Below are 55,928 nucleotides of genomic sequence, written 5' to 3' on the forward strand. Positions count from 1 at the left end.
AGGGGGGGGGGGGGCGGGGGGGTCGCCGGGGGGGCGGGGGGGGGGGCGGGCGGGGGGGGTGGGGGCGGGGCGGGGGGGGAGGCGGGTGTGGGGGGGGCGGGCGTCGCGGTCGGCGCCGACAGCGACCCGACCGGGCGGGACGAGGTACGCCGCGGCGGGGCGGCGTTCGGCAGCACCTGCGTGCCGTCGCCGTACCCCCCGGGCGACGGCGCGGACGGCAGCACCTGCGTGCCGTCGGCGTACCCGGAGCCCGCCTGGGCCCGCGGCAGCACCGCCGTCCCGTCGACGTACCCGCCGAACTCCTGCGCGGACGGCAGCACGGTCGTGCCCTCGTCATGACCGCCCGCCCCGCGCGCCGGCAGCACCTGCGTGCCGTCGTCGTACCCGCCCAGCGCCTGCGTCGCCGGCAGCGCCGACGTGCCGTCCTGGCGCGGCGGGATCACCTGGGTGTGCGGGGCATCGGGGGCGTCGTACCCGCGCGGCTGGCTCATGGTCCTCCTGGTCGGATCGTCTGTCGGCTCGTCGGGGATCACGGACGGTCGGCCGCCGTCCGGTCCGCGATGCTACCCACCCGCGAGGGCCGCGCGGCCGTCCTGACCGGCGTCTTCGCCGGACCCCCACACGACCGGCAGCCGGCGGCCCCACCTGCGGGGGCGGGCCGCCGGCCGGCGCGCGGGCCGTCGGCCCGGCTACCTCCGCGCGGGGCCGACCGGCGCCGAGACGACCGTGACGGCGTCCAGCCCGCGGGCGTGCGCCGTCACCTCGACGCTCACCTCGTGCCCGACGTCCGCCCCGCCGACAAGGTAGGTCGAGCCCGCGACGGAGAGGAGCGCCTCCGGGTCGGCCTTGCCGCGCAGCACCTGACCGGTCACCTCGAGCAGCCGGGCGAGGTCGGTCAGGGCGCCGAGCTCCCGACGGACGGGGTCGCCGTCCCGCAGCCACCGGTACGTGTACCGCACGCGCTCGCCGTCGGGCGAGGTCCACTCCCCCGGGTCCGCGAGGAGCACGGCGCCGGGGGCGGTGCCCTTCCGGTCGTCGGCGACGACGGCCGGGGCCACGACGTTCACCAGCCCGTCGGGCTCGGGCTGCTCCGCCGGCACGAGCCTCCCGACGCCCCACCGGGCGGTGGACTGGTAGCCCGTGCCCGTGGGGTCGGCCCAGTCCCGCACCGCGGTGCGCGCGCCGGCCGTGCCGTCGTTGACCTGGAAGTCCAGGCCGTGGAAGGTGCCCGCACCGCCGGCCCCGAGCAGGTCGACCGCCGCCTCGACGACGTACCCGCCGTCCACCGCCGCGGTCGCCGACGTCAGGCGGGCCGCCTGCGCGGCCTCGTCGCCGGTGCCGAACGACGTGACGTTCTCGGCGCTGATGCGGATCTGCGTGTCGACGTCCCGGTAGGCGCCGTTCTTGGCGTTGCCGGCGTCGAGGAAGATCTCGACCGAGTCCTGCACCCACGGGTCGGAGCCGCTGACGTCCGGCGTCGGGTCGGCGACCTCCGCGAGCACGTACAGGGTGTCGCCGGACCAGAGCGTGCGCACGGTCGCCGTGGCGCCGCCGTCGCCCTCGATCTGCCGGTCGGTGCTCACCGCGGAGGCGTCGGCCCACGCGTCGTCCACGACGCCGTCGACCTGCGGCGCCGTCGTGGCCTCGGCCACCTCGAGGTAGCTCAGCCCCTCCAGGAGGGTGAGGGTGCCCAGCGAGCCGGGGGTGTTCCAGCCGGACGTCGTCGCACCGTCGGAGACGCGGACGTCCAGGCCCGCGGTGCCGCCCTCGACGGCGCCCGCCAGCGGCAGGTGCGCGACGACGACGTACCCGTCGTCGGACGCCTCGACGACGGCGGCAGCGCCGTCCGGCCCGGTCACCGTGCCGTCCCGGCCGACCGTGGTCGTCGCACCGTCGACGTCGAACGTCACGGCGTCCGCGTCGTCCGGGTCGGCGTCGGTCACCCGCACCTGCGCGGTGAGGTGGTCGGCCGCCCAGCGCAGCTGGAAGTCGGCCACCGCCTCGCCGCTGCCGTCGTCCGCCTGGACCGTGTGCCGCGGCAGCCGGTCCCACACGGGCGACGTCGTGGCGTCGTCGTCGAGCGGGACGTCGCCGGCGAACACGCCGGCCGACTTCAGCCGCGCGGGGACGTCGCCGTCGACGGCGCCGTGGTACGCCGGCTTGGCCTGGCGGTCGCCGTCGAACAGGAGCGGGCCGCCGTCGTCGCGCCACGACCGGTCGTCCGTGAGACCCCACACCGTGACGCTGAACAGGCCGCCCGCCCGCTCGCGGAACACGCGGAACGCGTCGCGGAACCAGTAGCCCTGCTCGACGAGGCTGGCCGCGGTCGCGGGGTTGCCGATGCCGACGTCGAGCTCGGTCACGGCCTGCGTGACGCCCAGGTCCGCGAACCGGTCGAGCGCGGTGGCCAATGCGCCGACCGGCGTGGACAGCGACACGTGGAACTGGTGGCCGACGCCGTCGACCGGCACGCCGCGGGCCAGCAGGCGCTCGACGAGCGCGTGGTAGCGGTCCTGCTTGCCCGACTGCTCGGTGTTGTAGTCGTTGATGAAGAGCGTGACCGGCCGGTCCGTGCCCGCGGCCGCGTACGTGTCGTTGAACGCCTCGTCCGCGTACTCGAAGGCGAGGTCGATGAAGCCCTCACCGAGGATCCGGTACCACTCGCTGCGCCGCAGGCCGTCGTCCGGGTCGCTCGTCGCGCCGTCGTTCACCACCTCGTTGACGACGTCGAACGCGGCGACCGGGTTCTCGCCGCCGCCGAACTCGCCGTAGGTGTCCGACATCCACCCCGCGACGGAGAAGATGTGCGTGCGCAGCCGCTCACGCAGGAGCTCCTGGTCCGCCTCGGACGTGGTCAGCGGCGTGCCGTCCTCGGCCTGGAAGAACCAGTCCGGCGTCTGGCTGTGCCAGGCCAGGACGTGCCCGTACACGCGCAGGTCGTTCGCCACGGCGTAGTCCATGAGCGCGGCGGCGTCGGCGCTCGGCCGGAACCGGTGCTCGGCGTCGTACCAGGCCTCCACCTTCATGCCGTTCTCGGCCGTGATCTGGTCGAAGTGCCGCAGCAGCAGCTCGGACGCCTCGCCCGTGGTCTCGCGCTGGTCGATCGCCACCCCGACGGGGAAGTCGACCGTCTCCTTGACGCCGGTGAGGTCCTGCGCCGGCGGGGACGTGCGCTCGGCGCCCGTGACGACGAGGTCGTCCACGAGGAACGACGGGTGCGCGCCGTCGACCGGCGCCGCCTCGATGTAGAGCTGGGCCGCCGTGAGGCCCGACGGCATCGTGTAGGAGCCGCCGACGCGCACCCAGCCGTCGGCGGTCGCGTCGACGGCGCCGCCCACCCAGGTGTACGCGTCGCCCGCGGCCGACGTCTCCTGGACCGTGATGTGCACGGCCGCGCTGCCCGCCGTCCCCGCCGGCAGCTTCACCCAGGCCTCGACGTCGTAGTCGCCTCCGGCGGCGAACAGCCCGCCGACGGCGGTCGCCGGGCCGTTCCACTCGGCCGTCCGCCCGGTCACGGACAGCGCCCCGGCGCCCGTCCGCGCGTCGTCCGAGATCGCGAGCGTCACCGCCCCCCGTGGGCCCCATGGCTCGTACGCCACGTCGAAATCGTTTTCGAGAACGACGGAGTCGTCCCCCGCCGCCATGCTCGCGCCCACGACGCCGGTCACCGCCGCGCCGCTCACCATCACCGCCACGGTCGCCGCACCGGCGACCGCCCGTCTCACCCGCTGCCTCATCGTCGCTCCCTCGCGATCGGTGGGGCCCTGGCGGCGGCTCGGCCGACGCCCGGGACCGACGGCGCGTCGGCGCGCCGTCGGGGACACCGTAGGGCTCCGACGGCATTAGGGGCAACGGTTGAACGAAACTTCCTCAGGCGCCGGGAGCACGAGAGGCGACGCCATCGACACGTCGAACGACTCGAAGTCGCTCGGGTCGAGCTGGGAGACCAGCGCGACCGCGAAGACGAGGACCAGGATCCACACGACGACCCCGACCGCGCCCAGCACGATGCCGGCGATCGCCAGCCCCTTGCCCTGCTGGCCCGTGCGCTTGATCCGCGACAGGCCGATGATCCCCAGCACGATCGGTATCACCGCCAGTCCGAGGATGCCCGTGACCAGCGCCGCGATCGACCATCCGTCCGTCCCCGCCGACGGCGCGTACGGCGGGGCGTACTGCCCCTGCGGGTACGGCTGGGCGTACGGCTGCTGCGGGTACCCCTGCGCCTGCGGCGGAGGCGGGCCCGCCTCCCCGGGCTGCGGCGCGCCCGCCCCCGGAGGGGGGTAGCCGGGCTGCCCGTAGCCCGGCGGGTACCCGGGCTGGGGCCGGGGCTCGGGCTGCTGGTACGGGTCCGGGGGTCGGGGCGGCTCCGTCCCGCCGGACGGCGTGGCCGCCCCGGGCGCGTCGGGCCGCGGCTCGCCAGGGTCCGGCTGCGTGCCGTCGTCGTGAGTCATGGCCGTTCCTCCTCGTCGGCGAGGCGCGACGGCCGGGCCGGCCGCCCCCGCTCCTCCCACTATGCCGGAGGACGCGGGCGCAGGCGGGTTCACCTCACCGTTCACCCTGGGAACCCCTCCCCGCGCCGCACCGGGGCTGACATCCTGAGAGCGGCGGGCCGGACAGGGACCTGGCCCGCCACCACCGGCCGGAGGAGGCAGCATGCGGGTCGTCGTCGTCGGGGGCGGGATCATCGGGCTCGCGACGGCCGCGCGGCTCGCGCGCCGCGGCGACGACGTGACCGTCCTGGAGAAGGAGCGCGAGCTCTCCTGCCACCAGACGGGCCGCAACTCCGGCGTCATCCACTCCGGGCTGTACTACGCGCCGGGCAGCCTCAAGGCCCGGCTCGGCACCGCGGGGGCCGCCTCCATGACGCGGTTCGCCGCAGAGCACGACGTGCCCGTCGCCGTCACCGGCAAGCTCGTCGTGGCGACCGACGCCGGCGAGCGCGACCGGCTGCGGACCCTCGCGGAGCGCGGGGCCGCCAACGGCGTGCCCGTGCGCGAGCTGGACCCCGTCGAGGCGCGCGAGCACGAGCCCGAGATCGCGTGCGTCGGCGCCCTGCGGGTCGAGTCCACGGGCGTCGTCGACTACCGCGCCGTGTGCGCCGTCCTCGCGCGCCAGGTGCGCGACGCGGGCGGGGTCGTGCTGCTCGGCCGCGCGCTGCTCGGCGCCCGGACGGTGGGCACGCAGGTCCGGGTCGACGTCGAGGAGGTGGGCACCCACGCCGGGTACGAGCTGGTCGCCGACGCCCTCGTCGTGTGCGGCGGCCTGCACGCCGACCGCCTCGCGCTGGCGTGCGGCGTCGACCCCGGGGCCCGCATCGTGCCGTTCCGCGGCGAGTACTTCGACCTCGCCCCGCGCGCCGCCGACCGCGTGCGCGGCCTCGTCTACCCCGTGCCCGACCCGCGGTTCCCGTTCCTGGGCGTGCACCTCACCCGCGGCGTGCACGGCGACGTGCACGCCGGGCCCAACGCCGTCCTCGCCCTCGCGCGCGAGGGCTACCGGCGGCGCGACGTCGCCTGGCGCGACGTGGTCGACGCCGCCTCCTGGCCCGGCCTCTGGCGGCTCGCCGGGCGCAACCTCGTGCCCGGCGCGGCCGAGGTGGCCCGCTCCGTGTCGCGCACGCTGTTCGCCGCCTCCGTCGCGCGGCTGCTGCCCGGCACCACCGCCGACGACCTGCACCCCGCCCCCGCCGGCGTCCGCGCTCAGGCGCTGCACCGCGACGGACGGCTGGTGGACGACTTCCTCGTGCGCACCGCACCCCGGCAGGTGCACGTCATCAACGCGCCGTCGCCCGCCGCCACCGCGTCCCTGGAGATCGCGCGGCACGTCGAGGCGGAGCTGGACCGGACCATGGCGGCCATCGGGTGACGCGCCCAGGACGGCGGGCCGGGTGACCGACCGGCGGCACCGCGGCCCGGTCGCGCTCGCCGTGTCCGCCACGTCGGCCGGCCTGTTCGCCGCCCTCTTCGCGGTCGCGGTGCTGACCGAGCCGGGTCAGCGCGCGGACGTCGCGGGTCTCGCGCTCCTGACCGCCCCCGAGCCGATCCTCGCCGGCGCCGCGCGCCTGGTGCGCGCGCTCCTGCCGGTCGTCGCGGCGGGCGTCCTCGTCGCGGTCCTCGTCGTGGCGGTGCGGCGGCGAGCGGGCGGGCGCGCCCTCGTCGTGGGCGGGCTCCCGCTCGTCGTCCTCGGCCTCGCGACCGTCCTGCGGGACGTCGTCCTGCCCCGGCCCTTCCTGGGTGCCCACGGCTACCTCCACAACACCTTCCCGAGCGCCCACACGGCGACGCTCGCGGCCTCGTGCGTCGCCGTGGTCCTCCTGCTCGGTCGCCGCCCGGACGGGTGGGCGACGGCGGTGCTCGCGACCTCCGTGCTCCTGGCTGCCTGGGCCAACGTCGCGACCCAGGCCCACCGGCCCAGCGACGTCGTGGGAGCCCTGCTGCTGGTCGGGGTCGTCGCGCCGTGGGCGGTGCTGGCGAGCCGACCGGGCTCGCGAGACGGTCAGCCGACCCCCGAGTCGACGAACCGGAGGTAGTCCTCCCGGGCCCGCGCGTCCGGGACGTCGAGGCGCAGCGCCTTCTCCCCGGCGTCGGGCAGCCCCCGCCGGAGCGCACGCTCGATCCGGCGTTGCGCGACGGCGTGCCCCACCAGAGCCGTCGTCGTCGCCCATGCCCGCGGCCGTGCCGCGGTGTAGAGCCGGCCGCCGCGGTGCGGGTCGCCGGGCAGGTCGGGGACGCCGCGGCGGCGGTCGAGCGCGGCGGCGGCGCCCCGCAGCGCGCTCGGTGCCCGCAGACCCGTGCCGCCGAGCGACTCACCGCCCAGGCCACCGAGCACCCGCGCGGCGCGGTCGACGACGAGCGCCACCGGCGCATCGATCCGCATGGCTCGGGCACGCGGGCCGACCTCCTGCCGCGCACCGTCGCACGCCGCGACGGCGCCGGCGACGTCGACGAGCCACAGGAGCCGCCCCGCACCCGCCTGAGCCGCGTGGAACGCCAGCACCAGGACCGAGTCGACCGGGTCGAACGACGGGACGTCCCGTCCGCCGCCCAGCGCCAGCGTGCGGCGCCGGGCGATCATGGCCTCGGGGTCGGTGCGGAAGCTGCGCCGCAACCCGTGCGGCACGGCGAAGTCCCAGTGCAGGTCGAGGTGCACGCCGAGGGGCCCGCGCATCGCGTACTCCGCGCGCCGCTCGCGCGCCATGAGGGGCCAGTTGCGGTCGACGCCCGTGCAGCCTGCCGCGTGCAGCGCCTCGACCGCCGCCCGGAAACCCGCCCGCGGCACGTACAGGTCGAGGTCGTAGTACTCCCGCATGTCCGGCGAGGGCCAGAGCGCGGCCGCCGCCGGCCCCTTGGCCACCACCCACGGCACCCCGGCGCGGTCGAGCGCCGCACCCAGGACGGCGAGCTCGGCGAGCGCGCCCAGGTGGCGCACCACCTGTTCGTCGCGAGCGCGCCGCAGCGGCGCCCGCCACGGCTCGGGGCAGTCCGGGCGGCCCGCGACGTGCTTCGCCACCGCGGGCAGGATCCGATGGTCCTGGGCGGCGTCGGCCAGGAGCTCGAGCCGTATGCCGTCGAGGGGGACGGGCGTCGGGCCCGGCGGCGGACGGTCGGAGGGCACGACGGAGTCGAGCAGGATCTGCGCCAGCGGGCGGCGCACCGTCGGTCGTGCCCCCATCCCGGCAGGATAGGGAGCGCTCGGCGACGGTGGGGCGTCGGCAGCGGGCGAATTCTCGCCCGGACCGTCCTCCTGCCGCCCCGGCACGGCTAGCGTGTGTGAGGCCGGGCCGGGCCCCGGCGGAGGACGGAGCGGTCGGTGGCAGACAGCGCGGTGGGCGGGACGCCGGAGAGCGACGAGCGCAGGGGACGCCGCCTGCTGCGCCTGCTCGGCGGCTCCTTGCAGGTGTCCTGGCGCGCGAGCCGGCCCCTGTTCGTCGCGATGCTGGTCCTCCAGGTCCTCGTCGCGGGGGCGCTGGCAGGCCAGGTGCTCGTCGTCTCCGCGCTGCTCGACGTGCTGCTCGCGCTCGCCGACGGCACGAGCGGCGTCGCGGCGGTCACCGGACCGGTCCTCGCCCTGGCCGCCCTGACCGGCCTCGCCTCGGTCGCCGGGGGGCTCCAGGCCTCGGCCCGCCGGGTGCTCGGCGAGCACGTGGCGCGGCTGATGGCCGAGGACGTGCAGGAGGTCGCGACGAGCGTCCCGCTCGAGCACTTCGAGTCGCCCGCCTTCTACGACCGTCTGCAGCGGGTCCGCGTCAACGCGCTCTCGAGGCCCTTCCAGGTCACGCAGGGGATGTTCGACCTCCTCGGGTCGTCGATCGCCACGGTCGGCGTGGGCGCCGCGCTGGTCGCGCTGCACCCCGTGCTGCTCCCGCTGCTCGCGCTCGGCGGCCTGCCCCTGCTGTTCACGGGCCGGCGCGAGGGCCGGCTGGAGTTCGCGTTCAAGGTGGCGCAGACGACCAACGAGCGCGAGCGCATCTACACCAACTACGTGCAGAGCAGCCGCGACGAGGCCAAGGAGATCCGCGCCTTCCAGTCGGCCCCGTGGCTGCAGGCGCGCTACCGCGAGCTGTACGGCACGTACCTGGCCGACCTCGCCCGCCACGTGCGGCGGCGTGCGCTGACGAACGGCGCGGGCAACGTCGCCGCGGCCGTGGTGCTCGCGGGGGTGCTGCTGGTGCTGGCCTGGCTCATCACGCGCGGCGAGGTGACGTTCTCCGAGGCGGGGGCCGCCGTGGTCGCGGTCCGCATGCTCCAGGGGCAGATCCAGGGCATCTTCGGCGGCGTCCAGCAGATCTTCGAGTCGGGGCTGTTCCTCGACGACGTGCACGCCTTCCTCACCGACGGGCGGGCCGCGGCGCGCGCGGCCACCGGGAGCGAGGAGCCGCCGGCCGCCTTCCCGGGCGTCTTCGCCCGTGGTGTCTCCTTCACCTACCCGGGCTCGCGGCGACCGGCGCTGCGCGACGTGGACCTCGCGCTGCGCCCCGGGGAGGTCGTGGCCCTCGTGGGCGCCAACGGCTCCGGCAAGACCACCCTCGCCAAGCTCCTCGGCGGCCTGTACGAGCCGACGTCGGGCACGGTCCTGTGGGGCGACCGGCCGCTGTCCGGGATGCGCGGAGCGGCCGTGCGCCCCCAGGTGGCGGTGATCTTCCAGGACTTCGTCCACTACGCGTACACGGCGACGTGGAACATCGCCCTCGGCCGGCCGGACGTCCCGGTCGACCACGAGCGGGTACGGCGCGCGGCCCGGGTCGCCGGCGTGGACGCCGCGCTCGCCGGCCTGCCCGACGGCTACGAGTCGCGGCTGTCGCGCATGTTCCCGGGCGGCACGGAGCTCTCCGGCGGCCAGTGGCAGCGGGTCGCGATCGCCCGGGCCTTCTACCGGGACGCGGCGCTCGTCATCCTCGACGAGCCGACCGCCGCGATGGACCCGCTCGCGGAGCACGACCTGTTCTCGTCGCTGCGGGCCACGCTCGACGGGCGGACCGCGCTCTTCGTGTCGCACCGCTTCTCCACCGTGCGCTCGGCGGACCGCATCGTCGTGCTCGACGACGGCGTGGTGGTCGAGCAGGGCTCGCACGACGAGCTGATGGCCCTCGACGGCGCCTACGCGGAGATGTTCACGGTCCAGGCCCGGTCCTACCTGGACGCCGCGTCGGCCCCGACCAACGGGCGCGCCGAGGCCTCGCCCACCGACCGGAGGACCTGAGCGCCCAGCCCCGGCGCGAACGGCGGCCCCCACGGGACGTCCGCCACCAGCACGGGGACGGTGCGGGCGACGTCGGCGAGGTGGCGCAGGTGGGCGCTCTGCACGCGCTCGTCCAGCCAGCCGTGCAGCCGCGGGTAGTGCAACAGCTCGAAGAGCGCCGCGGTGCCGGTCCGTCGGCGCACGACGAGCTCCCCTCCGTCCCGGTCGGGCTGCGGCACGACGACCGCGCGCAGCGGGCGACGGTCGCGCGCTCCCGCGCCGAGCTGCAGCACGTGCCGGGCGTCGGCGCTCACGCGGCGCCCGGGCGCCCGGGCGGCGAACCGCTCGGCCAGCGAGTCGGCGCCCTTGCGCAGCCGCACCTCCGTGGCCCCCAGGCGCGCCGCGAAGCCGTCGTCACCGCGGTCCAGGCGCAGCACGTCGTCGGTGACGAGGGCGGCCCCCTCCGCGCACAGCAGCGTCGCCATCGTCGACTTGCCCATGCCCGAGTAGCCGACGAACGCGACCACGCCGTCGTCGTCCTCCACCGCGCTCGCGTGCAGCACCGCCTCGCCGCGCAGGTACAGCTGGAACGCGAGCATCCCGCCGGTGGTGAGCACCCGGCTCAACCCGGGGTCGACGCCGTCCGCCTCCCGCAGCACGACGTGGCGCAGGTCGGCCGACACCTCGAAGTCGCACGCGTCGTGGAACCGGAGCAGATAGCCGTCGGCGCCCAGGTCCCAGGCGGTGTACCAGGGGTCCCCGGCCAGCTCGTGGTGCAGGACCGGCCGCCCGACGGGGGTCGTGCGCTGGTCGGTGCCCGGGCCGGCGGCGACCACGACGTCGGCCCGGGCCGCGCCCTCCTCCGCCCGGTCCTGGTGCAGGTCGAAGGGCGCCTCCACGATCAGGCCGTACAGCAGCTGGCGGTCCATGTCACGCTCCCTGGGTGGGGACCGCGAGCGGCCGGAAGCCCGTGCCGCGGTCCAGGTCGAGGTCCTTGTCGTCGATGCGCAGCCAGGCGTGCGCCCGCACGACGCCGCCCGTCTTGGCGACGCCCAGCACGAGCGCGGGACGACGGTGACGCAGCAGCCGGCCGGCGAGGATCGCCGAGCGCAGGCAGGTGCCGTTCACGCCGGGCAGCCGCAGCACCCGCCGCAGGACGCGGAGCCGCCGCCGTTCCGCGTCGTCCAGCACGCCGGGATCGAGGTCGCCGGACGCAGGCTCGGCGGACGCCAGCAGGGCGAGGTCGTACCGCCGGGCGACGCGCGCCACGTCCCACCGGCGCAGCCGGCGCTCGAGCAGCAGCAGGGCGCCCAGGAGCCGGAGCGCCAGCGGGACGGCGCTCACCCGGCGCCACACCCCGGACGGGGTCACCGGACCGGCTCCGCCCCGACGGACGCCAGCCACGCCTGCTGCAGCAGCAGGCTCGTCGGACCGGGCGGGAAGCCGGACAGCCACGCGGCGCGGAGCCCGTCGACGTCGACCAGCGCGGCGTCGACGCCGTCCCCGCCCCACCGGCGGGCGAAGTCGCGCGTCGCGCTGCCCAGGTACGCGCGGTTGAACGAGGCCTTGTCGGACCGGGCGCACACGGCGTCCGGCAGCAGCGTGCCGAAGACGGCGCGCATGCCCGCGGTGCGGTCGGGGAAGCCCCACGGGTGAGCCGCGCCGAGCGCCCCGAGGAAGCCGTCGTCCAGCAGCGGGTGGGCGAGCACGACGTCGTGCTCGGCGGCCACCTGGCCGAACGTGTCCAGGAAGACCCGGCTCGCGCGCCTCCGGCGCAACCAGCGCAGGCCGCGTGCGTACGACAGCGGCTCGGCCGCGGCGTCGCGCGCGATCTCGTCGGCGAGCCGAGCTGTCGTCTCGCGCCCCAGCCAGGTGAGCGCCGCCGTGCTGCGCGCCGCGGCGGTGCGCTCGCGCCACCGCCGCGCGGGCAGCAGCGAGTCCAGGGCGACCCGGCGGGGCGTCCCCGCCCTCCCCCGGCCGCGCGCGACCCTCAGCAGGGCCCGGGAGCGGCGGTCGCCGAACACCTCGTCGCCGCCCTCCCCCGTCAGCACCACATGCCCTCGCAGCTCGCGCAGCATCGCGTCCTTCACGTGCATGGTGGCGGGGAAGAGCAGCCCTCGGCGCACCAGGCTCTCCCGCGCCGCGTCGCCCAGCAGGTCGTTCTCGCCTCCGATGTCGATCCGCCGCCACGTGGAGAGCCCGAGGTGCCGCACGACCGACTCCTGCCACGCGGACTCGTCGGCCTCCGCGACCCCGGGGTAGCGGAACGTGACGGGCACCGGGTCGGGGTGCCCGTCCTCGCGGGCGACGGCGGTCGCGGCGGCGAGCACGGCGGACGAGTCCCGCCCGCCCGAGAAGGTGACGGCCACGGGGCGCCCGCCGGTGGCGCGGCGCACGGACGTCTTGATCGCCTCCAGCGGCCTGCCGACCTCTCGGGGCGTCGTCGGCACAGGGTCGGGCACCAGCCCTGGCAGCCAGCACGCGGCGACCTCGAAGGCCGTCGGGCGGTAGAAGGACGTCATCGTCGGTCCAGGCTGCTCGGGGGACGCTGGGGGGAGGTCTCGGAGGACACCGGAGGTGGGGGGGGGGGGGGGGGTAGGGAGAGAGGGGAGCGGGTGGGTGGGGGGGGGGGGGGGAGGGGCGGTGGGCTCGCGGGGGCACCCCGCACCCCGGAGACGGCCGACGCCTACGGTCGCGAGCCTGTCGCCGATCTCGCCCGCGAGGCCCGCGACGTCGTGCAGGTGGTGCGCGACCTCTGGGACTCGTGGGAGGACGACGCCGTGATCCGCGACGTCGCGACCGGACGCTACGTGGATCGCGACCGGCTGCACCACGTCGACTTCGTGGGCGAGACCTTCTCGGTGAAGGGCCCGCTCATCAGCCCCCGGCCGCCGCAGGGGCAGCTCGTGGTGCTCGCCCCGACCGGCGACGTCGCGCCGTCGGTGAGCGACGATCCCCTGGTCGACGTCGCGCTCGTCGGCGGCTCCGACATCGCGGCCGCCCGGGCGGCGGCGCGCGCCGCGACCGCCCCCGCGCCCGGCGCGGACGACGGCGCCGCCCTGGCGGTGGTCGACCTGGAGGTGGTGCTCGACGCCGACGGCCGCACCGCACGGGCCCGGCTCGCCGAGCTCGACGCCGCGACCCCCGCCGGGGCACGCACGGGCTGGGGGGCGGGCGCCCTGCAGTACTCCGGCGACGCCGCGGGCCTGTCCGGTCTCCTCGCCCGGCTGGCAGCTTCGGGCGACGTCGCGGGCGTGCGGCTGCTGCCCGCCGTGCTCGACGTCGACCTGCCGGTGCTCGCCCGTGACGTGCTCCCCGCGCTGCGTGCCGCCCGGCTCACCGCAGCGCCCCGCGCGGGCGCCACCCTGCGCGAGACGCTCGGGCTCCCGCGCCCCGCCAACCGCTACGACACCCGCCCCGGCGCCGGCACCCGGGCGCGGCACGCCGCCCCGCACGCCGCCGCGATCGCCTGAGGAACCCCGATGACCGCACCGACGACACCGCCCCACGCCCCCGACGCCCCGATCACCCGCCCCCGCGCGCAGGTGCACTTCGGCGTCTTCTTCCAGGGCGTCAACCACACCACCATCTGGTCCGACCCGGAGTCCGGGTCGCAGACCGACTTCGCGTCCTTCGAACGCGTGGTCCGCACGGCCGAGCGCGGCCTGTTCGACGCGTTCTTCCTCGGCGAGGGCCTGCGCCTGCGCGAGACCCGCGGCCGGATCCACGACCTCGACGTCGTGGGCCGGCCCGACGCGATCACCCAGCTCGCCGCGCTCGCGGCGATCACCGAGCGCATCGGCCTCGTGGCCACGCAGAACACCACGTACCACGACCCCGCCGACCTGGCCCGGCGCCTCGCGAGCCTCGACGTCCTGTCCGGCGGGCGGGCGGCGTGGAACGTCGTCACGACGGACAACGCCTGGACCGGCGAGAACTTCCGCCGCGGCGGGTACCTCGACCACGCCGACCGCTACGAGCGCGCGGCCGCCGTCCTCGCGGTCGCCCGCGGCGTCTGGGACGCGTTCCCGGACGCCACGGGCGGGGCCGGGGAGGGAACGGTGGCACGCGTGACCGTGCCCGGCACCGACCTGCGCACGCCTCGCGACCTGGTCCTCGACGCCACCACGCCCCGCAGCCCGCAGGGCCACCCGGTGATCTTCCAGGCGGGCGACTCCCCGCAGGGCCGCGACTTCGCCGCCGCGCACGCCGACGTGATCTTCTCCCGGCACGGCGCGGTGCTCGCCGACGCGCTGGGGTTCGCCGCCGACGTCCGCCGCCGCGTCGTCGCCGCCGGGCGCCCGGAGGACGACGTGAAGATCTTCCCCGGCACCGCGATCGTCGTGGGCGACACCCCGGCCGAGGCCGAGGAGAAGGCCCGCTGGGTGCGCCGCGCCCAGGTCACCCCCGCCACGGCGCTGTCGATCGTCGGCAACATCTGGGGCGAGGACCTCTCGTCCTACGACCCCGACGGCCCGCTCCCGGCGCACGACCCGGTGGTCGCCGAGCTCGGCGGCGAGCGCGGCTCCGCCACGACCGGCGCGCGCACGCACGAGATCGCGCGGCAGTGGCGCGCCGTCGCCGAGGCCGAGAACCTGTCGATCCGCGAGCTCGTCGTGCGCAACGCGGGCGAGCGCGGCTTCACCGGCACCCCCGAGGCCGTGGCGGACGAGCTGACCCGCTGGGTGCGCACCGGCGCCGTCGACGGGTTCAACCTCAGCCCGTGGATCGTGCCGTCAGGCCTCGACGACGTCGTGGACAGGGTCGTGCCCGCGCTGCAGGAGCGCGGGGCCTACCCCGCCGCGTACGAGGGCGGCACGCTGCGCGAGCACCTCGGCCTGCGCGCACCGCTGACCCGTCGTGCCCGCGACCGGTCCGGGGTCCTCGACGCCGACAGCGAACCGACGCCTGTACCGGTGCCCTGAGCACGTACGCTGCACCGGCAGACCAGGAGGCGACATGACCACCACGACCACCACGACCGACGCTCCCGCCGGCACCCCTGACGAGGCGTCCGAGGCCGTCCTCGACAACCCGCGCTGGTCGTCGCTCACGGGAGCGCACGCCCACCTGGCGGAGGGCAACGACCTGGTGCTGCGCTACCCCGCCGACGTGTCCCCGTTCGCCGCCGTGCGGTCGTGGGACGACCCGGACGTGTGGGACGCGATCGTCGACGTCGCGGGCCGCGGGGCCGAGTTCCCCGGCCCGCCGGCCGACGTCGTGCTCCCCGCGGGCTGGGAGCGCGCCTCGCTCCACGAGGGTGTCCAGCTCGTCGAGACGGACCGGCTGCGCACCCGCGCCGACGACGAGGCCGTCGTGCTCGGCGCCGAGGACGTCCCCGACATGCTGGCGCTCGTCGAGCGGTCGCGGCCCGGCCCGTTCCTCCCCCGCACCTATCTCATGGGCCGGTACGTCGGCATCCGGCGGGCTGGGCGCCTCGTCGCGATGGCCGGCGAGCGCCTGCAGCCGGAGGGCTGGACCGAGATCAGCGCCGTGACCACCGACCCCGACCACCGCGGCCAGGGCCTCGCCACGCGCCTGGTCCTCGACGTCGCGCACCACGTCCGCGAGCGTGGCGCGCGCCCCATGCTGCACGCGGCGGGGAACAACGCGAACGCGATCCGGCTGTACGAGAACCTCGGGTTCAGGCTGCGCGCCCGCACCGCGTTCGGCGCGGTGCGCACGCCCTCGGCCTGACCTCCGCAGGCCGACGGCCCGGGTCCCCGCGGGGACCCGGGCCGTCGCACGCTGCGCTCCCGGCGGCTGGTCGCGCCGTCGGCTCAGGCCTCGAGCAGGTCCGGCTGCGGGTGCCGCACACCCTGCACGGCGCCGCGGGGGATGACCTGCGAGATCGCGGCGACGTCGTCCGGCGACAGCGTGATCGACGCGGCGGCGACGTTCTGCTCGAGGTAGCGCAGCCGCTTGGTGCCCGGGATGGGCACGACGTCGTCGCCCTGCGCGAGCAGCCACGCGAGGGCGAGCTGCGCGGCGGTGACGTCGCGCTCGGCGGCGAGCCCCTCGAGCGAGCGGACCAGGGTCCGGTTGTGCTCGAACGCCTCCCCGGCGTACCGGGCGTGCCTGCGCCGCACGTCGTCGTCCGCAAGCTCGGCGACCCGGTCGACGGTGCCGGTGAGGATGCCGCGCCCGAGCGGGGAGAACGGCACGAAGCCGATGCCGAGCTCGCGCAGGGCGGGCAGGACGGCGTCCTCGGGGTCGCGGGTCCACAGCGAGTACTCGCTCTGCACGGCGGTGACCGGGTGCACGGCGTGCGCGCGACGCACGGTGCCCGCGCCCGCCTCCGAGAGGCCGATCGCGCGGACCTTGCCTGCCGCGACCAGCTCGCCGAGCGCCCCGACGGTCTCCTCGACGGGCACCTGCGGGTCCACGCGGTGCAGGTAGTACAGGTCGAGGTGGTCCGTGCCGAGGCGGGCCAGCGAGCGGTCGATCGCGGCGCGCAGGTACTCCGGTCGCCCGTCGACGGGGCGGCCGTCGGGGTGCTTCCCCAGCCCGAACTTCGACGCCAGCACGATCCGGTCGCGGTGCGGGCCGAGCACGCGCCCGATGAGCTCCTCGTTGCGCCCTGCGCCGTACACGTCGGCGGTGTCGATCAGCGTGACGCCGAGCTCGAGGGTGCGCAGCAGCACCGCCTCCGCCTCGGCGGCGTCGGCCGGGCCGTACGAGTCGGCGACGGACATGCCGCCGAAGCCGAGCGCGGACACGGTGAGGGCGTGGTCGCCGGAGCCCAGGGTGCGGGTGGGCAGCGTGCCCGTGGGAGGTGTCGTCATGGCCGCAGCCGACCACCGCGACCGCCGGCGTGCAAGGGCCGGGGCGCCCCTCTCGGATGCTGGACGAGCGGTGCGCGCGAGCGGGTCAGCCGATCGAGCGGCGGTGGCGCTCGGCGAGCTCCTGGTACTCGATCGCGTTGCGGCGCACGCGCTCGGCGCCCTCGGCGTCGAGCTCACCGCGGTCCTTCGCCGGGACGCCGACGGCGAGGTGCCCGGCCGGGATCTCCTGGCCCTCGCGCACCAGCGCGCCCGCCGCGACGAACGCGCCCTCGCCGACGACCGCGTTGTTCAGCAGGGTCGCGCCCATCCCGATCAGGCTGCCGTCGCCCACCGTGGCGCCGTGGACGATCGCGCCGTGGCCGACGCCCACGCCGGCGCCGATGGTCGCGGGCACGCCGGTGTCGGTGTGCACCACGCAGTTGTCCTGGATGTTGGAGCCCTCGCCGAGCACGATCGCGTCCATGTCGCCGCGCAGCACCGCGCCGTAGAAGACGCTCGCCCCCGCGCCGATGCGCACGTTCCCCACGATCGTCGCCGTGGGGGCGACCCACGCCGTGGGGTGGATGTCGGGAGTGTGACCGTCGAAGGGGAGCACCGTCGCCATGCGCGCGACCCTACCTGCCCCGGGCAGGCGCCACGCCACCGACGGAGCGCCACCGACGTCGTACCCGCTGTCGCTTCCGGGCCGGGAAGCGACAGCGGGTACTACGTCGAGGTCCCGGACAGCGCCCGGCGGCCCGGGATGGCCGCGACGAGCTCGCGCGTGTAGTCCTCCTGCGGGTCGAGCAGGATCTGGTCCGCCGCGCCCTGCTCCACGATCCGGCCCCGGCGCATCACACCGACCTGGTCGGCGACCTGGCGCACCACGGCGAGGTCGTGCGAGACGAACAGGTACGCGAGCCCGTGCTCCGCCTGCAGGCGCACCAGCAGCTCGAGGATCTGCGCCTGCACCGAGACGTCGAGCGCGGACACCGGCTCGTCGAGCACCACGAGGTCCGGCCGCAGGGCGAGCGCCCGTGCGATGGCGACGCGTTGGCGCTGCCCGCCGGACAGCTCCCGGGGGCCCCGCCGCAGCACGTCCACGGGCAGCGCCACGTCGTCGATCAGGGAGCGCACCCGGTCGGCACGCTCCGCCCGGTCGCCGACGCCGTAGGCCCGCAGGGGCTCGGTGACGATCTGCTCGACGGTGAAGCGCGGGTCGAGCGAGGCGTACGGGCTCTGGTACACGACCTGGAACCCGCGCCGCAGCGACCGCAGCTCCCGGCCGCGCGCGGCGGTGACGTCCTCGCCCCGGAACACGACCCGCCCGGCTGAGGGCCGCTCGAGCCGCAGCGCCAGGCGCGCCGTCGTCGTCTTGCCGGAGCCGGACTCGCCCACCAGCGCGTACGTGCGCCCCGGGCCGACGGCAAGGCTGACGTCGTCCACCGCGACGAGGGTGCGGCGCTCGGCGCCGCGCGGCAGGGCGAACTCCTTGCGCACACCGTCGAGGGCGAGGACGGGCGCCGGCTCCGCCGAGGACGGCGGTGCCTCCCCGCCCTGCGCAGCACCCCCCTCCCGCGCACCGCCGTCCCGCGCCCCGACGACGAGGCGCGAGCTCGCGAGGCTGGGGGCGGCCGCGATCAGCGCACGCGTGTACGGGTGCCGCGGGTCGTCCAGCAGCCGCGCTGCCGGTCCTTCCTCCACCACCACCCCGTCCTGGAGGACGACGATCCGGTCCGCGCGGTCGGCGGCGACGCCCAGGTCGTGGGTGATGAGCAGCACGGCCGTGCCGGTCTCCCGCGCGAGGGCGTCGAGGTGGTCGAGGATGCGCCGCTGCACGGTGACGTCGAGCGCGCTGGTGGGCTCGTCCGCGACGATCAGGCGCGGCCCTGCCGCGATGGCGATCGCGATGAGCACGCGCTGCCGCAGCCCGCCCGAGAGCTGGTGCGGGTACTGGCGGGCGCGCGCCGCGGGGTCGTCCACGCCGGCCTGGCGCAGCAGCTCGACGGCCCGGACCCTGGCGTCGGCGCGGCGCACCAGCCCGTGGACGACGAGCACCTCGGCGACCTGGTCGCCGACGCGCACCACGGGGTTGAGGGAGACGGTCGGATCCTGGGGCACCAGGCCGACGTGCCGACCACGGACGTCCTGCCACTCCTTCTCGGTGAGGCCGGACAGGTCGCGGCCGTCGAGCCGGAGGCGGCCTGCGGTCACCTCGCCGCCCCGTGGCAGCAGGTGCAGCGCGGCGTGCGCCGTCGTGCTCTTGCCCGAGCCCGACTCGCCGACGAGCGCCACGACCTCTCCGGCCCCGACCCGCAGGTCCACGCCGCGCACGGCCGGTCGATGCCCGCCGTCGGCGGTCCGGTAGGCCACCTCGAGTCCGCTGATCTCCAGCACCGGGGTGCTCGCCGTCGTGCGTGTCACTGGTCCTCTCCCGTCTTCTCCAGGGCCCGCGACACCCTGTTGGCGGCGAGCACGACGGCCACGATGACGAGACCCGGCAGGGTGGTGAGCCACCAGGCGGTGGCGAGGTAGTCGCGCCCACCGGAGACGAGCGCGCCCCACTCGGGCGCGGGCGGCGGGGTGCCGTAGCCGAGGAAGCTCAGCGCCGACACGGCCAGCACGGCGGTCCCGAGGTCGAGGGCGACGAGCGCCAGCACCGGGCCGGAGGAGTTGGGCAGCACGTGCCGCCCGAGCACGGCCGGCCACCGCAGGCCGGACGCGCGGGCCGCCTCCACGTAGACGGAGGTCGACACGCGCAGCACCTCGGCCCGCATCACCCGGGCGAACGTCGCCACCGAGCCGATGCCGACCGCGATCGCGACCTTGACCGGACCGAAGCCGAGCGCCGTGATGATCGCCAGGGAGAGCAGGATGCTCGGGATCGCCAGCAGCACGTCGACGAGCCGGCCGACCACGTCGTCCACCCAGCCGCGCAGGAACCCCGCGAGCAGGCCGAGGAGCGAGCCGAGGACGAGGCCGACGGCCACCGCGAGCGCCGTCGTGCGCAGGGTCAGCGACGCCCCGTGCACCGCGCGGGCGTACACGTCGCGGCCCAGGTGGTCCGTGCCGAACCAGTGCGCGCCCGACGGTGGCTGGAGCCGGTCGGCGGGGACGCCGACCAGCGGGTCCTGGGCGGTGAACACCTGCGGTGCCACGGCCCAGGCGGCCACGACGAGCAGGACGGCGACCGCGACGAGCAGGCCCGGCCGCCGCAGCACGTGGCGCGCGCCGCGCAGGGCGCGCCGGGCACCGCCGTGCCGGGCAGGCGTCGCCGCGGGATCCGGCGCCGACGCGTCGGTCACGACGGGGCGGGTGAGGGTCTGCAGCGTCATGCGGTCACCGCCGTGGCTCGCCGGGACGCAGCCCGCCGGGAGGCGGCCCGCGGGGTCCGGAGCTGGATCCGGGGGTCGAGCACGGGGTAGACGAGGTCGACCACCAGGGTCACGACGACGAAGACGAGCGCGGAGAACACCACGATCGCGAGGACCACGGGCACGTCCTGCTGGTTGACCGACTGCACCGTGAGCCGCCCGAGCCCCTGCCGCGAGAACACGGTCTCAGTCACGACGGCGCCGCCGAGCAGGCCACCCACCATGACGCCGAGAACGGTGAACGCCGGGATGGCGGCGTTGCGCAGGGCGTGCGCGAGGTGCACCCGGGCGCGGCTCGCGCCCTTCGCCCACGCCGTCTCGACGTAGGGCTCGCCGAGCGTGCCGCGCAGGGAGCGGGACAGGATCTGCGCGAGCTGCGCCCCGGCCGGGACGGCCAGCGTGATCGTGGGCAGCACCAGGCTGACGGCGCGCTCGTTGCCGATCGCCGGGAACACCGGCAGCCGGAACGAGAACCACTGCAGCAGCACCAGGCCCACGAAGAACGTGGGCAGGGCGACGCCGAGCGGCGGCAGCGCGGACAGCGCCTGGCGCAGGAACCGGGCCCGCGGGAGGACGCTGGCCACCGCGACCGCCGTCCCTCCGAGGACGGCGACAAGGAGCGCCGCACCGGTGAGCCTGAGCGTCTCGGGCAGCGCCTGCGCGACGAGGGCCGTCGCGGAGGCGCCGCTCACGTACGAGGCGCCGAAGTCGCCGGCCAGCGCGCCGAGGAGCGCGTCGCCGTACTGCACGAGGATCGGGCGGTCGAGCCCGTGCTCCGCGCGCAGCGCGGCGAGCTGGGCCGGGTCGACCTGGCTCACCTCGCCGCCCCCGGACGCGACCAGCGCGGCCGGGTCGCTCGGCAGCAGGTACAGGACGAAGAACGCGACGGTGAAGGCCGCCCAGAGGACGAACACCCCCTGCCCGGCCCGTCGCAGCACGTAGCGGGTCATCTCACTCTCCCGCGCCGTCGGTCACCCAGGCGTCGTAGAAGTCGAGCCGCGAGGAGGCCTCGAAGGTCAGCCCCTGCACGCGGTCGGCCGCCGCGATCGTGGTGGACAGCTCGTAGACCGGGATGGCGTGACCACGCTCCAGCAGCAGCCTCGACGCCTCGGAGACCAGCGTCCGGCGCTCCTCGGGGTCGGTGGCGGCGGCCGAGTCGTCGAGCAGCTCGTCGACCTCCTCCGGGTCGCGCTGGTTCACGTTGCGCGCGTTCGCCGAGAAGATCGTGCGCAGCACGTCGGCGTCCGACCGGGTGAGGTTGTAGTAGTCGAAGTCGAAGTCGCCGGCGGCGGTGGCCGCCTCCTTCTCGGCCACCGTGACGTGCTTGAGCTGCAGGTCGACCCCGATCTGCCGGAGCTGCTGCTGCACGAGCTCGAGCGCGCCGGGCTCCTGCCAGAACGTCACCGTGGTGGAGAGCCTCCGACCGTCCTTCTCGCGGATGCCGTCGGCGCCCACGACCCAGCCCGCGTCGTCCAGGACCTTCGTCGCACCCTCGGGGTCGTACGCGAGCAGGTCGTCCGCACCCTCGAACAGCGGCGTCGAACGGGACAGCACACCGGTGGCCGGCTGGTCCTGCGGCGTCAGCACGGTGTCCACGATCTGCTGGCGGTCGATCCCCTTGACGAGCGCGGTGCGCACGGCCTCGTCGGCGGCCAGCGGGCTGGACTCGTTGGGGAACAGGTTGAACACGACGCCCGGGTTCGCGCGGTAGGACAGCCAGAACCCGTTGCCGTCGAACTGCGGCAGGTCGACGGCGTTCAGCGCGGCGGTCGCGTCGATCTGTCCCGACTGCAGGGATCCGGAGCGCACACCCGCCTCGGGGATGACCTTCAGGGTCACCGTGTCGAGGTACGCCTCGCCCGTGTGGCTGCTGGCCTCCGACCCCCAGTCGTAGCCCGCGACCTTCTCCAGCACGATCTCCTGGTCCGGGGTGTAGGACTTCACGGCGAACGGCCCGGAGCCGACGTACTTCCCGGCGCAGCGATCCTCGGTCGAGAGGGTCGCCGAGTCGGGCGAGAGCAGGCCGAGGGAGAACGTCGACGTCGCCTGGAGGAACTGCGCGCTCGGCTCGTCAAAGTCGACGGTCACGGTGTGCTCGTCCACGACGGTGGTGCCTGCGTAGCCGACGAGGTACTGGGAGCCGAGGGACGCCACGGCACCCAGGTCGACGATCGCGTCGAAGTTGGTCTTCACCGCGGCGGCGTCGATCGGCGTGCCGTCGGCGAACGTGGCGTCGTCGCGCAGGTGGAACGTGTAGCTGGAGGCGTCGTCGTTCACCTCCCAGCTCTCCGCGAGCCAGGGCAGGATCTCGCCGGACTCCGGGTCCTGTGCGGTGAGCGACGCGACGGTCTGACGGGCGGCCGCGATCGCGTCGTTGTTGCCGACCTGCTGCGGGTCGACGCAGTGCGAGTCCACCGTGATGGCGAACGTCAGGTCGCCGCCGGCGACGGGCTCGCCGCTCGCGTCGGCGCCGGTGCCCGCGGTGTCGGCGCCCGTCGAGCAGGCGCTGAGCAGGAGGCCGGCGGCCGAGACGGTGGCGGCGAGCCCGACGACGCTGCGTCGCGGGGTGCGCCTGGGGTCCTGGGTGCGCGGTGCGCGCGGGGTGGTGGTCATCGCGTGGTGTTCCTCGTGGTCATGGCGGGTCGCCCCCCGCGCCGGCACGGGCCGGGGCGCGGTCATGGACGACCGGAGCCGTGCTTACCCGGCCGCGGGCGCGGCGGGGTCAGGTCGTTCCCGGAGCACCCCGTCACGTCGAAGGGTTGCTGGCCAGCGAGCCGGGCCTGGGTGCTGGCGCTCGTCACCTGGGCGGCAGGGAAGCCGCCGCGGCCTCCCGAGTCAAGGGTCGGGCGGGTCGTCTCACATCACGGACGCGGGACGGGCGCCGCAGACGCCGAAGGCCCCGCCGTCGGTGACGGCGGGGCCTCGAGGGGTCCGGTGGTGGGCGGCGGCCTCAGCGGGCGGAGGGCCGCAGGCGCGCGCCGAGCAGGTAGAGCTCGCAGCCGAGGCACAGGCCGACGACGGCGTTGAGGCCGGCCGCGACGAACGCGATCCCCGCGGCCCACGGCACCGCGGCCAGCACGCCTGCGAGGCCGAGCACGACGCCGACGCCCGTGACGACGAGGCCGACGAGCTGGGCGAACCGCGGCGGGCGCGGGTCCTCGAGCTCGGCGGGCGGCGCGAGCCGGGGGCGAACGAGGGTCTTGAAGAGCCAGCCCTGCACCGTGCCCTGCGCGCCGCGCACGGCGCCCAGGAGGAACCCGGCGGCCACGACGGCGAGCAGCACGAGGCCGGCGGGGCTCGCCCCGAGGAGCACGACCACGGCGAGCAGCAGCGCCGTGACGGCGGCGCCCACCCGAGGGCCGCGCGGGTCGATGCCGGCCGGGGCCCGCGTGACGGGGGCCTGGCCGGCGGGACGCTCGGAGGTCATCGGTTCTCCTCGGGGACGGGGTTCGGCGGGCTCAGCCGACGGGGACGACGGCGGCCAGGGCCTGGCGCGCCTGAGCGGGCGACATCCCGCCGCTGCTGCGGGCGGCCTGCGCCCCGGTCGCGTCCAGCACCAGCACCGTCGGGGTGGTGAGGACGCCGAGCTCGCGCACGAGGTCGAGATGGTCGTCGACGTCGAGCTCGTGGTGCTCCACGCCGGCCTCGCGCTCGACGAGGCCCTCCAGCACGCGGGCCGTGGCGCGGCACGGGGCGCACACCTCGGCGGACAGCTGGACGAACGTCGCCCGCTCCCCCAGCCGGACCCCGCGGGCCGCCCAGTCCACGACGGGGTCCTGCCGCGCGGGCGTGGTGCGGACGCGCCCCTGGCGGGACCTCCACACCGCGCCGAGGACGACGGTCGCCAGGACGAGCACGGCCAGGATCACCAGCTGGGTGGGCTGGACCGTCACGGTGGCCTCCTCACACGGTCGACGTCGCGGCCATTCTCCCCGCCGCCCACCATCCGGTCGACGGGATGACCGCATGCCGGACACCCCGCCGGGCGGTCAGACGGTCAGCGCCTCGGCACGCGTGCCGTCGTGCACCGCGGGGGCCTGCGCCGCGGTGAGGCCGGCGGCCCGCCGCTCGTCGTCGGGCCCCCAGAGCGTCGTCGTGACCTCGGCGCGCACGACGGGCGCGACCTCGGCCGCGAACCGGCGCAGCACGTCCTCCTGGCGGGACGGCTCCAGCAGGTGGTTCACCGAGACGGACTGCAGCACGTGCCCGAAGGAGCCGTGGTAGTCGAGGATCTTCTCGGCCACCCGCTCGGGCGACCCGACCAGCGCCGGGCCGCGCTCGACGGCGTCCTCGATCGTCTCGAACGCCTGGGCCTTGCCGACGTGCGTCGCGGGGTCGTAGCCGCGCGCCCGCAGCCGCGCGACCTGCCCCTCGTACAGCGGCCGGTACTGCTCGATCGCCTGCTCCGTGGTGTCGGCGAGGAACAGGCCCCCGGAGCCGGCGCCGACGAACCGGTACGCCGGGTCGTGCCCGGCGGCCGCGTACCGCTCGCGATACCGGTCGATCAGCCGCCCATAGCTCTCCCGCGGCTGCAGCGCGTTGGCGCTCACGATCGGGTCGCCCCACCGGGCGGCCAGGTCGACGGCGAACTCGCTCGTCGCGGACCCGTGCCAGATGCGGAAGGGCCCGGCGAAGGGTCGCGGCAGTGTGGTGGCGTGCTCCAGCCGGTGGCGGTGGCGGCCCGACCAGGTGACGTCCTCGGACGACAGGAGCAGCCGCAGGAGCTCGTAGTTCTCCTCGAGGTACTCGTACTGCTTCGCGATGTCGAGGCCGAGCAGCGGGTACTGCAGCTCCTCGTTGCCCTTGCCGATGACGATCTCCAGCCGCCCGCGGGAGAGCTGGTCGACGGTCGCCAGGTCCTCCGCCACCCGGATCGGGTCGAGCAGGGACAGCACGGTCACGCCGGTCGACAGCAGGATCCGGCGGGTGCGGGCCGCCACCGCCCCGAGGATCACGGTGGGCGCGGACGACAGCACGTCGCCGGCGTGCCGCTCCCCGACCGCGAACGAGTCGAACCCGAGCTCCTCGGCCAGCACCGCGTGCTCGACGACGCGCGCGAGGCGGTCCGCGGGCGGCACCGCCTCTCCCGTGACGGGATGGGGCGGGTTGAAGACGATGTCGAGCAGCTGGAAGCGCATCAGGCCACGCGCTCCCCGGTGCCGACCGCCGCGCCGTCGGCGTCCGCGGAGGCCTCGGCCGTCGCAGCGGCCCGGGCGGTCGCGCGGTCGCGCGCGGCCACGCCCTCGCGCACGAGCGGGATGACGTGTCTGCCGAAGTCGATGGCGTCGTCGAGCAGGTCGTAACCGCGCGCCGAGATGACCCGCACCCCGAGGTCGTAGTAGGCGAGCAGCGCCTCCGCGACCTGCTCGGGCGTGCCGACCAGCGCGTTGGAGTTGCCGGCCCCTCCCGTCGCCTTCGCCGTGGCGGTCCAGAGCGCGGTGTCGTACCGGTCCCCCGCGGCGGCGATCTCGAGCAGGCGCTGCGACCCGGCGTTCTCGGGCCTGTCGATCGGGTGCCGCCGGGACAGCTGCCCGCCCAGCTGCGCCTTGCGCGCCTCGATCCGGTCCAGCACGCGGTGCGCCTTCTCCCAGGCCAGCTCCTCGGTGGGCGCCACGATCGGCCGGAAGGCCGCGTGGATGCGCGGCGGCGTCGTGCGTCCCGCGGCCGCGGCCTCGGCGTGCACGCGGTCGATCTGCTCCTGCGTGCGGGCCAGGGGCTCGCCCCACACGGCGTAGATGTCGGCCTCGGCCGCCCCAACCCGGAAGGCGGCATCCGAGGACCCCCCGAAGGAGATCGTCGGCACGTGGCCCTCGACCGGCTTCGCGTCGAGCACGAAGTCCTCGAAGTCGTAGAACTCGCCGTGGTGGTCGAACGCCTCCGCGCTGGACCACGCCTGCTTGACGATCCGGATGTACTCGTGGGTGCGCGCGTACCGATCGTCCTTGGTGAGCCGGTCGCCCTCGCGGCCCTGCTCGTGGTCGTTGCCGCCGGTGATGAAGTGCACCGACAACCGGCCCCCGGAGAGCTGGTCGAGGGTGGCGAACGTCTTGGCGGCGTACGTCGGGTACGAGACGTTGGGCCGGTGGGCCAGCAGCAGCTCGATGCTCTGCAGACGTGCCGCCGTGTACGCGGCGAGGGCCGCCGGCTCCGGGCCGGAGGACCCGTAGGCGAACAGGACCCGCGTCCACCCGTTGTCCTCGTGCGCGCGCACGATGCGCTCCAGGTAGGCGGGGTCGAACGCGGCGGTGGTGCGGGCGGACGTCTCGGACGCGTCGTTCGTGGTGGCGATGCCGAGGAACTCGACGGGCATGGTGGTCTCCTTCGCTGCAGCGGTGGGGCTGGGGTCGTGCTCGTGCCGGGCGGGTCAGGCGCCCGCGGCGGGGCCGTCCGACGGCGCGGTCGCCGGAAGGCCGGCGTCGCGCCAGGCGGGGAACCCGCCGTCGACGTGGGTCACGTCGGTGAAGCCGCGGGCCCTGAGCGCCGCGGCGACCGGTCCGGAGCCGTCGATCGAGCCGCAGACCACGACGACCGGGGTGTCGAGCGAGATCGCAGGCGCGTCGGCCGGGCCGAAGAGCGCGTCCAGGTCGTCCCGGTCGGCGAGCGTCGCCCCGGGGATGTCGCCGGTGGCGGCGCGGCCGCGCGCCGACCGCACGTCGACCAGCAAGGCGCCGTCGGCGACCCGCGCGCCGGCCGTGCGCGCGTCCTGCGTCGGCGGGGTGGTCGGACCGCTGCCTCCGGGGGCCGTCCCGGGCACGGTCTCGGACGTGGTCTCGGGCGCGGTATCGGGCGCGGTCTCGGACGTGGTCATGGGTCCTCCTTGAGGGGTGGTGGTCGGTCGGTGCGGGTCAGGGCGTCGCGGCCAGGGCGGGGACGCGGGGCGTCTCGCCCTCGGTCGCACCCCACGCCTGGGCGAGCAGCGCGAACGACCGCTGCCGGTCGGCGGGGTCGTGCGCGGCGGTGGTGACGAGGAGCTCGTCGGCCCCGGTGACCCGGGCCAGGGTCTCCAGGCGGCCCACGACGGTCGCCGGGTCGCCGACGACGCGCGTGTCCACCCGGTCGGCGACCACCGCGCGCTCGTCCTCGGGGCGCTCGGCCCAGTCCGTGGCGTCGGCGGGGCGCGGGTAGGCGATCGCGCCGTCCGCCCCGCGGCGGATGGACAGCACCCAGTCGGCGAACGGCGCCGCGAGCTCGCGGGCCCGCTCGGTGGTGTCGGCGACGAGCACGTCGGCGGAGACGACGACGTACGGCTCGGCGAGCACCCGGGGGCGGAACGCCGCCCGGTACGCGGCGACGGTCTCGAGGGTGTTCGACGGGCTCACGTGGTAGTTCGCCGCCAGGGGCAGGCCCAGCTCTCCGGCCACACGGGCGCTCTCGCCGCCGGAGGACGCCAGCACCCACAGGTCGAACGCGGCGTCCTGCACGGGCGGCGACACGTACCGGCGCCCGCCGTCGTCGGCGTACGTGCCCGCCCGCAGCCCGAGCACGAGCTCGACCTCGGCGCGGAAGCTCGCCGGGGTGCGCGAGGCCCCCACCACGGCGGCCTGCGCGAGCGCGCGCTCGCGCAGCACGGAGTCCCCCGCGGTCGGCGGCGCGGGCGGCACGTACAGCCCGTCGACGACGCGCGGTCCGCTCGCCGGCGCCGCCGCCGGGGCCGGGCGCGGCGCGCCGCCCTTCGGCGGCGTGAACGCCCGGCCCAGGCCGAGGTCCACCCGCCCCGGGTGCAGCGCGGCGATCGTGCCGAACTGCTCGGCCGCCACGAGCGGGCTCGTGGTGCTCAGCAGCACCGCGCCCGAGCCGACGCGGATGCGCTCGGTGCGGGCGGCGACGGCGGCCGCGAGCACCGCCGGCGCGGCGGACCCGACCCCCGGCGACAGGTGGTGCTCGGCGTACCAGACCCGGCGGTAGCCGAGCCGGTCGAGGTCCACGGCCAGGTCGACGGCGTCGCGCACCGCCTGCGCGCCCGCGCGCCCCTCGGGCACGAGGGCGAGGTCGAGGACGGACAGGGGCACCCTGCTGTTCGGGGTCGCGGCGGGGTCGGTCATGATGGTCTCCAGGTGGCGGGTGGTGCGGGTCGGGCGGTTCGGGCGTGGCGCGCGGTCGGTCAGCGCGACGGCAGCCCGAGGGCGGTGAGCGCCTCGCGCAGGCGCTCGCGGCCCTGGAGCGAACCGCCGCCGCGCAGCCGGTCGACGACCCGTCGCGACCACGAGCCGTCGAGCCGCTCCTCGCGGTAGAAGGCGTCGATGCGCGGCGCGTAGTCGGCGACGTGCGCGACGCGCCCCTCGTCGTACGTCTCGCGGTGCAGCACGGCGTCCTGGGGCAGGCGTGGCTTGACGCGCGGGGCGTGGCCGGGGTCGGGGTGCCCGACGGCCAGCCCGACGACGGCGACCGCGCCGGGCGGCAGGCCGAGCTCGGCCGCAAGGTCCTCGGGGTGGTTCCGCACCGCCCCGACGTACACGGTGCCGAGGCCGAGGGACTCGGCCGCGACGACCGCGTTCTGCGCCGCGAGCGCGGCGTCGAGGAACGCGACGACCGTCGTCTCCAGGTAGCCGGCGGCCTCGAGCTCGACGCCGTCCTGCGCGCCCAGCTGCCGGGCCCGTGCCACGTCGGCCACCCACACGAGCAGCAGCGGCGCGTCGCGCACGTGCTCCTGGTGCCCGGCGAGCGCCGCGACCCGGGCCAGCCGGTCGCGGTCGGTGACCGCCACGACGCTCCACAGCTGCAGGTTCGACGACGACGGCGCGGACTGCGCCGCCGCCACCACGGTGGGCAGCACCCACGGTTCCAGCGGTCCCGGCAGGAACGCCCGCACGGAGCGGTGGCCCAGCTGGACGTCGAGGACGGCCGGCCCGCCGCCCGGGGCGCCGGTGACCGCCGCGGCGAGCGACGCGGCGAGCGCTGCGGCGACGCCCGGCGCGGCGTCGTCCGCGTCCTCGGGCCGCACGCCGTAGCGGGCGGCGACCCGCGCGCGGGCCCGCAGGTCCCGCAGGTCCGCGGCCACGCGGGGCGTCGTCGGACGGGCGGGGCGGGGGCGGTTCGGGGGTCGCGGCACCGCGACGGCGGAAGGCGTGGCGTTCTCGGTCACCTGCACTCCTCGGGACGGACGGGTCGGGGACGGGGCGGATGGTCCGGACGGTCGGGTGCCGTCACTCCGTCTTCGGCAGGCCCGGCGGGTTGGTCTCGGGCTTCTCGACGGCCTCGGTCCCCAGGCCCCAGCGCTCGAGCACCTGGGCGTACGTGCCGTCGTCGAAGGCCTGCTGCAGAGCGGCCGTGACGGCGGGCGCGAGGTCGTTGCCCTTCTTGGTCGCGACGGCGATCTGAGCGGTGTCGGGCCAGCCGCCGTTGAGCGTGCCGACGACGGCGAGCTCGTCGGGCGCGATCTTGGCCTGGTAGGCCAGGGACGCGTTGGGGCCGACGTAGACGTCGAGACGGCCGGACTTCAGGGCGAGGAGGACGTCGGAGAGCTGCTCGTAGTACTCCGGCTGTCCGCCGGCGATGGGCTCGAGCCCCTCGGCGACGTTCTGGTCGTTCCACTCGAGCAGGATCTTCTCCTGGTTGGTGCCCGAGCCGACGCCCACCCGCAGCCCCGCGACGTCCTGCCGCTCGCCGATCTCCGGGACGTCGGAGCCCGCCTTGGTGAGCCAGCCCAGCTCGTCGTTGCGGTAGGAGGAGAAGTCGATCGTCTCCTTGCGCTCCTCGGTCACGGTGACGTTGGAGATGACGGCGTCGACGTCGCCCGACTGGAGGGCCAGGGGCCAGTCGGCCCAGGCCTTGACCTCGAGGCGCAGGTCCTTGCCGAGGCCGTCGGCGACGAGCTGCGCGATGTCGGTCTCGTTGCCGATGGGGGTCTTGTCGTCATCGGCGAAGAAGCCGAGCGGAGGTGCCGCGCCGGCGCTCACGGCCACGACGAAGTCGTCCTTGTCCGCGAACGCCTCCGGCAGCAGGCCGACGGCCTCGGCCGACTCGGTCGACCGGATCCGGTCCTGGTCGGGACTGGTGCTGACCTCGAGCCCGGCTGCAGCGGCACCCTCGGAGCTGGTGCCGGCGGGAGCCTCGACGCCGTCGCCGGTGCCGGCGGCCTCGGGGGCCGAGGTGCTGACACCGGCGCAGGCCGTGAGTGCCAGCAGGGGGACGGTGGCGAGCAGGGCGAGCGCGCGGGCTCGGCGGGTCGGTGCGGTCACGGGTGTCTCCAGGGGATGGGTGTGCGGCCGGGGCCGCAGGTCAGGGGATGTGAACGGGCGTGGGAAGGCATGTGGGGCCGGAGAAGGTCAGAGGACCTTGTCGAGGAAGGCGCGGGTGCGGGCGTGGCGTGGGCGGGAGAGCACCTCGGCGGGCGGCCCCTGCTCGACGACCACCCCGCCGTCCATGAAGACGACGTTGTCGGCGACCTCGCGGGCGAAGCCGATCTCGTGGGTGACGACGACGAGGGTGGTGCCGGTGCTCGCGACGTCCTTGATGACCTCGAGCACCTCGCCGACCAGCTCGGGGTCGAGCGCGGAGGTGGGCTCGTCGAAGAGCAGCACCCGGGGCCGCAGCGCGAGGGCGCGGGCGATCGCGACGCGCTGCTGCTGCCCGCCGGACAGCTGCCGTGGTCGCGCGTCCGCCTTGTCGGCGAGCCCGACGCGGCTGAGCAGCTCGCGGGCCTCGGGCTCCACCTCGGCGCGAGGGCGGCGCTGTGCGGACAGCGGCGCCTCGACGACGTTCTCCAGCACGGTGAGGTGCGGGAACAGGTTGAATCCCTGGAAGACGAACCCGATGCGGGTGCGCTGCCCGAGGATCTCCCGCTCCTTGAGCTCCTGCAGCACGTCGCCCCGGCGGCCACCACGTCGGGAGTGCCGGCGTCGGTAGCCCACGAGGTCACCGTCCACCGTGACGAAGCCCGCGTCGACCTTCTCGAGGTGGTTGATCGCGCGCAGCAGCGTGGACTTGCCGGAGCCCGACGGCCCGAGGACGACGGTGACGGTGCCGGGTTCGAAGGTGAGGTCGACGTCCCGGAGCACCTCGAGGGTGCCGAAGCTCTTGTGCAGGCCGTGCACCTCGACCCGGCCTGCCGCGCCCTCGTGCGCCGTCGTGCGTGTCGTCGTGGCGGTCATGCGGGGCCTCCCGAGGTGCGGGCGGTGCGGGTGAGGACGCCGACCCGGGCGCGGGCCGCGAACGCCGGCGGCACGTGCGGGGGCACCGGACGGCCGGTGAGGCGGGCCACGGTCACGGCGGACGACCAGCGCAGCCGCTGCAGGGGCGTGGGCGGCAGGGTGCGCACGGCGCCCTTCGCGTAGTGCCGCTCGACGTAGTACTGGACGATCGTGATCAGCGTGGTCAGCACCAGGTACCAGATCGCCGCGACGATGAGCAGGGGCACGACCTTGCCGTTGCGGCCGTAGATGACGGACGCGATGTAGAACAGCTCTCCGTACGCCAGGACGTAGACGATCGAGGTGCCCTTGAGCAGGCCGATGACCTCGTTGACGGCCGTCGGCACGATCGAGCGCATGGCCTGCGGCAGCACGATGCGGGTCACCTGGCGCCGGCGCGGGATGCCGAGCGACGCGGCCGCCTCCTGCTGCCCCTGGTCGACGCTGAGGATGCCGGCGCGCACGATCTCGGCGGAGTAGGCGGCCTGCGAGAGCCCCAGGCCCAGGATGGCGGCGCCGAACTTGTCGATGACGCCGAGGGTGTCGAACCAGAGGTACTCCGGGCCGAACGGGACCCCGAGGCTCAGGTGCGGGTAGAGATAGGCGAGGTTGTACCAGAGCAGCAGCTGCAGCAGCAGGGGCACGGAGCGGAAGACCCACGTGTACGCCCACGACACCCCGACGAGCAGCGGCGAGCGCGACAGCCGCATGAGCGCCAGCACGGTGCCCAGCGCGAACCCCACCACCGACGCCGCGGCCGTGAGCCGGATCGTCGCCCAGGCGCCGGACAGGATCGAGGGCCAGGTGAGGTACTGCGCGACGACGTCCCACTCCCACCGGTCGTTGGTGAGCAGCGAACTGACGACCATCGCCAGCAGTACGGCCACGCCGGCCGTCGCGACCCATCGCCCCGGGTGGCGGGCGGGGACGATGCGCAGGTCCGCGTACGGGGTGGCCGCGGCGTCCCGAGCCGGTGCCGCAGGCCCCGGAGCCCGTGCGCCAGGTGTCTGTGCGCTCGGCGTCTGTGCGCCCGGCGTCGTGACGGCGGTCATCGCGGCGCCCTCTCCCCCGCCGTGACGGCGAACGGGACGTGGTTGCCCGGCGGCGGGGCGGGGCACGTGCCGTGGTCGCTGAACGCGTACGGCAGGTTGACGGCGTCGTTGAGGTCGAGGTGTGCGACGCCCGCGTCGCCCGGGGTCAGGGACCCGGGGAGCTCGGGGCGCACCACCCGCCAGGGCGCGACGCCGGGTGCCTCGTCGCTGAAGAGCAGCGTCGGGGCGCCACCCGGGGAGCCGGTCAGCACGAGCGTGACCGTCCGGTCGCCGCGCTTCAGGTCGAGCTCGCCGACCGCCTGCAGCCGGTGCACCAGGCCGGGACGGGCGGCCCCGACCACGAGCCCGCGGGGTACGTCGTACAGGCGGACGGGCGCCTCGACCGCCCACGAGGGGTCGTGGTCGAAGGCGGGCACCCCGGCGAAGTCGAGGCGCGTGCGGGCGTGCGGGTCGCGCAGCCGGATCGCGAGGCGTCCGGTGCGCCGCACCAGCTCGATCGCCACCGCGGCCGTCTCCCCTGCCGGCGGGAGGTCCGGGTCGGCGCCGTCGGCGGGCTCGCGCCCGGAGGGCAGGAACGTGCCCAGGACGACGCTGCCACCCTCGGGGACGTCGCCGTCGTACGCGCCGTCCGCGACCTCCGGCCCTCGGACCCGGGGTCCGTCGGCCTCCCCCGGCCGCAGGTGGGCGCCGGCACCGTCGGCGAGCCAGAGCCCGGGCACGCCGGGCAGCGGCTCGGGTCGCGAGGGCAGCCAGTGGAACCCCGCCAGGCTCAGCCAGCCGTGGGGCGCGGCGAGCTCGCGCTCGCGGTCGGCCCGCCGGCTCGCGCTCCGTGCCGCGGCAGGACCGGCGGCGGAACCGGCGGCCGGCGCGTGCGCAGGGGCGCCTGCGGGGTCCGTGGGACGGACGCGTGGTGTGTCGGTGACGGTCATCGGGGGGCCTCCGGTCACAAGAGGGCGAGCGACGTCGCGGCGGGTGTCGGCGATGCGGGCGGCGGGGGTGACGTGGCGGGCGTCGGGGCGGGCGGTCACGCGCGCACCAGCCGGGAGTCGGCGGTGCGGCCCGCCCGGGCGCGCGGCCGCGCGTGCGCCGGTGCGGGGGCGACGACGGCGCTGCCGGCATCGCCGGCGTCGGCGGCGGGCCCCACGTCCGGCAGCCCGAGGGTCGCGCGGAGGGTACGCGGCGCCGGGGACGCCACCGCCCGCACGCCGTCCCGCGCGAGGCGCGGGAGCACACCGTCGACGAGGGCGTCCAGGTCGGGGCCGAGCGACGAGGGCCGCAGCAGGAACCCGTCGGACGCGCCGGCGTCCCGCCAGTCCACGATCGTCTCGGCGAGGTCGTCGGGGGTGCCGGCCACGACGAGCAGCCCGCCGGAGATCTCCGGGCCCTCGAGGGCTTCGACCAGCTCCAGCCGCGCCTGCGCGCTGGCCCGGTCCTCGGCCAGCACGACATACGCCTCGGTGAGCACGCGCAGCGTGTCGGGGTCGCGGCCCGCGGCCTCGGCAGCGTCGCGCAGCCGGGAGCGCAGCCGGACGGCGCGGGCGGGCGCGGTGGCGGCGACGCGCACGACGTCCGCCGTCCGGGCGGCGAGGTCGAGCGCGGCCTCGCTCCGGGCGGAGACGACGACGGGCGGCCGCCCCTGCCGCGTCCCGGCGCTCCGGGACCCGTCGGCGGCCCGGCCCTCGGCGGGCCGGTGCCGGCGCACGGCGAAGCGGATGCCGTCGTGGTCCACGCGGAAGCGCCCCTCGTCGTCGACGGCGACGGCGCCGGCCGTGTCACCCGCGTTCGGCCCGGCCGACGTCGCGAGCCCGTCCCAGTGCCGCACGACCTGTGCCGCGACGTCGCGGGCCTGCTCCGCCCACGCGTCGTCCTGGGCGACGGTTCCGGTGGGGAGCCCGACCTGCCACCCGGCCCGGCCGGAGCTCGCCTGGTCGACGCGGGCGACGGCCTGGGCGACGTGCGCCGGGTCCACGTGCGCGGTGTCGACGGCGGCGACCAGCCCGGCCCGCGTGGTGTGGGGTGCCACCCGTGCGGCGGCCACGGCCGCGTCGAGCCGCCCGGTCACCTGCCGCCGGCCCGGGTGCAGCAGGAAGCCCTCGTCGAGGGTGACGAGGTCGAGGCCGCCGCCGTCGGCGGTGCGCACGAGCTGGACGAAGCGCTCGGCGTCGAACGACCGCGGCTGCACGATGCCGCGCGCCCGGTGCACGCCGGGGCGGGCGCCGGCCGCCGTGAGGTCGACGCCGACGACGAGGGGGGACGGGGTGCTGGTGGTGGACGTCGAGGGCAGGGAGTAGGGCACGTCGGCTCCGATCAGGGCGCGGCGGACGGGCGCACTCGGGCGCGGGTCGTGGACCTGCGGGTGCGCGCCGCCGTCGGGAGGGCACGGGGAGGAAGGCCCGCCGGGACGGGCGGGCGGGGCCGTCTGCGGCCGGGCCCGGCAGGTGCCGGGCCGTCGAGGAGGGTCGTCCGCCGCGGGCGGCGGACGATCAGGCCGCGATCAGCGGCGTCGACACCACGCCCGGGCGGACGCCGAGGTCACCGGCGAGGCGGACGGCACGTGCCGGGACGACAGGGGGCGCACGGTGGTGGCGTCGCGGTGCATGCTCGTCCTCTCCTGCTCCCCGCCGGGGCGGGGGTCGCGTGTTGCCGTGCCGTCGGCGACGGCCGGCCTGGTCCTCACCCGGGGCACCCGCCCGCGCTGGGGGTTGCCGTCCGACGAGCCGGGGCTTCGCGTCGGAGCTCGTGACCATCCGGGACGTCCGGCCGCACCGCCTGGGGCGCCGCGGTCGTCCGACCCGGTGCGCAGGAACGTAGGTCTCCGGAAGGGGGGTGTCAACGGTTCCTCCCGACCGTCTCGAATACCGAACAGTTCCGACCGTTTTTATCGGATTATCGAGCGTCAGGAAACCCGTCTACCGTGGTGCCCGTGAGCCAGGACGCAGGGCACGGACCCGAGCAGCACACTCCCGCGGTCGCCGAGATCCGGGAGCTGGTCGACCAGCTGCGCCGGCTCGTCCTCACCTACAAGTTCGGGATCGACGAGGTCATGACGAAGATCTCGATCCTGCGCGACGAGTTCCGGCTCATGCAGAACTACAACCCCGTGGAGCACGTGGGCTCGCGGCTCAAGTCGCTCGAGTCGATCGTGGCGAAGTGCCGCCGCAAGGGCATCCCGCTGACGCCCGACGGCGTGCGCCAGCAGATGTTCGACGTCGCGGGGGTCCGCGTCACCTGCAGCTTCGTCTCCGACATCTACAAGGTCCGCGACATGCTGACCAACCAGGCCGACATCACCGTCCTGGAGGAGCGCGACTACATCGCCCACCCCAAGGCGAACGGGTACAAGTCCTTGCACCTCATCGTCCAGGTGCCCGTGTACCTCTCCGACCGGGTCGAGCACGTCGTCGTCGAGATCCAGCTGCGCACCATCGCCATGGACTTCTGGGCGAGCCTCGAGCACAAGATCTACTACAAGTACGCGCGCGACGTGCCCCGGCACCTCACGGACTCGCTCAAGCTCGCCGCCGACGTCGCGTCGTCGCTCGACAGCTCCATGGAACGCATCCACGACGAGGTCAAGGCCATCGCCGGCGAGGCGGAGCCTGTCGAGCAGCGGGACTCGCTGCTCACCCCCGAGGAGATGCTCCGCACCTTCTGGACGGCGGCCAAGGCCGAGGGAGACGTGCTCCGCACGACCCGCGAGAGCTGAGGCGGGCATGGGGCCCTCCGAGCACCAGGACCTCGCCGCCGCCGTCGCGCTCGCCCTCCCCGGTGCCACCCGCACCTGGCCCTTCGGGCCCGACCACGACGTGTTCAAGGTCCAGGGCAAGGTGTTCTGCATGACCACGGAGGTCACGGGCACCCCGCTCGTGACGCTCAAGTGCACGCCCGACGACGGCGAGGCGCTCCGCCAGGAGCTCGAGAGCGTGACCGCCGGCTACCACATGAACAAGCGCCACTGGATCTCGCTGGCCCCAGGGCCGGGGATCACGCCCGACCTCGTGGAGGAGCTGGTCCTCGAGGCGTACGCGCTGGTCGTCGCGGCACTCCCCCGTCGCCTGCGACCGGTCGACCTCGACGACACGGAGCGGTCCCGCACCGGCCTGCGCGACGTGCTCATCGGCCGGCTCCCGCCGGGCGGCTGACCCCGCCGACCCGTCAGGAGGTTCCGGCGGTGCTCGCCCGCACCACGAGCCGCGGCTCGCACGTGACGAGCCGGTGCCGGTGGGCCTCGGGTCCGGTCTCCAGCTCCTCCAGCAGGAGCCGCACCGCCTCCCGGCCGACGGCCTCCCCCGGCTGCCGAATCGTCGACAGCGGGACGGCGGAGTCCCACGCGGCGCGGTTGTCGTCGTAGCCGATGATCGCGACGTCGTCCGGCACCCGCAGCGACGACGACAGCAGCAGCGACTGCTGCACGCCCACGGCGAGCAGGTCCGCCGCCGCGACGACGGCGTCGGGACGCTCGCGGGGGTCGCGCAGCACGATGTCGTCGCCCACGCGGCGCCCGTCCTCGACCTGGACGTTCCCCGTCTGCTCCACCTCGAGCACGACGCCCGGGTGCTCGGCGACGGCACGTTCGACCCCCAGCAGGCGGTCGCGGACCGGCACGAGCTCGGTCGTGCCGGCGAACAGGAGCCGCCGGCGCCCCTGCTCGACGAGGTGCGTCGCGGCGAGGTAGCCGCCCAGCTCGTTGTCCGGCACCACGGAGCAGACGTCGGAGTGGTCGCCCGGCGCGTCGACGACGACGAGCGGCACGCCCGGCGCCGAGCGGTGCAGGTCGTGCGTCGACCCGTGGTTCGCCGCGACGAGGATGCCCGCCACCCGGTCCTCGACGAACAGATCGACGTACGTGCGCTGCTTCTCCTCCGACATGTCGGAGTTCGCCAGCAGCAGGTTCAGCCCCGCCCGGCCGGCCTCCTCCTCGGCGCCCCGCGCGATGTCCAGGAAGTAGGAGTTCGCGAGGTCGATGATCACGAAGCCGAGCGTCGAGCTCCGGCCGGCCGCCAGCGACCGCGCGACGCCGTTGCGGACGAACCCGAGCTCCCGGATCGCGGCCTCGACCCGGGCCCGGGTCGCCGGGGTCACGCGCACCGTGCCGTTGAGGACGTTCGACACCGTGCCCATCGAGACACCGGCGGCGCGCGCGACGTCCGAGATGCTGGGGGACGAACGTCTCACCGGGGTCGTCGCTCCTCAGGCCTGCGGGTGGGGACGGGACGAGATTACCCGCGCCACGCCGCGAGCCCGGCGCCGGCACGCTCGGGCCGGGCCGGGCCCGTCGCCGGACAGCACGAGGACGTCGCTCATGTCGCCCTCGCGCCACTCGGCCAGCAGGCGGTGGAACGCGACAGGGCCGGGGCTGTACGACGTCGGGGCCGCGAGGCGCTGGCGTCGGCCGTCCTCGAGCAGAACGTCGCCGACCTCAAGTCCCTGGCCGCCGCCCGCGGCACGCGGGCCCGGGAGATCGTGCACCGCGGACTGTTCACGACGGCGGCCCCGGCGTCCTGACCTCGCGCGGCTACGCGGAGGCGAGGAGCGCGGTGCAGTGCTCGAGCAGGTCGGGGTTCCCGTCCACGACGTCACGCTCGGTCATGTCGTACCGCTCCTCGCCGGCCACCCCGACGTCCTCGATCGCGAGGCCCGCGGACGTGCCGGACCGGACCATGCGGCGCACCGCGAGCGCGAAGCCGATCCCGGGCGGCGGCGCCGGGAGCGTGCGGTGGGCCGCGTGGTAGGCGTACTGGACGTCGTCGCCGGTCCAGACGTTCGCGCCACCCCCGCCGGTCGCGGCGCCCACGGCGACCACCCGCCCGATGCCGTGGTCCACGATCCCGGCCGCGAAGAGGTCGCCGCACGAGTAGGTGTTGGCGTCGACGACGGCGACGACGGGTCCCCGGTAGGCGCGGGCCGCGCCGTTGCAGAGGTCGGGGTCCGCGAGCGGCAGGTGCTGGGAGAACTCCTCGCCGAGGTCGAGGGCGGCGCGCAGGGAGCCCGCCCAGTCGGCGAGGTCGGCGCCGTTGCCGTCGGCCTCGGCGAGGTCGGCCATCGCCGGCGTCGCGCGGCACGCGAACCGCACGGGCTCGACGCGTCGGTCCGTGAAGAGCTGGAACAACCGCTCGGCCGCGTCGACGACGCCCCCCGGGTTGGAACGCAGGTCGACGACGAGACCCTCCTGGGGCAGCCGGCGAAGGAGCCGGGCGACCTCGTCGACGAACCGTCCGGGGTGGCGCACGTCGAACGTCCAGATCCGCAGGTAGCCGAACGTGCCGTGCGAGGTCGTCACCGGCCGGGCGGCGAGGGCGTCGGCCACGCTGGTGCGCAGCCAGCCGGAGCCCTTCGCCCGGGGCTGGACACCCTGCCGGTCGCCCTCCCACAGGTCGGTGGCGAACAACAGCTTGCGGGCGCGGCGCGCGGTCTCGCCCACGACGTCGATCCCGCGGCGTGTCCGGGTCGCGACCCGGTCGTCGGCGGTCGCGGCCGCCCCCGGGCGGATCGCCCGCCACTCGAACCGGGCGGTGCGGTCGGGGTCGCCCGCAGGGTCCCCGGGGAGCCGGAAGCCGACGTCGACCCACAGCTCGTCCGGCGGGGGCAGGTAGGCGAGCGGCCGCTGGGTGAGCGTCTCGAGGGCGCGCGCCCGGCGCGCGTCCGGCCGGCCCCCGGTGAGGGTGTCGGCGAACAGGTCGACCGCCCGGGTGAAGGGCACGGCGTTCCAGGTGGTGAGCCGCACCCCGGGGGCGAACGCCGGGTCGGGCGCCTCGCCCGTCGTCTTGGTGACCAGGAACGTGGGCGACGTGTACGGGCCGAACGGCTCCACGAGGAACGGCAGCGCCGCGACGTACGGCTCGGCCCCCGGTGCGCCCACGAACAGCTGGGTGTGCTGGTCGCGCAGCCGGTTGACCACCCTGGTGAGCGCCCGGAGGAACCCGGCGCTGTCGAGCAGGGGGAGCTCCCGGCGCAGGGCCGCGAGCGCCCGCAGCGGGTCGTACCCGTAGAGCGCGCGCTTCTGCCCGGCGTGCACGTAGACGTCGGTGAGCAGCGTGGTCCAGAGGTCGACGAGGTCGTGCTGCTGCGTCGCGGTGAGCGCCACCGGCTCCGGTCCGGGCTCGGCCCGGGTGGGCACGACGTCGTCGAGGCGGCTGCCGGCGCGCGCCCGGAGGGCCGCCGGGCTCGGGGGCGTCACTGCCCGAACCTCGCGCGCAGCGGGGCGAGCACGCCCTGCGGGATCGGCGCGGCGTCGAGGAGGTCGAAGTACGCCGCGTCGTGCTCCGGCGCGGGCACCGGCGGGATCCGGACCGTGGCCGGGTCCTTGGGCGGCCCGGCACGGCCGGTGCGCCGGGTGTCGGGCATGTCGAGGAAGAGCTCGAGCTCGGCGTCCTCCGCGAAGCGCGGGCCGGCGGAGGCGCGCGCCTGGGCGGTCGCGATGGCCTGCTGGGGGTCCTGCTGCACCTCCCGCAGCGTGTCCAGGACCGCCCGCCACGACCAGGCCCGCTGCGGGTCCGCGGGGTCCGGCACCGCGACCCGGCGCCGTCGGCCCCCGACCGTGGCGGCGAAGCTGGGCGGCGCCGCGGCCGCCGTCATGAGGCTCGTGTCCCCGTAGCGCGGGACGCCGCCGACGACGACGAGGGCGACGTCGCGTTCCCGGGCGGCGACGACGCGCGTCCAGGCGTCGCCGCGCCCCCGCCCCCGCACGACGGTGACGTCCGCGAGCGCCCCCGGGACGAGGCGGCCGACGGGTCGGTGCCAGCACCGCTCGAGCAGCGTGCCGGGGTTGCTGGTGACCATCTCGACGATCTGTGCGTCGGTGAGGTCGTAGCCGAGGTGGTCGGCGGCGATGCGGGCCACCTTCATCTCGCCGAGGAGGTTCTTCGTGCCCGACGGGCCCCAGTCGCTGCCCAGGCACACGGTGATCCCGCGGGCGCGCGCGTCGTCGACGAGCGTCGTCTCGGCGTAGAGCAGGAGGTTGGACAGGGGCGACCAGACGACACCGCCCGCCTCGGCGGTGTCCCACCGGGCCCAGCCGTCGGCGTCCACCGCGCAGGCGTGCACGGCCAGCAGGGTGGGGAGCAGCCCGTCGGCGCGGTCCAGGTCCGTGTAGTCGGCCAGGACGCGGGAGCCGCGGCGCCCCTCCGCGCAGTGGTAGATGAACCCGGAGCCTGCGGCCATGCGGCGGACGGCGGTGGTGAGCGCCTCGCCCGTCTTGGTGACCACCGAGGTGTAGATCAGGTCGTCCCGGCCGGTGCCGACGTCCTCGGCGTCGACGTTGCGCATCACGGTGCGATACCCGCGGTTCGCGGTGGGCCACCCCTGCGCCGCGGTCGCTCCCCCGGCCATCGCCCGCACCTGCACGTAGGCGAGCAGGGCCTCGGGGCAGGCCTTCGCGTACACCCAGGCCGGCTCGGTGATCGACTCGGTGTAGGTGTCGGCGTCCGGCCAGTGCTTGTTGTGCAGCCACGGCTCGGTGCGGCCGGGCTCCGTCCAGAGCGGCAGGGCGTTGTAGGCCAGGTGGTTGTGCATGTCGACGAACCCCGGCAGCACGACCGCGTCGCCGACGTCGACCTCCGGGGCCCGGGAGAAGCCGGCGACCCGGCGGCGCCCGGTCGTCACGTCGACGACGGTGTCGCCGTCGATCCAGACCCGACCGGGCACCGGGGGCGCCGTCGCCCCCTGCGCCATCGTCGCGACGTTCCCGGTGATGACCAGCTGCGCCATGGCCGTCCCCCTGAGGTCGACCCCGGCGGGGCGGGCGCCCGCACCGGGACTGCTCCCTCATTGTCGGCACGGGCGACAGCGTCCCACCGGCTGCGCGCCCCGACTTCACCCGGTCGTGCGCGTGCGTGCGGACGCCGCGCGGCGCTCCCTGTCGGTGAGGAGGCGCCATGATCACCGACCCGTTCGACGCCGGGCCCACTGGCCGGTTCCGGACGCTGTGCCGCACCTACCCCGACGACACCGTGTTCCGCGGCGCCGACGGCTTCCGGTCGCTGTGGGGGCCCGTGTTCTACCGGGGCCGCGCGAACGGCACCGCCCGGCTGCTCGTCGTCGGGCAGGACCCTGCCCAGACCGAGGCGTTCACCCGGCGCATCCTGTCCGGGCAGGCGGGACGCCGGGTGCAGGGCTTCGTCGAGAAGCTCGGGTTCACGTCGAGCTACCTCATGGTCAACGCGTTCCTCTACGGCATCTACAACCAGAAGATGGCGCTGCCCCACCTGAACGACCCGGAGGTCGTCGCCTACCGCCACCGGTGGTTCGCGGCGGCGCTCGCGCCGGGCCGCATCGAGGCGGTGGTGACGTTCGGCACCCCCGCCTTCGAGGCCTGGCGCACGTTCGTGACCTCGCCCGAGGGCGCCGGCGTCTCCGTGTTCCACCAGCGAGCCCTGCACCCGACGGCGGACAAGCCGGGCGGGCCGATCAGCCGCCAGGACCTGCTCGACAACTGGAACGTGGCGCTGGGGCGGCTGCACGCGAGGATCCAGCAGCCCGACGAGGCGCGCCCCCTCGTCCCCTACGGCGCCGACTTCACGCCCGCCGAGCTGCCCGCCATCCCGAGCCGCGACCTCCCCGCCGGCCTCCCCGGCTGGATGCGCGACACCGACTTCTGGGCGACCCTCGGCGACCCGCCGGGCACCGAGCGCGCCAACATCACCATCGAGATGCCGCCTGCCTGAGCGGGTCCGCCCTCGGGGCGATCCGATCAGGCGAGGACGAGCACCCGGTGCACGGTGACGCGGCTGCCCGTCGACCCGAACCTGGTGCCGTCCTTCTGGGACCACGTCGGCACCTCGCCCGTGGGCGTCACGCGCAGCGTCCAGCGCCCCGCCGGCAGCACGGGCGAGACGTAGCGCGGGCCGGTGTCGGGCACCTTCGAGTAGAAGTCCACGAGGTGCGACGTCTCGACGCGCCCGTCGTCGAGCAGCTCGACCCGGGCGTACCCGCTCTCGTCGTCCGACGTGCCGACCACGGCGAACCGCGCCCCTTCCAGGTCGACCTCGAGGCGATCGCCGGCGCCGGCGGACCGGAACTGCGCGTCGACGGCAGCCACGGCGCCCGCGGCGTCGCGGTCGAGGGGCACCGGTTCCCCGGTCGCCGGGTCCCAGGCGGGCCAGTATTCCCCCAGCCGCGCCGGCCCGCCGTCGGTCAGGAGCGGCAGCCACACCTGGGTCGCCGCCGAGGCCTGGTGCGGGAACGACCAGCGGTCGCCGAGGTACATCGGCACGACGTCGTCGCCCCGCCGTACCCGCGCCACGAAGGAGCACTGCGAGTTGTGGGTCAGCGTGCCCTCGGGCGCCAGGAGCCCGGCGTGCCGCCACGGGCCGTGCACGGACGGCGCGGTGAGCACCTCGTTGTCGTTGCGCTCCCAGGACGTCTTCCGCGACATCAGGAGGTGGTAGCCGTCGTCGGAGCGCCACATGGCGGGCGACTCGCCGCCGGGGGCCAGGTTCTCCGCGACCTTCTCCTCCGCCGTCAGGTAGTCGTCGCCCAACCGATACACGTCGCCCTCGTGCACCAGCAGGTAGCCCGTGCCGTCGTCGTCCTGGAACGCGCCGATGTCCCACCGGCGGACGGGCTCGCCCTGGTGCACGAGCGGGCCGTGCCAGCGGTACTCGCCGGCCACGGTGTCGCACGTGGCGACGGCGACCAGCGGGTCGGTGTAGCCGAGGTCGTCCGCGTGCACGTACATCACGAAGCGCCGGGTGGCCGGGCAGCGCATCACCTTCGGGCGCTCGCCCACCCGGTCCGGCCCGAGCGGACCGTCCGGCTGCACCGGCAGGACGACGCGCTCGAACGTCCAGTGCTCGAGGTCGGCCGAGGACCAGCACCCCACGCCGTCGAACCGGTTGACGTCGTCGGTCTTGTGCTCGCCGAACAGGTAGTAGCGCCCCTCGTGGTCCACGAGGCAGGCGCCGTGGGCGTTGACGACCTCGCCGCGGTCGTCGAACCAAGGCACTCCGTTGAGGATCATGGGCCGACAGCAGACCACAGTGCACGGACGGAGGAAAGCGCTTGCATGCCACGGTCGACGACGATCAGCCGAGAAGTGCCGGAGCTCGCCGTCGGCGGACCTGTCGTCGAGCAGCCGGTGCTCGCGGAGCGTGGCGAGGGTCGCGCCGTCGAGCCCGAACCGGGCTCTCAGGTCGTCGGAGTTGTGGTCCGGGACGAGCACCGGGCCCCACCCGTTCTCGCGGAGCAGAGCATGAGCCTGAGGCGCTTGTCGACAGGTGCACATGAGGGTGAAGTCATGGCGCCGGGGTGCCCGACGTGGGACAGACCGCCCGGCCCGCTCCTACACTCGACACGGTACGTCCGCCTCGTCGACGATCCGGACGCTGACAACGTGCCGGCGGTGGGCGGCGACGGCAGAGAGCCACGGGTCCAGGATGAGCAACCCCGACGGGCGCTCGCGCGGGGCGTCGCAGGTCACCCCGGAGCTCCGCCTGTCCGGGGCGGTCCCGGGCGCCCACCGGCCGCCCCTGACCCGGACGCCGGCCGGCGCGGAGAGCCCGGCGCACGGGATGCACGCCCCCGGCGACGCGGCCCTCTCGACGCCGGTCACGAAGGTCACGGTCCCCCCGCTCGGCGAGCAGATCATCCCGCGCGCCCGGCTCATGTCGCTCCTGGACGACGTCGTCGTCCACCGCCCGGTGACGCTCGTGGCAGCACCCGCCGGCTTCGGGAAGACCTCGGTGCTGGCCCAGTGGCGCCACCGCACCGACACCACCGTCGGCTGGCTCACGGTGGACGCGTTCGACAGCGACCCGCGCCGATTGTTCCGTCACGTGGTCGCGGCCTTGCAGGTCGCGGCGCACGGGCAGGCAGGGGCCGACGCGGGCCCGCTCCTGGAGATCGCCTGCCGCGACCCCATCGGCCGGTGGCCGCGGGACGCCGGCTGGCCCGACCACCACGACGAGCTGGTGCGCGCGATCGAGGCGCTCGTCGAACCGATGGTCCTGGTCGTCGACGACCTCCACCTGCTCGCCGGCGCCAAGGCGCGGGAGGTCCTCGCGCGGCTGATCCGCCTCGCCCCCGGCGGATTCCATCTCCTCCTGTCCAGCAGGTCGGATCCGGAGCTGCCGCTGCACCGCCTGCGTCTCGCGGGCGAGCTCGGCGAGGTACGCGAGCACGACCTCGCCTTCTCCGCCCGTGAGATCGCCGAGCTCGCCGCCCTGACCGGCCCGTCGCTCACCCCCGAGGTCGCCAGCTCGCTGAGCGCGCTCACCCGGGGTTGGCCGGCCGCCGTCCGGATGGCCCTCCTCACGGTCGAGGACGACCCCGCACCCGTCTACCGGCTCGCAGGTCTGCAGCGTGGCGACCTCCCGCTCACCGAGTACCTGACCGAGGAGGTGCTCGGCGCGCTGCGGCCCGACCTGGCACGGTTCGTCATGCGGGCCACCGTCGGCGACCGCATCGACGCCGGGCTGGCGGAGGCGCTCCACGACGGTACGGGCGGTGCCGAGCTGCTCGCGGAGGCGGCCCGGAAGGCCGTCTTCCTGGCACCCGAGGCAGAGACGGAGAGCGAGCCGTCGTACCGCTGGCACCCGGTGTTCGCGTCCCAGTGCCGCGCCATCATGACCGAGAGGTCGCCCGGGACGGTTCAGGAGCTGCATCGGGTCGTCGCGAACCACTGGCGCACGCGTGACGCCGCCGAGGCCGTCTCCGCCGCTCTCGCGGCGGACGACCCCGGCCTCGCCGCCGACGTGCTCACGGAGCGCTGGCCTGAGCTCCTCGTCCGCAGCGACTCCGGTGCCCTGACCGACCTGTGCGAACGGATCCCCGCGCCTTGGTCCGACGACGCCGAGGTGCTCCAGCTCCGCGCGGTGGGGCAGCTGCTCGACGGTCGGTCAGCCGATATCGCGATGAGCAGGGCCCGCTCCGTCGCGGGCCGGCTGCCGGCCCGACGCCGCCGCCGGTTCGAGCTCACCGACGTGCTCCTGACGGACTTCCTGGCCCCGGGTCGGCCCGGCCCGGAGGAGGCGGTCCGCCGGGGGCGCGCGGCACTCCGTGACGCGACGGACGCGCCCGTCGCCCGCGCGTTCGGGCACCTCCTCGTCGGAGAGGCGGTCGCCCAGCTCCAGCGCGACCCCGCCACCGCGCTCCGGCACCTGAGGGAGGGCGCGGCTCTCGCCGCCGAGCACCAGTTGCCGGCGATCGGCTTCGCGTGCCGCGCCTCGATGTCCGTCCCGCTCTTCATGAGCGGGCGTTTCGACGAGGCCGACGCGCTCGCCCGTGACTCGATCGGCCGGGCGCACCGCACGGGCCAGCACTGGGCCGGCATCGTCGTCCCCGCATACCTGACGTGCAGCCTCGCCGACTTCTGGCGGGACGAGCTCGTGCCCGCCCGGCGCAGCCTCGACCAGGTGCTCCGCCGGGCCACGCCACGGCAGGCCGGCTACCGGCTCCACGCGGCGGTCCTCCTCGCGCTGATCGCGGTCGCGAGCGACGACGCGGCCGCCCTGGACCGTGCCCGTGCGCTCGCGGGCGTGTCCGCCGAGGCGGCACCGCCGTACCTGGTCGGCTTCGCCCGGCTGGTCGACGCGATCGTGGCGTACGCGCGTGGGAGCGACGAGTTGGCGCTGGCCGCGCTGACGACCACGGACCCGGGCGAACGACACCCCGTCGTGAGCCTCTGGGAGGCAGAGGTCGCCCGTCGGGTCGGAGACGTCACCGGGGCCGCGACCGCCCTCGCCCGGATCCCCGCCGACCGGCGCGTCTCCCACATCGACGTGGCCGCCACGCTCACCGAGGCCCTGCTGGAACGTGATCGCGGCAGGGTGCGGGAGGCACACCGCCGGCTCGAGCGGGCGCTGGAGGTGGCGAGCCCTGCCGGGATCCGCCGCCCCTTCGTCGAGCGCGGCGCTGACCTGCGCGGTCTGCTCCACGACCACCAGGCCTGGGGCACCGGGCACCTCGAGCTGGTGGCCGACATCGTCGCGCGGATGCAGCCCCGCGGGGACGACCACCGACGACGGTCCTACTGGGAGCTCACGGCCCGAGAACGCACCGTCCTGGTCTACCTCCGCTCCCCGATGACGACGACCGAGATCGCCCAGGCGCTGTTCGTCTCGTCCAACACCGTCAAGACGCACCTGCGGGCCATCTATCGCAAGCTCGGGGCCGCCGGCCGGCGTGACGCCGTCCGCATCGCCACGGAACGTCATGCCCTCTGAGTCATGCCCTCCGGGCCGGGCGGGGCGGTCGAGCGGGTCGCGGGGTCACCGCGGCGAGCTGCCGTCGACGGCGTCACCGACGCGCCGGCCGACACCTGGTGGACGTCACGCACGATCAGGCCGAGGTCGGCGATCAGCGCGATCATGCCGGTCAGCGCCGACGCGTCCACGATGGCGCAGGTCAGCACGGTCCCGGCCTCCTGGTGCCGTGCTGTGACCGCGGCGTAGTCCGCCAGCCGGGCCGGGTCGAGCCGGCCGTCGACCCGGATCTCGTAGATCATGGCGCCCGCCTCGGCCCGCTGTGCCATCTCCCGTTCCCCTTCTCTCGCTGCAGACCTGCTGGATCGGCCCCGTCCGGGACCGGCGGGAGGACCTCAGCGCCTGCGGAGCTCCTGGCCGTGCATCGTGAGGGCGAAGATGATGACGACGTCCATCGCGATCATGATGGTGCTCCACACCGGGTAGGCCGCGATGAACGCGAAGTTGGCGACCGCGCTGACGATCGCCAGCAGGACCCCGACGACCCGGGCCCACGTCTGGCCGGCCAGCAGGCCGACGCCCGCCAGGAGCACGACGGTCCCACCGATCAGGTGCACCCAGCCCCACGCGCTGTAGTCCAGCTGAAGGGTGAGCCCGCTGGGACCGACGAGGAAGTACTCGTCGTTGAACAGCGCGACCACACCCTGGATGGCGTGGAAGATCCCGAGCATGATCATCAGGGTCCCGGCGAAGACCACCCAGCCCGCCCATCCCGTGGCCTCGGGGGTCTGGGTGAACTGGCCCGGGACGTACGGGCCGGGCGAACCGTAGGCGGCGGTCGAGCTGGTGTCGGTCATGTCGGCTCCTCGGTGCGCGCGCGGGGGCGGTCCCCTCCAGGGTGGGCCCCGGAGAGGCGGGCGGCCTCCTCCCGAACGGGTGAGCGCCGCACCCGCGCGCAGCGCCGACCCCGCCGGCGCCCCCACCCGCGCTCACCCGAAGAGGGTGAGTACTTCGCAGGAGGCACGCACGAGGATGTGTGCCTGGAGCCCGGCCGGAGGAGTACCCATGAGCACCCCGCCACGCGACGTCGACGCCACGCTGTTCGGCAACCGCTTTGCGATCGAAGAGGTCCCGACCAGCGAGTTTCCCCAGGACGGCATGTCCGCCGTCGACGCGATGCGGCTGGTCGGGGAGGATCTGGCGCTGGAGGGCGACCCCGCACGCAACCTGGCGACCTTCGTGACCACCTGGATGGAGCCCGAGGCTCAACGGGTGATCGCCCAGAACCTGCACCGGAACTTCATCGACCACGCGGAGTATCCCCGGACCGCGGAGATCGAGCAGCGGTGCATCCGCATGCTCGCCGACCTCTTCCACGCGCCCGGCGAGACGACCGGCGCGCGCACGCAGGGGTCCTCCGAGGCGATCATGCTCGGCGCGCTCTCCCTGAAGTGGGGCTGGCGCAAGCGCCGAGAGGCGGCGCGGGCGTCGACGTCGAACCCGAACCTCGTCTTCGGCGGCGACGTCCACGTGGTCTGGGAGAAGTTCTGCCGGTACTTCGACGTCGAGCCGAGGATCGTCCCGTTGACGCCGGGCAAGTACACCATCGGCCCGGACGACGTCGCCCCGCACGTCGACGAGAACACGATCGGGGTCGCCGCCGTCCTGGGCACGACGTTCACGGGGCACAAGGACGACGTCGTGGGTATCAACGACCTGCTGGTGCACCTCAAGGAGACGCGAGGTCTCGACGTCCCTTTGCACGTCGACGCCGCGAGCGGGGGCTTCGTCTGGCCGTTCCTCTACCCCGACTCCCCCTGGGACTTCCGCCTCGAGCAGGTGCGGTCCATCAACGTGTCGGGCCACAAGTTCGGGCTCGTCTATCCCGGCATCGGCTGGCTGATCTTCCGCGAGCGGGCCGACCTCGCTCCGGAGCTCGTGTTCGAGGAGAACTACCTCGGCAAGACCGACGCCACCTTCACCCTGAACTTCTCCACCGGCTCCGCGATGGTCCTGGCGCAGTACTACAACCTGGTGCGCTACGGGCGCGCCGGATACACCTACATCATGCGCAACATGCAGCTCAACGCACGCGCGCTGGCGGAGAAGCTGCAGGCCATCGGCCGGTTCGAGCTGATCGGGGCCGGCGAGGAGCAGCTGCCTCTCGTCGCCTTCCGGCTCGCGGACCAGGGGCAGCCCTACGACGAGTTCGACATCGCCTGGCAGCTGTCCGCCGAACGCGGCTGGATGGTCCCGGCGTACACCCTGCCCCCCGACGCGCAGGACGTGACGATCATGCGAGCGCTCGTCAAACAGACCCTCAGCCGGGAGCACGTCGACACGCTCGCCCGGGACATCGAGGAGGCGTGCGCGACCCTGGACAAGAAGGGGGGCGTGCACGAGTCGGAACGCCGCCGGATCGTCACGGGCAGCGGCCACTGACGGTCGCGGGTGCCGCAGACGTCCTACGCCGGCCCTCGCAGGTCGACGCCCCCGTGGTCGGGCTCCGTGTCGCGACTCCCCCGCCTGTGGAGGGCGACCGCCACGCCCCGGCCCGGCCCATGACACCACCCCAGCGGCGGGCCTGCCCGCGCAGCAGACCACCTGCGGCGGGCCCCGGGATGCGACAAGGCCCCCTGCTCAGCGTGCTCGCTGGTCAAGGGGCCTTGCTTACGGGTGGGCGATACTGGGTTCGAACCAGTGACCTCTTCGGTGTGAACGAAGCGCGCTACCACTGCGCCAATCGCCCGGTGCGTGGACGATATTAGCCACAGATCGGGCGGCGGACCAAACCGGCGCCGCGGGCACTCACGGGTCGAGGCGCTCGCGGCAGTTCCGCTCGAAGAGCTCGCGCGCCGCACGGGTCACGTCCCCCACCTCGACGCCGACGCCGTCCAGCCAGACGACGGGCTGCACGTTGCGCCCCGACGACGTGAGCGCGAGCTGCGCGCGACCCTCAGACACCTCGTCGAGCACCGTGAAGGACAGCTCACCCTCCTTCGCCTCGCGCACGGGCAGCCCTTCCTCCGCCGCCCACTCGAGCGTGAGGGCGCGGGTGATGCCGGCAAGGCAGCCGGAGTCGAGGGTCGGGGTGACCAGCTCGCCGTCGCGCTCGACGAACACGTTGGACCCCGTGCCCTCGCACAGGTCGCCGACGGTGTTGGGCAGGATCGACTCGTCTCCGCCCTTCCCCACGGCGTCCGCGAGGGCCACCACGTTCTCGGCGTACGACGTCGTCTTGAGGCCCGCGACGGCGGACCGTTCGTTGCGCGGCCACGGCGAGCGCGCCGACCGCGACGTGGGCGCCATGGCCGACTGCTGCGCGGCCACGACGACGGTCTGCGGCGCGTCGACGCGGCCGGAGCCGAGCGGGCCGACACCGGCCGTGACGGTGATGCGGAGCCGGCCGTCGAACGCGCCGTCGAGGCGCACGGCCTCGGCGAGCGCGGCCGCGACGCCGTCGCGCACCTTCTGCTCGTCGGGGGCTGCGAGGCCGAGCCCGGTGGCCGAGCGCGCGAGGCGCCGCAGGTGCCGCGTGAGCGCGAACGCCCGACCGTCGAAGACCGTGCACGTCTCGAAGACGCCGTCGCCGACCGTGATGCCGTGGTCGACGGCGCTCAGCGCGGCCTCCCCCTGCCCGACGAGGCGGCCCTCCGCCCAGATCACCAGACTCATGGGGCCAGTGTGCCCGACATCACGCCCGGACGGCGTCGCCCGGGGCGTTCGAGTTCACCCCTGGTTCACCCCGGTCGCTCGTAGCGGGGGCACTGCGCCCGTCTCACCATCAGAGAACGGGTCGCGACAGCGCGGCCCCTGCACGATCGAGGTGATCGGCATGAGACAGGTGTTTCGTGTGCTCGCGTACGTCGTCGCCGCGGGCGTCGTCGTCCAGGCGGCCGTGATCGTCTACGCGGTGGCGGGCATGGGCCTCTACATCGACGACGGCGGCGTCCTCGACCAGGCGGCGATGGAGCAGGTGTTCGCCGGCGAGGAGGTCTTCCCGGAGCAGTCCGGCATGCTGCTGCACGGGACGAACGGGATGATGGTGATCCCCGTCGTCGCCCTCCTGACGTTCGTCGCCTCGTTCTTCGCGGGCGTGCGCGGCGCCTGGCGCTGGGGCCTCGCGATCCTGCTGCTGGTGGCGCTCCAGGCCACGCTGGGCATCGCGGGGCACAGCGTCCCGTTCCTGGGCGGCCTGCACGGGGTCAACGCGCTGCTGCTGTTCGGCGTCTCGCTGTACACGGGCTGGCGCGTGGCGGCGCGCGGCCGGGCCGATCGCGGCGCACCTGCCGTCGCGTCCCCGGGCCTGGCAGCCGACGGCGTCACGCCCTGACCTCGGCGCACCATGACGGCCGACCGTTCACCGGTCCTGCGGCGCGTCGTCGCCGGCCTGGCGGCGGCGGCCGTCCTGGTCCCGCTCCTGCTGCTCTGGCAGACCAGCAGGACGCCCGGCCGGTTCTCCGTCTCGGAGGCGGGCGCGTTCGAGCGGGGCAGCGGGCCGCGCGTCACGACGCTCGAGGGGCACGCGGGCCACGGCGGCGGGCCCGCGGCCGCCGCCACGAGCGTCGACGCCCTGGTGGCCCCGCCCGGCCCTGCCGACGTGGCGCTCACCCTCACGGCACGCGCCGAGCGCGTCGAGCTCGCTCCCGGCGTCGCGACCGACGCGTACACGGTGAACGGGACCACCCCCGGCCCGACGCTGCGCGCCGCGCAGGGCGACGTGGTCGAGGTGAGGTTCGTCAACGAGAGCGTGGCGGGCGGCGCCACGCTGCACTGGCACGGGATCGACGTGCCGAACGCTGCGGACGGCGTCGCGGGCGTGACGCAGGACGCCGTGCCGGCCGGCGGGTCGCACACGTACCGGTTCGTCGTCGCCGACGCAGGCACCTTCTGGTACCACTCGCACCAGGTCTCGCACGAGCAGGTGCGCAAGGGGCTGCTCGGGGCGGTGGTCGTGTCCCCGCGGCGGGACGCCCGACCGGTCGGCGGGCCGGAGGTCGCGAGGCTGCTGGACGACGCCGTCGACGTCCCGGCGCTGGTGCACCGGTACGGGGCGCGGCGCACGGTGCAGGGGGCGACCGGGGACCTGCCGGTCGACGTCCCGCCGGGGACGGCGGCGCGCGTCCGGGTGATCAACACCGACAACGGCGTCCTGCCGGTCTGGGTGGGCGGGGCTGCGTTCCGCCTCCTCGCCGTCGACGGCACCGACGTGCACGGCCCGCCCGAGGTGCGCGACCGCGCCGTGGTGGTCCCGGCCGGCGGGCGCGCGGACCTGCTCGTCGTGGCGCCGGCGGACGGCTCGGCGGCGCGCGTCGAGCTGGGCGGCGCCTCCGCCGTCGTCGTCGGGCCCGACGGCGCGGCGTCCTCGGCGACGGCCCGCCCGACGGCGACCCTCGACCTGCTCACCTACGGGACGCCGGCGCCGCTCGGCCTGGACCCGGGCGCGGCCGACCGCTCGTTCGACTACGTCATCGGCCGGGCGCCCGGGTTCCTCGACGGCAAGCCGGGCATGCACTGGACGGTGAACGGGCACACCTACCCGGACGTCCCGATGTTCGAGGTGGCGGAGGGCGACGTCGTGCGCATGCGGATCGACAACCGCAGCGGCGCCCCGCACCCGATGCACCTGCACGGCCACCACGTCGTGGTGCTGTCCCGCGACGGCGTGGCCGCGAGCGGCAGCCCGTGGTGGACGGACTCGCTCGAGGTGGCCGACGGCGAGGTCTACGAGGTCGCGTTCCTCGCGGACAACCCGGGGATCTGGATGGACCACTGCCACAACCTGCCGCACGCCACCGAGGGCCTCGTGGCGCACCTCATGTACGCGGGTGTCACGACGCCGTACCTGCTGGGGCACGACAGCGGCAACGTCCCGGAGTGACAGGCGCCGGGGTGGTGCTCAGCGGCGCAGCACCAGGTGCGTCACCTCCGGCGTGACGCGCGCGGACACGATGCGCAGGTCGTGCGTCCCGACGCCCTGGAACAGGCGCACCCCCTCGACGTCGAGCACCACGGGCGCGACGTGCAGCCGCAGCTCGTCGATGAGGTCCGCGGCGAGGAACTGGTTGACGGTCGTCGCCCCGCCGGCCACGGACACGGTCCGGTCGCCGGCCGCCTCGCGCGCCCGGGCGAGGGCCTCCTGCGGCCCGCCGGTCACGAAGTGGAACGTCGTGCCGCCCTGCATCTCGATCGGGTCGCGCTCGTGGTGCGTCAGGACGAAGACCGGCGCGTGGTACGGCGGGTCCTCTCCCCACCAGCCTCGCCACGAGAGGTCCCAGTCCCCGCGGCCGGGGCTGAACATGTTGCGGCCCATGACGAACGCGCCCGCCGCGGTGATCGCGTCGAGCTCCGACCGGTGGTCGTCGGGGTTGTCGAACATCCACGCGTGCATGATCCGTTCGCCGTCGCCGACGCCGTCGCCGAACGGCTGGTCGAGGGACTGGTTCACCCCCGCGGAGATGCCGTCGAGGGAGATGCCGAGGTCGCACGTCACCTGTGTCATGCACGGGGAGACGGCGCCGGGCACGGAGACTCATCGGTGCGGCGACTCATCGCTCCGACGACGCGAGACCCACCAGCCGGTCCGCCTTGAGCTCCGTCTCGTCCCACTCCCGACCGGGGTCGCTCCCCCACGTGATCCCGGCGCCGGTGCCGAACCGCAGGACGCCGCCGTCGCCCTCGTCCTCCCACCAGAAGGTGCGGATCCCGACGGCGAGCTCGGCACGCCCGGCGTCGCCGTCGACCCAGCCGACGGCCCCGCAGTAGGGCCCGCGGGCCGTCGGCTCGAGCTCGGCGATCAGCCGCAGCGCGGACGACTTGGGCGCCCCGGAGACCGACCCCGGCGGGAACGTGGCCTCGAGCGCCCGCGCCCAGAGCCCGGGGCCGGCGGCGAGCAGCTCTCCGCGCACGCGGGACACGAGGTGGACGAGCCCGGGGTGCTCCTCGACGGAGAGCAGGTCGGTCACGTCGACGGTGCCGGGGCGGCAGACGCGCTGCAGGTCGTTGCGCACGAGGTCGGTGATCATCACGTTCTCGGCGCGGTCCTTGGCGGTGAGGCCGGACGGCGTGCGCGCCGTGCCCTTGATCGGGCCCGAGGCGAGCGACGCCGTCCCGCCGGGGGCGGCCTCGAGCGAGAGGTAGAGCTCCGGCGACGCGCTCACGACCCACACGGGGTCGAGCCCGGTCGCGGCGGGCACGTGCACCGCGGCCGCGTAGGGGGCGGGGTTGCCGGCCGCCAGCCGGGCGGCGAGCGCGGCGGCGTCGGGCTCGACGACGGCGCCGGCGTCCGTCGCGGCCAACGGCGCGGACAGGACCCGGCACACGTTGACCTGGTAGACGTCGCCGCGCCGCACCCGGTCCCGGACCGTGGCGACGGCGCGCACGTACGTGTCGCGGTCGAGCGAGCTGGTCCAGGACGACGGCGCCGGGCCGTGCCAGGGCCCGGGGTCGCTCTGCGTCGCCGGCGCGGGGCCGACGTCGGCGAACCGCCACGCGCGGGCCCGGCCGCCCGGCCGCGTCGCGCCGTCGCGACCCAGGTCGGCCTCGAAGTCGGCGACGACGAACCACAGCCCCGAGTCGAGCCGTTCCGGCTGCTCGGAGAGGTCGACGCACTCGACGGCGCGCGACGCACGGCGGCCGGCGAACGCGGCCCAGGAGGTCGGCTCGTGCACACGAGCACGCTAGCGGGTCCCGCGCGGAGCTCCGGGCGGGGGCGATTGGACGGACCGCCAGGGGTCCACTAATGTTTGGGGCGCGCCAGAACGGCGGGCACCGCAGGGTGTCCTGGTCCTGGTCGTGCGGATGTGGCTCAGTTGGTAGAGCATCACCTTGCCAAGGTGAGGGTCGCGGGTTCGAGTCCCGTCATCCGCTCGGAGGCCCACTCTCTGATCGACTCACGTCGAGCGTCGAGAGAGCACGTCTCAAGGTGGGTTGGCCGAGAGGCGAGGCAGCGGCCTGCAAAGCCGTATACACGGGTTCGAATCCCGTACCCACCTCGCAGCACGGGCGATTGGCGCAGCGGTAGCGCGCTTCCCTGACACGGAAGAGGTCACTGGTTCGATCCCAGTATCGCCCACCAGCATCACGAAGCCCCGACCGGGATCCGGTCGGGGCTTCGTCGTTCCCGGAACACGGGCCAGCCCCTCCGACGCGCCCACCGACGCGCCACCGAGGGCCGGAGGCGCGGCAGCGTCGCAGGTCACACGGCCGCGATTGGACCAGCGCGCCGAAGGTCGAGTAATGTTCCTCAGGCGCCGGGAGGCCAGGACAGTGATCCTGAACGACCCGGTCGCGCGGATGTGGCTCAGTTGGTAGAGCATCACCTTGCCAAGGTGAGGGTCGCGGGTTCGAGTCCCGTCATCCGCTCCGAGCTCTGCAATTCCCTCGCGGGAAGCGCAGCAGCCGTACGGGCGATTGGCGCAGCGGTAGCGCGCTTCCCTGACACGGAAGAGGTCACTGGTTCGATCCCAGTATCGCCCACCAGAACGAGGCCGTCCCGGTTCGCCCGGGGCGGCCTTTCGCATACCCGCCCTCGGGCCCCTCTCTCCGCAGGGTGTCGCCCTCGTCACCCCCGCGGCGTAGCGTCGAGAGCATGTGCCGCAACATCACGACCCTGCGGGGGCTCGAGCCGCCCGCCACCGACGAGGAGATCCGGGCCGCCGCGGAGCAGTTCGTCCGCAAGGTGACGGGCGTCCAGCGCTCGGCGAGCGCCGCCACCCGCGAGCCGTGCGAGCAGGCGACCGCGGAGATCGCGGAGATCGTCACCCGCCTGCTCGGCGAGCTCCCCGAGCGACGCCAGCCCCCGAAGACCGTGCCCCCGCTGCGCCGCGAGGAGGTGCAGGCGCGCATCGCCGCACGCCAGGCCGCGCGCGAGGAGCACGAGCGGATGCACGAGCTCGGGATCGCGCACACCCACTAGGTAGGCTCGCCCGCGTGGATCAGCCCCTCCCCGCCCCCGTCGACGTGCCGCCGACCGCGCCCGACCCCGTCTCCGCGACGATGCACCGCGCCAAGGCGCACGCCCGGGCGTCGCACGTCACGGTGGGGCAGGTCCGGCACGGCCACGGCGGCGCCGTGGAGATCGACTGCTCCTGCGGGATGGTCCTCACCAACGGGCCGGACTGGTCCCTCGACGAGCACATCAGGCTGCACCGCGCCGAGGCGCGCTACGTCGCGCTGAGCCGTGTCGCCCCCGCCGGGATGCCGCGGCTGGTCCCCGTCGGCGCGGACCGCCTGCCCCGCTGACGCCAGGCGCCCTCGGGGTCGCGTCGACGCTCGGGGTCAGAGCTCGTCCGGGTCGTCCCAGGAGACTCCGCTCGAGGCGCCTTCGATGGGGCCGAGCTCCGCCGCGGAGAGGGACGCAGGCGCCTTCGCCGCGTCTCCCCCGGACCTGGCGTCCCGGTCGCGATCGCCCAGCGGGCGCCGCCGGGGTGCCAGCCTGGCCTGCGAGGCGATCGACTCGTCCAACCTGTCCACCGGCACCGTGGGTCGGGTGCCTGTGCCATCCGTGCTCATGGCCAAGGTCTAGCAGCCGGCGGTGTGCCGCGCTCGCGCTTGGCACACTATTTAACGCGGACCGCTCGGCGGGATCTCCGCCTGCACGCGCGCCGGACGCCGGCCGGGCGAACGCTGCGCGCCACCTGCGCCCGCGACATCCGGCACCTGGACCCGGAGCCGCGAAGGTTGCCTCCGGTGGCTAGAGTGTCCGCCGTGACCGCTGCCGATGCAGGCCTTGCCGACAGGGCGGCACCCGGAACCCCTCCCCCGCTCCCCGGGACGCGGGAGCGCTGGC

The 55,928-nt window shown here is 75.3% G+C and carries 49 protein-coding genes, 6 tRNA genes, 1 pseudogene and 2 riboswitches; of the genes and pseudogenes, 21 read left to right on the top strand and 35 right to left on the bottom strand.

The genetic code is table 11. The features are described from left to right. The 3 genes and pseudogenes from ACFCZN_RS06430 to ACFCZN_RS06440 form a co-directional block, all read right to left on the bottom strand. Positions 1-491: pseudogene (locus ACFCZN_RS06430) on the bottom strand (hypothetical protein); the annotation flags it as partial. Positions 492-689: 198 nt separating this feature from the next. Next, on the bottom strand, positions 690-3,725 hold the full coding sequence (locus ACFCZN_RS06435) for an endo-1,4-beta-xylanase (RefSeq protein ID WP_430556214.1): 3,036 nt from the start codon (positions 3,723-3,725) through the stop codon (positions 690-692). Between the two features lie 117 nt (positions 3,726-3,842). Further along, on the bottom strand, positions 3,843-4,454 hold the full coding sequence (locus tag ACFCZN_RS06440) for a DUF4190 domain-containing protein (RefSeq protein ID WP_430556215.1): 612 nt from the start codon (positions 4,452-4,454) through the stop codon (positions 3,843-3,845). A gap of 202 nt (positions 4,455-4,656) precedes the next feature. On the opposite strand from ACFCZN_RS06440, the gene lhgO reads away from it, so the two are divergent. Both lhgO and ACFCZN_RS06450 read left to right on the top strand, forming a co-directional pair. Further along, positions 4,657-5,868 (top strand): L-2-hydroxyglutarate oxidase, encoded by a 1,212-nt coding sequence (lhgO, locus tag ACFCZN_RS06445; RefSeq protein WP_429764497.1) that lies wholly within the window; start codon positions 4,657-4,659, stop codon positions 5,866-5,868. Positions 5,869-5,890: 22 nt separating this feature from the next. Next, positions 5,891-6,532, top strand: coding sequence for a phosphatase PAP2 family protein (locus ACFCZN_RS06450; protein WP_429764496.1), 642 nt, complete (start codon positions 5,891-5,893; stop codon positions 6,530-6,532). On the opposite strand, the gene ACFCZN_RS06455 is transcribed toward ACFCZN_RS06450, so the two are convergent. Beyond that, positions 6,499-7,674 (bottom strand): nucleotidyltransferase family protein, encoded by a 1,176-nt coding sequence (locus ACFCZN_RS06455; protein ID WP_430556216.1) that lies wholly within the window; start codon positions 7,672-7,674, stop codon positions 6,499-6,501. The genes ACFCZN_RS06450 and ACFCZN_RS06455 overlap by 34 nt on opposite strands. A 138-nt stretch (positions 7,675-7,812) precedes the next feature. Here ACFCZN_RS06455 and ACFCZN_RS06460 point away from each other — a divergent pair, with 138 nt between their 5' ends. Next, a complete protein-coding gene (locus ACFCZN_RS06460; RefSeq protein ID WP_430556217.1) occupies positions 7,813-9,702 on the top strand; it encodes an ABC transporter ATP-binding protein in 1,890 nt (629 codons plus the stop codon). On the opposite strand, the gene ACFCZN_RS06465 is transcribed toward ACFCZN_RS06460, so the two are convergent. Genes ACFCZN_RS06465 through ACFCZN_RS06475 form a run of 3 tightly spaced genes read right to left on the bottom strand, consistent with a single transcriptional unit; the run spans position 9,633 to position 12,203 of the window. Continuing rightward, positions 9,633-10,610 carry a hypothetical protein gene (locus ACFCZN_RS06465; RefSeq protein ID WP_430556218.1) on the bottom strand — a complete coding sequence of 326 codons (978 nt, stop codon included), beginning with the start codon at positions 10,608-10,610 and terminating at the stop codon, positions 9,633-9,635. The two genes, ACFCZN_RS06460 and ACFCZN_RS06465, sit on opposite strands and share 70 nt — an antisense overlap. Position 10,611: 1 nt before the next feature. Further along, positions 10,612-11,052 carry a lasso peptide biosynthesis B2 protein gene (locus tag ACFCZN_RS06470; protein WP_430556219.1) on the bottom strand — a complete coding sequence of 147 codons (441 nt, stop codon included), beginning with the start codon at positions 11,050-11,052 and terminating at the stop codon, positions 10,612-10,614. Further along, positions 11,049-12,203 (bottom strand): asparagine synthase-related protein, encoded by a 1,155-nt coding sequence (locus ACFCZN_RS06475; protein ID WP_429764491.1) that lies wholly within the window; start codon positions 12,201-12,203, stop codon positions 11,049-11,051. The genes ACFCZN_RS06470 and ACFCZN_RS06475 overlap by 4 nt, the downstream gene beginning before the upstream one ends. A gap of 93 nt (positions 12,204-12,296) precedes the next feature. Between ACFCZN_RS06475 and ACFCZN_RS06480 the strand changes: the two genes are divergently transcribed. From ACFCZN_RS06480 to ACFCZN_RS06490, 3 genes are read left to right on the top strand one after another with little or no spacing between them, the layout of a single operon-like run. Next, positions 12,297-13,154 (top strand): nitrilotriacetate monooxygenase, encoded by an 858-nt coding sequence (locus ACFCZN_RS06480; protein ID WP_430556220.1) that lies wholly within the window; start codon positions 12,297-12,299, stop codon positions 13,152-13,154. A gap of 9 nt (positions 13,155-13,163) precedes the next feature. Next, positions 13,164-14,606 (top strand): LLM class flavin-dependent oxidoreductase, encoded by a 1,443-nt coding sequence (locus tag ACFCZN_RS06485; RefSeq protein ID WP_430556221.1) that lies wholly within the window; start codon positions 13,164-13,166, stop codon positions 14,604-14,606. 34 nt (positions 14,607-14,640) lie between these two features. Then, a complete protein-coding gene (locus ACFCZN_RS06490) occupies positions 14,641-15,378 on the top strand; it encodes a GNAT family N-acetyltransferase (protein WP_430556222.1) in 738 nt (245 codons plus the stop codon). 83 nt (positions 15,379-15,461) lie between these two features. On the opposite strand, the gene ACFCZN_RS06495 is transcribed toward ACFCZN_RS06490, so the two are convergent. From ACFCZN_RS06495 to ACFCZN_RS06580, 18 genes are all read right to left on the bottom strand, one after another. Further along, entirely contained in the window at positions 15,462-16,466 is a 1,005-nt protein-coding gene (locus ACFCZN_RS06495) for an aldo/keto reductase (protein ID WP_430556223.1), read from the bottom strand. An 85-nt stretch (positions 16,467-16,551) separates the two neighbouring features. Continuing rightward, complete coding sequence (locus ACFCZN_RS06500; protein ID WP_430556224.1) at positions 16,552-17,070, bottom strand: gamma carbonic anhydrase family protein; 519 nt, start codon at positions 17,068-17,070, stop codon at positions 16,552-16,554. 101 nt (positions 17,071-17,171) lie between these two features. Beyond that, a complete protein-coding gene (locus ACFCZN_RS06505) occupies positions 17,172-18,869 on the bottom strand; it encodes a dipeptide ABC transporter ATP-binding protein (RefSeq protein WP_430556225.1) in 1,698 nt (565 codons plus the stop codon). Continuing rightward, positions 18,866-19,780 (bottom strand): ABC transporter permease, encoded by a 915-nt coding sequence (locus tag ACFCZN_RS06510; RefSeq protein ID WP_430556226.1) that lies wholly within the window; start codon positions 19,778-19,780, stop codon positions 18,866-18,868. The genes ACFCZN_RS06505 and ACFCZN_RS06510 overlap by 4 nt, the downstream gene beginning before the upstream one ends. Next, entirely contained in the window at positions 19,777-20,769 is a 993-nt protein-coding gene (locus ACFCZN_RS06515; protein ID WP_430556227.1) for an ABC transporter permease, read from the bottom strand. The genes ACFCZN_RS06510 and ACFCZN_RS06515 overlap by 4 nt, the downstream gene beginning before the upstream one ends. Before the next feature lies 1 nt (position 20,770). After that, positions 20,771-22,432, bottom strand: a complete 1,662-nt coding sequence (locus ACFCZN_RS06520) for an ABC transporter substrate-binding protein (RefSeq protein ID WP_430556228.1) — start codon at positions 22,430-22,432, stop codon at positions 20,771-20,773. 75 nt (positions 22,433-22,507) lie between these two features. Next, positions 22,508-22,621: riboswitch (SAM riboswitch) on the bottom strand. A 148-nt stretch (positions 22,622-22,769) separates the two neighbouring features. Further along, on the bottom strand, positions 22,770-23,246 hold the full coding sequence (locus ACFCZN_RS06525; protein WP_429763672.1) for a DUF4395 domain-containing protein: 477 nt from the start codon (positions 23,244-23,246) through the stop codon (positions 22,770-22,772). A 31-nt stretch (positions 23,247-23,277) separates the two neighbouring features. Continuing rightward, the gene (locus ACFCZN_RS06530) at positions 23,278-23,712 is read right to left on the bottom strand and encodes a TlpA family protein disulfide reductase (protein WP_429763673.1); all 435 of its coding nucleotides are present in this window, start codon (positions 23,710-23,712) and stop codon (positions 23,278-23,280) included. A 96-nt stretch (positions 23,713-23,808) separates the two neighbouring features. After that, positions 23,809-24,957, bottom strand: coding sequence for an LLM class flavin-dependent oxidoreductase (locus tag ACFCZN_RS06535; protein WP_429763674.1), 1,149 nt, complete (start codon positions 24,955-24,957; stop codon positions 23,809-23,811). After that, positions 24,957-26,129, bottom strand: a complete 1,173-nt coding sequence (locus ACFCZN_RS06540) for an LLM class flavin-dependent oxidoreductase (protein ID WP_429763675.1) — start codon at positions 26,127-26,129, stop codon at positions 24,957-24,959. The genes ACFCZN_RS06535 and ACFCZN_RS06540 overlap by 1 nt, the downstream gene beginning before the upstream one ends. Positions 26,130-26,183: 54 nt before the next feature. Next, positions 26,184-26,627: a rhodanese-like domain-containing protein gene (locus tag ACFCZN_RS06545; protein ID WP_430556229.1), complete on the bottom strand. Its 444-nt coding sequence runs from the start codon at positions 26,625-26,627 to the stop codon at positions 26,184-26,186. 37 nt (positions 26,628-26,664) lie between these two features. Then, a complete protein-coding gene (locus tag ACFCZN_RS06550; protein WP_430556230.1) occupies positions 26,665-27,861 on the bottom strand; it encodes an LLM class flavin-dependent oxidoreductase in 1,197 nt (398 codons plus the stop codon). Between the two features lie 59 nt (positions 27,862-27,920). Then, positions 27,921-28,901 (bottom strand): NADPH-dependent oxidoreductase, encoded by a 981-nt coding sequence (locus ACFCZN_RS06555; protein ID WP_430556231.1) that lies wholly within the window; start codon positions 28,899-28,901, stop codon positions 27,921-27,923. A 61-nt stretch (positions 28,902-28,962) separates the two neighbouring features. After that, entirely contained in the window at positions 28,963-29,997 is a 1,035-nt protein-coding gene (locus ACFCZN_RS06560) for an ABC transporter substrate-binding protein (RefSeq protein ID WP_430556232.1), read from the bottom strand. An 87-nt stretch (positions 29,998-30,084) separates the two neighbouring features. Continuing rightward, the gene (locus tag ACFCZN_RS06565; protein ID WP_430556233.1) at positions 30,085-30,909 is read right to left on the bottom strand and encodes an amino acid ABC transporter ATP-binding protein; all 825 of its coding nucleotides are present in this window, start codon (positions 30,907-30,909) and stop codon (positions 30,085-30,087) included. Then, positions 30,906-32,000 (bottom strand): amino acid ABC transporter permease, encoded by a 1,095-nt coding sequence (locus tag ACFCZN_RS06570; RefSeq protein WP_430556234.1) that lies wholly within the window; start codon positions 31,998-32,000, stop codon positions 30,906-30,908. The genes ACFCZN_RS06565 and ACFCZN_RS06570 overlap by 4 nt, the downstream gene beginning before the upstream one ends. Then, positions 31,997-32,929, bottom strand: a complete 933-nt coding sequence (locus ACFCZN_RS06575; protein WP_430556235.1) for a DUF1684 domain-containing protein — start codon at positions 32,927-32,929, stop codon at positions 31,997-31,999. The genes ACFCZN_RS06570 and ACFCZN_RS06575 overlap by 4 nt, the downstream gene beginning before the upstream one ends. A gap of 95 nt (positions 32,930-33,024) precedes the next feature. After that, positions 33,025-34,296, bottom strand: coding sequence for an LLM class flavin-dependent oxidoreductase (locus ACFCZN_RS06580; protein WP_430556236.1), 1,272 nt, complete (start codon positions 34,294-34,296; stop codon positions 33,025-33,027). A gap of 335 nt (positions 34,297-34,631) precedes the next feature. After that, positions 34,632-34,745, bottom strand: a riboswitch (SAM riboswitch). A gap of 178 nt (positions 34,746-34,923) precedes the next feature. On the opposite strand from ACFCZN_RS06580, the gene ACFCZN_RS06585 reads away from it, so the two are divergent. Together ACFCZN_RS06585 and ACFCZN_RS06590 are read left to right on the top strand one after the other, a co-directional pair. Continuing rightward, positions 34,924-35,706 (top strand): GTP pyrophosphokinase family protein, encoded by a 783-nt coding sequence (locus ACFCZN_RS06585; protein WP_430556237.1) that lies wholly within the window; start codon positions 34,924-34,926, stop codon positions 35,704-35,706. A gap of 7 nt (positions 35,707-35,713) precedes the next feature. Beyond that, positions 35,714-36,142 (top strand): MmcQ/YjbR family DNA-binding protein, encoded by a 429-nt coding sequence (locus ACFCZN_RS06590; protein ID WP_430556238.1) that lies wholly within the window; start codon positions 35,714-35,716, stop codon positions 36,140-36,142. A gap of 13 nt (positions 36,143-36,155) precedes the next feature. Here the strand turns inward: ACFCZN_RS06590 and ACFCZN_RS06595 are convergent, their stop codons facing one another. Continuing rightward, on the bottom strand, positions 36,156-37,175 hold the full coding sequence (locus tag ACFCZN_RS06595; protein WP_430556239.1) for a LacI family DNA-binding transcriptional regulator: 1,020 nt from the start codon (positions 37,173-37,175) through the stop codon (positions 36,156-36,158). A 159-nt stretch (positions 37,176-37,334) separates the two neighbouring features. On the opposite strand from ACFCZN_RS06595, the gene ACFCZN_RS06600 reads away from it, so the two are divergent. Further along, positions 37,335-37,505: a hypothetical protein gene (locus ACFCZN_RS06600; RefSeq protein ID WP_430556240.1), complete on the top strand. Its 171-nt coding sequence runs from the start codon at positions 37,335-37,337 to the stop codon at positions 37,503-37,505. Between the two features lie 10 nt (positions 37,506-37,515). On the opposite strand, the gene ACFCZN_RS06605 is transcribed toward ACFCZN_RS06600, so the two are convergent. Together ACFCZN_RS06605 and ACFCZN_RS06610 are read right to left on the bottom strand one after the other, a co-directional pair. Next, positions 37,516-39,177 carry a S41 family peptidase gene (locus ACFCZN_RS06605; protein ID WP_430556241.1) on the bottom strand — a complete coding sequence of 554 codons (1,662 nt, stop codon included), beginning with the start codon at positions 39,175-39,177 and terminating at the stop codon, positions 37,516-37,518. Further along, positions 39,174-40,706, bottom strand: coding sequence for an amidohydrolase family protein (locus ACFCZN_RS06610; RefSeq protein ID WP_430556242.1), 1,533 nt, complete (start codon positions 40,704-40,706; stop codon positions 39,174-39,176). The genes ACFCZN_RS06605 and ACFCZN_RS06610 overlap by 4 nt, the downstream gene beginning before the upstream one ends. Positions 40,707-40,873: 167 nt before the next feature. Here ACFCZN_RS06610 and ACFCZN_RS06615 point away from each other — a divergent pair, with 167 nt between their 5' ends. Then, on the top strand, positions 40,874-41,662 hold the full coding sequence (locus ACFCZN_RS06615) for a uracil-DNA glycosylase family protein (RefSeq protein WP_429763690.1): 789 nt from the start codon (positions 40,874-40,876) through the stop codon (positions 41,660-41,662). A gap of 26 nt (positions 41,663-41,688) precedes the next feature. Here the strand turns inward: ACFCZN_RS06615 and ACFCZN_RS06620 are convergent, their stop codons facing one another. Beyond that, positions 41,689-42,957, bottom strand: a complete 1,269-nt coding sequence (locus ACFCZN_RS06620) for a family 43 glycosylhydrolase (RefSeq protein WP_430556243.1) — start codon at positions 42,955-42,957, stop codon at positions 41,689-41,691. 415 nt (positions 42,958-43,372) lie between these two features. On the opposite strand from ACFCZN_RS06620, the gene ACFCZN_RS06625 reads away from it, so the two are divergent. Beyond that, complete coding sequence (locus tag ACFCZN_RS06625; protein ID WP_430556244.1) at positions 43,373-46,159, top strand: LuxR C-terminal-related transcriptional regulator; 2,787 nt, start codon at positions 43,373-43,375, stop codon at positions 46,157-46,159. On the opposite strand, the gene ACFCZN_RS06630 is transcribed toward ACFCZN_RS06625, so the two are convergent. Both ACFCZN_RS06630 and ACFCZN_RS06635 read right to left on the bottom strand, forming a co-directional pair. Further along, positions 46,147-46,467, bottom strand: coding sequence for a hypothetical protein (locus tag ACFCZN_RS06630; protein WP_430556245.1), 321 nt, complete (start codon positions 46,465-46,467; stop codon positions 46,147-46,149). The genes ACFCZN_RS06625 and ACFCZN_RS06630 overlap by 13 nt on opposite strands. Positions 46,468-46,533: 66 nt before the next feature. After that, entirely contained in the window at positions 46,534-46,995 is a 462-nt protein-coding gene (locus ACFCZN_RS06635; RefSeq protein WP_430556246.1) for a hypothetical protein, read from the bottom strand. 208 nt (positions 46,996-47,203) lie between these two features. Here ACFCZN_RS06635 and ACFCZN_RS06640 point away from each other — a divergent pair, with 208 nt between their 5' ends. After that, entirely contained in the window at positions 47,204-48,580 is a 1,377-nt protein-coding gene (locus ACFCZN_RS06640; RefSeq protein WP_429763695.1) for a glutamate decarboxylase, read from the top strand. Between the two features lie 235 nt (positions 48,581-48,815). Here ACFCZN_RS06640 and ACFCZN_RS06645 read toward each other — a convergent pair. Together ACFCZN_RS06645 and ACFCZN_RS06650 are read right to left on the bottom strand one after the other, a co-directional pair. Continuing rightward, positions 48,816-48,887: transfer RNA gene (locus tag ACFCZN_RS06645), tRNA-Val, on the bottom strand. A gap of 59 nt (positions 48,888-48,946) precedes the next feature. Continuing rightward, entirely contained in the window at positions 48,947-49,813 is an 867-nt protein-coding gene (locus ACFCZN_RS06650) for an aminotransferase class IV (RefSeq protein ID WP_429763696.1), read from the bottom strand. 160 nt (positions 49,814-49,973) lie between these two features. Between ACFCZN_RS06650 and ACFCZN_RS06655 the strand changes: the two genes are divergently transcribed. After that, a complete protein-coding gene (locus ACFCZN_RS06655) occupies positions 49,974-50,471 on the top strand; it encodes a hypothetical protein (RefSeq protein WP_429763697.1) in 498 nt (165 codons plus the stop codon). A 12-nt stretch (positions 50,472-50,483) separates the two neighbouring features. Further along, positions 50,484-52,019 carry a multicopper oxidase family protein gene (locus tag ACFCZN_RS06660; protein WP_429763698.1) on the top strand — a complete coding sequence of 512 codons (1,536 nt, stop codon included), beginning with the start codon at positions 50,484-50,486 and terminating at the stop codon, positions 52,017-52,019. An 18-nt stretch (positions 52,020-52,037) separates the two neighbouring features. Here the strand turns inward: ACFCZN_RS06660 and ACFCZN_RS06665 are convergent, their stop codons facing one another. Continuing rightward, complete coding sequence (locus ACFCZN_RS06665; protein WP_429763699.1) at positions 52,038-52,640, bottom strand: dihydrofolate reductase family protein; 603 nt, start codon at positions 52,638-52,640, stop codon at positions 52,038-52,040. A 46-nt stretch (positions 52,641-52,686) separates the two neighbouring features. Further along, on the bottom strand, positions 52,687-53,808 hold the full coding sequence (locus ACFCZN_RS06670; RefSeq protein ID WP_430556247.1) for a chorismate-binding protein: 1,122 nt from the start codon (positions 53,806-53,808) through the stop codon (positions 52,687-52,689). A gap of 126 nt (positions 53,809-53,934) precedes the next feature. On the opposite strand from ACFCZN_RS06670, the gene ACFCZN_RS06675 reads away from it, so the two are divergent. The 7 genes from ACFCZN_RS06675 (at position 53,935) to ACFCZN_RS06705 (ending at position 55,381) form a co-directional block, all read left to right on the top strand. Continuing rightward, positions 53,935-54,007, top strand: a tRNA-Gly gene (locus ACFCZN_RS06675). A 54-nt stretch (positions 54,008-54,061) separates the two neighbouring features. After that, a tRNA-Cys gene (locus tag ACFCZN_RS06680) sits at positions 54,062-54,132 on the top strand. An 8-nt stretch (positions 54,133-54,140) separates the two neighbouring features. Further along, a tRNA-Val gene (locus ACFCZN_RS06685) sits at positions 54,141-54,215 on the top strand. 214 nt (positions 54,216-54,429) lie between these two features. Further along, positions 54,430-54,502: transfer RNA gene (locus ACFCZN_RS06690), tRNA-Gly, on the top strand. 42 nt (positions 54,503-54,544) lie between these two features. After that, positions 54,545-54,619, top strand: a tRNA-Val gene (locus ACFCZN_RS06695). A gap of 109 nt (positions 54,620-54,728) precedes the next feature. Beyond that, on the top strand, positions 54,729-55,055 hold the full coding sequence (locus tag ACFCZN_RS06700) for a DUF2277 domain-containing protein (protein WP_429729700.1): 327 nt from the start codon (positions 54,729-54,731) through the stop codon (positions 55,053-55,055). A gap of 14 nt (positions 55,056-55,069) precedes the next feature. After that, entirely contained in the window at positions 55,070-55,381 is a 312-nt protein-coding gene (locus tag ACFCZN_RS06705) for a hypothetical protein (RefSeq protein WP_429763701.1), read from the top strand. Positions 55,382-55,928: the final 547 nt, after the last annotated feature.

The sequence above is a fragment of the Isoptericola sp. NPDC056134 genome (assembly GCF_042264825.1).
GTDB classification, from domain to species: Bacteria; Actinomycetota; Actinomycetes; order Actinomycetales; family Cellulomonadaceae; genus Isoptericola; species Isoptericola nanjingensis.

What these genes read in the sequence shown, in the direction of transcription:
- ACFCZN_RS06495 (WP_430556223.1), bottom strand. Translation starts at nt 16,466, where the DNA reads ATGACGACACCTCCCACGGGCACGCTGCCCACCCGCACCCTGGGCTCC.
- ACFCZN_RS06655 (WP_429763697.1), top strand. Translation starts at nt 49,974, where the DNA reads ATGAGACAGGTGTTTCGTGTGCTCGCGTACGTCGTCGCCGCGGGCGTC.
- ACFCZN_RS06665 (WP_429763699.1), bottom strand. Translation starts at nt 52,640, where the DNA reads ATGACACAGGTGACGTGCGACCTCGGCATCTCCCTCGACGGCATCTCC.
- ACFCZN_RS06565 (WP_430556233.1), bottom strand. Translation starts at nt 30,909, where the DNA reads ATGACCGCCACGACGACACGCACGACGGCGCACGAGGGCGCGGCAGGC.
- ACFCZN_RS06520 (WP_430556228.1), bottom strand. Translation starts at nt 22,432, where the DNA reads ATGACCACCACCCCGCGCGCACCGCGCACCCAGGACCCCAGGCGCACC.
- ACFCZN_RS06640 (WP_429763695.1), top strand. Translation starts at nt 47,204, where the DNA reads ATGAGCACCCCGCCACGCGACGTCGACGCCACGCTGTTCGGCAACCGC.
- ACFCZN_RS06650 (WP_429763696.1), bottom strand. Translation starts at nt 49,813, where the DNA reads ATGAGTCTGGTGATCTGGGCGGAGGGCCGCCTCGTCGGGCAGGGGGAG.
- ACFCZN_RS06610 (WP_430556242.1), bottom strand. Translation starts at nt 40,706, where the DNA reads ATGGCGCAGCTGGTCATCACCGGGAACGTCGCGACGATGGCGCAGGGG.
- ACFCZN_RS06540 (WP_429763675.1), bottom strand. Translation starts at nt 26,129, where the DNA reads ATGCCCGTCGAGTTCCTCGGCATCGCCACCACGAACGACGCGTCCGAG.
- ACFCZN_RS06465 (WP_430556218.1), bottom strand. Translation starts at nt 10,610, where the DNA reads ATGGACCGCCAGCTGCTGTACGGCCTGATCGTGGAGGCGCCCTTCGAC.
- ACFCZN_RS06490 (WP_430556222.1), top strand. Translation starts at nt 14,641, where the DNA reads ATGACCACCACGACCACCACGACCGACGCTCCCGCCGGCACCCCTGAC.
- ACFCZN_RS06440 (WP_430556215.1), bottom strand. Translation starts at nt 4,454, where the DNA reads ATGACTCACGACGACGGCACGCAGCCGGACCCTGGCGAGCCGCGGCCC.
- ACFCZN_RS06455 (WP_430556216.1), bottom strand. Translation starts at nt 7,674, where the DNA reads ATGGGGGCACGACCGACGGTGCGCCGCCCGCTGGCGCAGATCCTGCTC.
- ACFCZN_RS06570 (WP_430556234.1), bottom strand. Translation starts at nt 32,000, where the DNA reads ATGACCGCCGTCACGACGCCGGGCGCACAGACGCCGAGCGCACAGACA.
- ACFCZN_RS06500 (WP_430556224.1), bottom strand. Translation starts at nt 17,070, where the DNA reads ATGGCGACGGTGCTCCCCTTCGACGGTCACACTCCCGACATCCACCCC.
- ACFCZN_RS06550 (WP_430556230.1), bottom strand. Translation starts at nt 27,861, where the DNA reads ATGACCGACCCCGCCGCGACCCCGAACAGCAGGGTGCCCCTGTCCGTC.
- ACFCZN_RS06620 (WP_430556243.1), bottom strand. Translation starts at nt 42,957, where the DNA reads ATGATCCTCAACGGAGTGCCTTGGTTCGACGACCGCGGCGAGGTCGTC.
- ACFCZN_RS06590 (WP_430556238.1), top strand. Translation starts at nt 35,714, where the DNA reads ATGGGGCCCTCCGAGCACCAGGACCTCGCCGCCGCCGTCGCGCTCGCC.
- ACFCZN_RS06700 (WP_429729700.1), top strand. Translation starts at nt 54,729, where the DNA reads ATGTGCCGCAACATCACGACCCTGCGGGGGCTCGAGCCGCCCGCCACC.
- ACFCZN_RS06535 (WP_429763674.1), bottom strand. Translation starts at nt 24,957, where the DNA reads ATGCGCTTCCAGCTGCTCGACATCGTCTTCAACCCGCCCCATCCCGTC.
- ACFCZN_RS06485 (WP_430556221.1), top strand. Translation starts at nt 13,164, where the DNA reads ATGACCGCACCGACGACACCGCCCCACGCCCCCGACGCCCCGATCACC.
- ACFCZN_RS06510 (WP_430556226.1), bottom strand. Translation starts at nt 19,780, where the DNA reads ATGACGCTGCAGACCCTCACCCGCCCCGTCGTGACCGACGCGTCGGCG.
- ACFCZN_RS06660 (WP_429763698.1), top strand. Translation starts at nt 50,484, where the DNA reads ATGACGGCCGACCGTTCACCGGTCCTGCGGCGCGTCGTCGCCGGCCTG.
- ACFCZN_RS06630 (WP_430556245.1), bottom strand. Translation starts at nt 46,467, where the DNA reads ATGGCACAGCGGGCCGAGGCGGGCGCCATGATCTACGAGATCCGGGTC.
- ACFCZN_RS06615 (WP_429763690.1), top strand. Translation starts at nt 40,874, where the DNA reads ATGATCACCGACCCGTTCGACGCCGGGCCCACTGGCCGGTTCCGGACG.
- ACFCZN_RS06545 (WP_430556229.1), bottom strand. Translation starts at nt 26,627, where the DNA reads ATGACCACGTCCGAGACCGCGCCCGATACCGCGCCCGAGACCACGTCC.
- ACFCZN_RS06635 (WP_430556246.1), bottom strand. Translation starts at nt 46,995, where the DNA reads ATGACCGACACCAGCTCGACCGCCGCCTACGGTTCGCCCGGCCCGTAC.
- ACFCZN_RS06525 (WP_429763672.1), bottom strand. Translation starts at nt 23,246, where the DNA reads ATGACCTCCGAGCGTCCCGCCGGCCAGGCCCCCGTCACGCGGGCCCCG.
- ACFCZN_RS06625 (WP_430556244.1), top strand. Translation starts at nt 43,373, where the DNA reads ATGAGCAACCCCGACGGGCGCTCGCGCGGGGCGTCGCAGGTCACCCCG.
- ACFCZN_RS06575 (WP_430556235.1), bottom strand. Translation starts at nt 32,929, where the DNA reads ATGACCGTCACCGACACACCACGCGTCCGTCCCACGGACCCCGCAGGC.
- lhgO (WP_429764497.1), top strand. Translation starts at nt 4,657, where the DNA reads ATGCGGGTCGTCGTCGTCGGGGGCGGGATCATCGGGCTCGCGACGGCC.
- ACFCZN_RS06515 (WP_430556227.1), bottom strand. Translation starts at nt 20,769, where the DNA reads ATGACCCGCTACGTGCTGCGACGGGCCGGGCAGGGGGTGTTCGTCCTC.
- ACFCZN_RS06475 (WP_429764491.1), bottom strand. Translation starts at nt 12,203, where the DNA reads ATGACGTCCTTCTACCGCCCGACGGCCTTCGAGGTCGCCGCGTGCTGG.